Source organism: Lederbergia sp. NSJ-179, from assembly GCF_022867885.1.
Lineage (GTDB): Bacteria > Bacillota > Bacilli > Bacillales > Bacillaceae_C > Lederbergia.
The window spans coordinates 115,343-173,013 of sequence record NZ_JALIFP010000001.1 but is presented as its reverse complement, the minus strand read 5'-3'; the positions used below and the strand labels follow the sequence as shown (position 1 = coordinate 173,013).

The 57,671-nt window shown below is 38.3% G+C and carries 62 protein-coding genes (2 of these 62 running past the window's edge); 4 read left to right on the top strand and 58 right to left on the bottom strand.

Annotated elements, in window-relative coordinates; all coding sequences use genetic code 11:
• A protein-coding gene (locus tag MUB24_RS00920; protein ID WP_244699972.1) for a transglycosylase domain-containing protein crosses the window boundary here: on the top strand, positions 1-1,280 show its final stretch. 1,432 nt of this gene lie to the left of the window's left edge; only the last 1,280 of its 2,712 coding nucleotides appear in the window; its start codon lies beyond the left edge, outside the window; its stop codon occupies positions 1,278-1,280.
• A gap of 224 nt (positions 1,281-1,504) precedes the next feature.
• On the opposite strand, the gene nth is transcribed toward MUB24_RS00920, so the two are convergent.
• The 16 genes from nth to MUB24_RS00845 all read right to left on the bottom strand — a co-directional run bounded on the left by nth (position 1,505) and on the right by MUB24_RS00845 (position 17,124).
• Positions 1,505-2,155 (bottom strand): endonuclease III, encoded by a 651-nt coding sequence (gene nth / locus MUB24_RS00915; protein WP_244699970.1) that lies wholly within the window; start codon positions 2,153-2,155, stop codon positions 1,505-1,507.
• 9 nt (positions 2,156-2,164) lie between these two features.
• Entirely contained in the window at positions 2,165-2,857 is a 693-nt protein-coding gene (locus MUB24_RS00910; protein WP_244699967.1) for a DnaD domain-containing protein, read from the bottom strand.
• A gap of 176 nt (positions 2,858-3,033) precedes the next feature.
• Positions 3,034-4,326, bottom strand: coding sequence for an asparagine--tRNA ligase (gene asnS, locus MUB24_RS00905; protein ID WP_244699964.1), 1,293 nt, complete (start codon positions 4,324-4,326; stop codon positions 3,034-3,036).
• Between the two features lie 48 nt (positions 4,327-4,374).
• On the bottom strand, positions 4,375-5,565 hold the full coding sequence (locus tag MUB24_RS00900; RefSeq protein WP_280516818.1) for a pyridoxal phosphate-dependent aminotransferase: 1,191 nt from the start codon (positions 5,563-5,565) through the stop codon (positions 4,375-4,377).
• A 17-nt stretch (positions 5,566-5,582) separates the two neighbouring features.
• A complete protein-coding gene (locus MUB24_RS00895; RefSeq protein WP_244699961.1) occupies positions 5,583-6,062 on the bottom strand; it encodes a cell wall elongation regulator TseB-like domain-containing protein in 480 nt (159 codons plus the stop codon).
• A gap of 371 nt (positions 6,063-6,433) precedes the next feature.
• Entirely contained in the window at positions 6,434-9,238 is a 2,805-nt protein-coding gene (dinG, locus tag MUB24_RS00890; protein WP_244699958.1) for an ATP-dependent DNA helicase DinG, read from the bottom strand.
• A 77-nt stretch (positions 9,239-9,315) separates the two neighbouring features.
• Complete coding sequence (gene panD, locus MUB24_RS00885; protein ID WP_244699955.1) at positions 9,316-9,732, bottom strand: aspartate 1-decarboxylase; 417 nt, start codon at positions 9,730-9,732, stop codon at positions 9,316-9,318.
• Positions 9,733-9,745: 13 nt separating this feature from the next.
• Positions 9,746-10,597, bottom strand: coding sequence for a pantoate--beta-alanine ligase (panC, locus tag MUB24_RS00880; protein ID WP_280516817.1), 852 nt, complete (start codon positions 10,595-10,597; stop codon positions 9,746-9,748).
• Between the two features lies 1 nt (position 10,598).
• Complete coding sequence (panB, locus tag MUB24_RS00875) at positions 10,599-11,432, bottom strand: 3-methyl-2-oxobutanoate hydroxymethyltransferase (protein WP_244699953.1); 834 nt, start codon at positions 11,430-11,432, stop codon at positions 10,599-10,601.
• A 129-nt stretch (positions 11,433-11,561) separates the two neighbouring features.
• Positions 11,562-11,684 (bottom strand): hypothetical protein, encoded by a 123-nt coding sequence (locus MUB24_RS23140; protein ID WP_280516816.1) that lies wholly within the window; start codon positions 11,682-11,684, stop codon positions 11,562-11,564.
• 229 nt (positions 11,685-11,913) lie between these two features.
• The gene (locus tag MUB24_RS00870) at positions 11,914-12,897 is read right to left on the bottom strand and encodes a biotin--[acetyl-CoA-carboxylase] ligase (protein WP_244699951.1); all 984 of its coding nucleotides are present in this window, start codon (positions 12,895-12,897) and stop codon (positions 11,914-11,916) included.
• Positions 12,870-14,075: a CCA tRNA nucleotidyltransferase gene (locus MUB24_RS00865; RefSeq protein WP_244699949.1), complete on the bottom strand. Its 1,206-nt coding sequence runs from the start codon at positions 14,073-14,075 to the stop codon at positions 12,870-12,872. Before MUB24_RS00865 ends, MUB24_RS00870 begins: the two co-directional genes overlap by 28 nt.
• A 16-nt stretch (positions 14,076-14,091) precedes the next feature.
• Positions 14,092-15,222 (bottom strand): N-acetyl-alpha-D-glucosaminyl L-malate synthase BshA, encoded by a 1,131-nt coding sequence (gene bshA, locus MUB24_RS00860; RefSeq protein ID WP_244699947.1) that lies wholly within the window; start codon positions 15,220-15,222, stop codon positions 14,092-14,094.
• Positions 15,219-15,935, bottom strand: a complete 717-nt coding sequence (gene bshB1 / locus MUB24_RS00855) for a bacillithiol biosynthesis deacetylase BshB1 (RefSeq protein ID WP_244699945.1) — start codon at positions 15,933-15,935, stop codon at positions 15,219-15,221. Before bshB1 ends, bshA begins: the two co-directional genes overlap by 4 nt.
• A 47-nt stretch (positions 15,936-15,982) precedes the next feature.
• Positions 15,983-16,786, bottom strand: coding sequence for a 4-hydroxy-tetrahydrodipicolinate reductase (dapB, locus tag MUB24_RS00850; protein WP_244699943.1), 804 nt, complete (start codon positions 16,784-16,786; stop codon positions 15,983-15,985).
• A complete protein-coding gene (locus tag MUB24_RS00845) occupies positions 16,783-17,124 on the bottom strand; it encodes a nucleotide pyrophosphohydrolase (RefSeq protein ID WP_244699941.1) in 342 nt (113 codons plus the stop codon). Before MUB24_RS00845 ends, dapB begins: the two co-directional genes overlap by 4 nt.
• 230 nt (positions 17,125-17,354) lie before the next feature.
• Here MUB24_RS00845 and MUB24_RS00840 point away from each other — a divergent pair, with 230 nt between their 5' ends.
• Positions 17,355-18,227, top strand: a complete 873-nt coding sequence (locus MUB24_RS00840; protein WP_244699938.1) for a YitT family protein — start codon at positions 17,355-17,357, stop codon at positions 18,225-18,227.
• Positions 18,228-18,281: 54 nt separating this feature from the next.
• Here the strand turns inward: MUB24_RS00840 and purU are convergent, their stop codons facing one another.
• The 33 genes from purU to prsW form a co-directional block, all read right to left on the bottom strand.
• A complete protein-coding gene (gene purU, locus MUB24_RS00835; protein WP_244699935.1) occupies positions 18,282-19,184 on the bottom strand; it encodes a formyltetrahydrofolate deformylase in 903 nt (300 codons plus the stop codon).
• 237 nt (positions 19,185-19,421) lie between these two features.
• On the bottom strand, positions 19,422-20,111 hold the full coding sequence (locus MUB24_RS00830) for a zinc metallopeptidase (protein ID WP_244699932.1): 690 nt from the start codon (positions 20,109-20,111) through the stop codon (positions 19,422-19,424).
• 61 nt (positions 20,112-20,172) lie between these two features.
• Positions 20,173-20,961 (bottom strand): sporulation protein YpjB, encoded by a 789-nt coding sequence (gene ypjB / locus MUB24_RS00825; protein ID WP_244699929.1) that lies wholly within the window; start codon positions 20,959-20,961, stop codon positions 20,173-20,175.
• 69 nt (positions 20,962-21,030) lie between these two features.
• Positions 21,031-21,627 carry a lipoprotein heptaprenylglyceryl N-acetyltransferase LhaT gene (gene lhaT, locus MUB24_RS00820; protein WP_244699928.1) on the bottom strand — a complete coding sequence of 199 codons (597 nt, stop codon included), beginning with the start codon at positions 21,625-21,627 and terminating at the stop codon, positions 21,031-21,033.
• A 68-nt stretch (positions 21,628-21,695) separates the two neighbouring features.
• A complete protein-coding gene (locus tag MUB24_RS00815; protein ID WP_244699926.1) occupies positions 21,696-22,469 on the bottom strand; it encodes a menaquinol-cytochrome c reductase cytochrome b/c subunit in 774 nt (257 codons plus the stop codon).
• A 37-nt stretch (positions 22,470-22,506) separates the two neighbouring features.
• Positions 22,507-23,181, bottom strand: a complete 675-nt coding sequence (qcrB, locus tag MUB24_RS00810) for a menaquinol-cytochrome c reductase cytochrome b subunit (protein ID WP_244699924.1) — start codon at positions 23,179-23,181, stop codon at positions 22,507-22,509.
• Positions 23,182-23,198: 17 nt separating this feature from the next.
• Positions 23,199-23,711, bottom strand: a complete 513-nt coding sequence (locus MUB24_RS00805; protein WP_280516815.1) for a QcrA and Rieske domain-containing protein — start codon at positions 23,709-23,711, stop codon at positions 23,199-23,201.
• A gap of 157 nt (positions 23,712-23,868) precedes the next feature.
• Positions 23,869-24,318, bottom strand: a complete 450-nt coding sequence (locus MUB24_RS00800) for a YpiF family protein (RefSeq protein WP_244699922.1) — start codon at positions 24,316-24,318, stop codon at positions 23,869-23,871.
• Between the two features lie 88 nt (positions 24,319-24,406).
• Positions 24,407-24,952: a ReoY family proteolytic degradation factor gene (locus MUB24_RS00795; protein WP_244699920.1), complete on the bottom strand. Its 546-nt coding sequence runs from the start codon at positions 24,950-24,952 to the stop codon at positions 24,407-24,409.
• A gap of 26 nt (positions 24,953-24,978) precedes the next feature.
• Positions 24,979-26,241 (bottom strand): tetratricopeptide repeat protein, encoded by a 1,263-nt coding sequence (locus MUB24_RS00790; RefSeq protein WP_244699918.1) that lies wholly within the window; start codon positions 26,239-26,241, stop codon positions 24,979-24,981.
• 21 nt (positions 26,242-26,262) lie between these two features.
• Complete coding sequence (locus MUB24_RS00785; RefSeq protein ID WP_244699916.1) at positions 26,263-27,150, bottom strand: hypothetical protein; 888 nt, start codon at positions 27,148-27,150, stop codon at positions 26,263-26,265.
• Between the two features lie 70 nt (positions 27,151-27,220).
• On the bottom strand, positions 27,221-28,327 hold the full coding sequence (gene aroB / locus MUB24_RS00780) for a 3-dehydroquinate synthase (RefSeq protein ID WP_244699913.1): 1,107 nt from the start codon (positions 28,325-28,327) through the stop codon (positions 27,221-27,223).
• Between the two features lie 22 nt (positions 28,328-28,349).
• A complete protein-coding gene (locus MUB24_RS00775) occupies positions 28,350-29,132 on the bottom strand; it encodes a CheR family methyltransferase (RefSeq protein ID WP_244699910.1) in 783 nt (260 codons plus the stop codon).
• A gap of 234 nt (positions 29,133-29,366) precedes the next feature.
• Positions 29,367-29,813, bottom strand: a complete 447-nt coding sequence (gene ndk, locus MUB24_RS00770) for a nucleoside-diphosphate kinase (RefSeq protein WP_244699907.1) — start codon at positions 29,811-29,813, stop codon at positions 29,367-29,369.
• Positions 29,814-30,125: 312 nt separating this feature from the next.
• Positions 30,126-31,088 (bottom strand): heptaprenyl diphosphate synthase component II, encoded by a 963-nt coding sequence (gene hepT / locus MUB24_RS00765; RefSeq protein ID WP_244699904.1) that lies wholly within the window; start codon positions 31,086-31,088, stop codon positions 30,126-30,128.
• A complete protein-coding gene (locus tag MUB24_RS00760; protein ID WP_244699901.1) occupies positions 31,085-31,813 on the bottom strand; it encodes a demethylmenaquinone methyltransferase in 729 nt (242 codons plus the stop codon). Before MUB24_RS00760 ends, hepT begins: the two co-directional genes overlap by 4 nt.
• On the bottom strand, positions 31,813-32,610 hold the full coding sequence (locus tag MUB24_RS00755) for a heptaprenyl diphosphate synthase component 1 (RefSeq protein WP_244699898.1): 798 nt from the start codon (positions 32,608-32,610) through the stop codon (positions 31,813-31,815). The genes MUB24_RS00760 and MUB24_RS00755 overlap by 1 nt, the downstream gene beginning before the upstream one ends.
• Positions 32,611-32,727: 117 nt before the next feature.
• Positions 32,728-32,952: a trp RNA-binding attenuation protein MtrB gene (gene mtrB, locus MUB24_RS00750; protein WP_280516814.1), complete on the bottom strand. Its 225-nt coding sequence runs from the start codon at positions 32,950-32,952 to the stop codon at positions 32,728-32,730.
• Between the two features lie 187 nt (positions 32,953-33,139).
• Positions 33,140-33,412: an HU family DNA-binding protein gene (locus tag MUB24_RS00745; RefSeq protein WP_057988285.1), complete on the bottom strand. Its 273-nt coding sequence runs from the start codon at positions 33,410-33,412 to the stop codon at positions 33,140-33,142.
• 261 nt (positions 33,413-33,673) lie between these two features.
• Entirely contained in the window at positions 33,674-35,152 is a 1,479-nt protein-coding gene (spoIVA, locus tag MUB24_RS00740) for a stage IV sporulation protein A (RefSeq protein ID WP_244699895.1), read from the bottom strand.
• Positions 35,153-35,305: 153 nt separating this feature from the next.
• Positions 35,306-36,013 (bottom strand): hypothetical protein, encoded by a 708-nt coding sequence (locus MUB24_RS00735; RefSeq protein WP_244699893.1) that lies wholly within the window; start codon positions 36,011-36,013, stop codon positions 35,306-35,308.
• Between the two features lie 37 nt (positions 36,014-36,050).
• Positions 36,051-36,251, bottom strand: coding sequence for a DUF2768 domain-containing protein (locus MUB24_RS00730; protein WP_244699892.1), 201 nt, complete (start codon positions 36,249-36,251; stop codon positions 36,051-36,053).
• A 329-nt stretch (positions 36,252-36,580) separates the two neighbouring features.
• On the bottom strand, positions 36,581-37,636 hold the full coding sequence (locus tag MUB24_RS00725) for an NAD(P)H-dependent glycerol-3-phosphate dehydrogenase (RefSeq protein ID WP_244699890.1): 1,056 nt from the start codon (positions 37,634-37,636) through the stop codon (positions 36,581-36,583).
• Between the two features lie 33 nt (positions 37,637-37,669).
• Entirely contained in the window at positions 37,670-38,980 is a 1,311-nt protein-coding gene (gene der, locus MUB24_RS00720; RefSeq protein WP_244699888.1) for a ribosome biogenesis GTPase Der, read from the bottom strand.
• A 77-nt stretch (positions 38,981-39,057) separates the two neighbouring features.
• Complete coding sequence (locus tag MUB24_RS00715) at positions 39,058-39,738, bottom strand: YphA family membrane protein (protein WP_244699886.1); 681 nt, start codon at positions 39,736-39,738, stop codon at positions 39,058-39,060.
• Positions 39,739-39,776: 38 nt separating this feature from the next.
• Positions 39,777-40,913, bottom strand: a complete 1,137-nt coding sequence (rpsA, locus tag MUB24_RS00710) for a 30S ribosomal protein S1 (RefSeq protein ID WP_244699882.1) — start codon at positions 40,911-40,913, stop codon at positions 39,777-39,779.
• A gap of 135 nt (positions 40,914-41,048) precedes the next feature.
• The gene (locus MUB24_RS00705; RefSeq protein WP_244699880.1) at positions 41,049-41,636 is read right to left on the bottom strand and encodes a lysophospholipid acyltransferase family protein; all 588 of its coding nucleotides are present in this window, start codon (positions 41,634-41,636) and stop codon (positions 41,049-41,051) included.
• Positions 41,633-42,316, bottom strand: a complete 684-nt coding sequence (gene cmk, locus MUB24_RS00700) for a (d)CMP kinase (protein ID WP_244699877.1) — start codon at positions 42,314-42,316, stop codon at positions 41,633-41,635. The genes MUB24_RS00705 and cmk overlap by 4 nt, the downstream gene beginning before the upstream one ends.
• Positions 42,317-42,467: 151 nt before the next feature.
• A complete protein-coding gene (locus MUB24_RS00695) occupies positions 42,468-42,662 on the bottom strand; it encodes a DUF5359 family protein (protein ID WP_244699874.1) in 195 nt (64 codons plus the stop codon).
• Positions 42,663-42,703: 41 nt separating this feature from the next.
• A complete protein-coding gene (locus MUB24_RS00690) occupies positions 42,704-43,366 on the bottom strand; it encodes a flagellar brake protein (RefSeq protein ID WP_244699871.1) in 663 nt (220 codons plus the stop codon).
• 125 nt (positions 43,367-43,491) lie between these two features.
• Positions 43,492-44,838 (bottom strand): germination protein YpeB, encoded by a 1,347-nt coding sequence (ypeB, locus tag MUB24_RS00685; protein WP_244699868.1) that lies wholly within the window; start codon positions 44,836-44,838, stop codon positions 43,492-43,494.
• 18 nt (positions 44,839-44,856) lie between these two features.
• Positions 44,857-45,681: a spore cortex-lytic enzyme gene (sleB, locus tag MUB24_RS00680; RefSeq protein ID WP_244699865.1), complete on the bottom strand. Its 825-nt coding sequence runs from the start codon at positions 45,679-45,681 to the stop codon at positions 44,857-44,859.
• A 103-nt stretch (positions 45,682-45,784) separates the two neighbouring features.
• Positions 45,785-46,471 carry a glutamic-type intramembrane protease PrsW gene (gene prsW / locus MUB24_RS00675; protein ID WP_244699862.1) on the bottom strand — a complete coding sequence of 229 codons (687 nt, stop codon included), beginning with the start codon at positions 46,469-46,471 and terminating at the stop codon, positions 45,785-45,787.
• Positions 46,472-46,576: 105 nt separating this feature from the next.
• On the opposite strand from prsW, the gene MUB24_RS00670 reads away from it, so the two are divergent.
• Positions 46,577-47,578: an asparaginase gene (locus MUB24_RS00670; protein ID WP_244699859.1), complete on the top strand. Its 1,002-nt coding sequence runs from the start codon at positions 46,577-46,579 to the stop codon at positions 47,576-47,578.
• Positions 47,579-47,628: 50 nt separating this feature from the next.
• Here MUB24_RS00670 and MUB24_RS00665 read toward each other — a convergent pair whose 3' ends face one another.
• The 3 genes from MUB24_RS00665 to MUB24_RS00655 all read right to left on the bottom strand — a co-directional run bounded on the left by MUB24_RS00665 (position 47,629) and on the right by MUB24_RS00655 (position 50,233).
• Positions 47,629-48,588 carry a YpdA family putative bacillithiol disulfide reductase gene (locus MUB24_RS00665; protein WP_244699854.1) on the bottom strand — a complete coding sequence of 320 codons (960 nt, stop codon included), beginning with the start codon at positions 48,586-48,588 and terminating at the stop codon, positions 47,629-47,631.
• Positions 48,589-48,725: 137 nt separating this feature from the next.
• Positions 48,726-49,298: an adaptor protein MecA gene (locus tag MUB24_RS00660; protein ID WP_244699851.1), complete on the bottom strand. Its 573-nt coding sequence runs from the start codon at positions 49,296-49,298 to the stop codon at positions 48,726-48,728.
• A 170-nt stretch (positions 49,299-49,468) separates the two neighbouring features.
• Positions 49,469-50,233, bottom strand: a complete 765-nt coding sequence (locus MUB24_RS00655; protein ID WP_244699849.1) for a metallophosphoesterase — start codon at positions 50,231-50,233, stop codon at positions 49,469-49,471.
• 420 nt (positions 50,234-50,653) lie between these two features.
• On the opposite strand from MUB24_RS00655, the gene MUB24_RS00650 reads away from it, so the two are divergent.
• Positions 50,654-51,022, top strand: a complete 369-nt coding sequence (locus MUB24_RS00650; RefSeq protein ID WP_244699847.1) for a YuzC family spore coat inner layer protein — start codon at positions 50,654-50,656, stop codon at positions 51,020-51,022.
• Positions 51,023-51,193: 171 nt separating this feature from the next.
• On the opposite strand, the gene MUB24_RS00645 is transcribed toward MUB24_RS00650, so the two are convergent.
• From MUB24_RS00645 to MUB24_RS00620, 6 genes are all read right to left on the bottom strand, one after another.
• The gene (locus MUB24_RS00645; RefSeq protein WP_244699846.1) at positions 51,194-53,869 is read right to left on the bottom strand and encodes a DEAD/DEAH box helicase family protein; all 2,676 of its coding nucleotides are present in this window, start codon (positions 53,867-53,869) and stop codon (positions 51,194-51,196) included.
• A 255-nt stretch (positions 53,870-54,124) separates the two neighbouring features.
• A complete protein-coding gene (locus tag MUB24_RS00640) occupies positions 54,125-54,580 on the bottom strand; it encodes a DUF2663 family protein (protein ID WP_244699844.1) in 456 nt (151 codons plus the stop codon).
• Positions 54,581-54,642: 62 nt separating this feature from the next.
• The gene (locus tag MUB24_RS00635; protein ID WP_244699842.1) at positions 54,643-55,350 is read right to left on the bottom strand and encodes a LysM peptidoglycan-binding domain-containing protein; all 708 of its coding nucleotides are present in this window, start codon (positions 55,348-55,350) and stop codon (positions 54,643-54,645) included.
• Positions 55,347-55,946 (bottom strand): CPBP family intramembrane glutamic endopeptidase, encoded by a 600-nt coding sequence (locus MUB24_RS00630; RefSeq protein ID WP_244699840.1) that lies wholly within the window; start codon positions 55,944-55,946, stop codon positions 55,347-55,349. The genes MUB24_RS00635 and MUB24_RS00630 overlap by 4 nt, the downstream gene beginning before the upstream one ends.
• Before the next feature lie 6 nt (positions 55,947-55,952).
• On the bottom strand, positions 55,953-57,407 hold the full coding sequence (locus MUB24_RS00625) for a RecQ family ATP-dependent DNA helicase (protein ID WP_244699838.1): 1,455 nt from the start codon (positions 57,405-57,407) through the stop codon (positions 55,953-55,955).
• Positions 57,404-57,671, bottom strand: partial view of a YpbB family protein gene (locus MUB24_RS00620; protein WP_244699837.1) — the 3' end only. It continues 788 nt past the right edge of the window; only the last 268 of its 1,056 coding nucleotides appear in the window; the start codon falls outside the window, past its right edge — the gene reads right to left on this strand; the stop codon is at positions 57,404-57,406. Before MUB24_RS00620 ends, MUB24_RS00625 begins: the two co-directional genes overlap by 4 nt.

Sequence of the window (57,671 nt, the reverse complement as noted above, 5' to 3'; positions counted from 1 at the left end):
CAGCCGCGATCGGGGCCATTGGAGATATTTCTCCATTAAAACTTGCGGGAGCCTATGCAACCTTTGGAAATAACGGCATGTATAACAAACCACATACCGTGAAGAAAATTATTCTGAAGGATAAGGAAACAGAAATCGTCAATAAAGTTTCCCCTCAACTGGCCATGAAAGATTCAACGGCATTTATGATAACGAGTATGCTGAAAGATGTTATCTCCAGTAAAGCTGGTGCAACAGGTGCTGGTGCAATTATTCCAGGTCTTCCTGCAGCCGGTAAAACCGGTACAACCAATTACAGCGCAAAAGAAATGAAAGAATACGGTCTGAAAGAAGGGGATGGGGATGTCCCTGATGCTTGGTTTGCGGGGTACACAACCAACTATACAATTGCTGTATGGACGGGATATGAAAATCGCAAAAAACCTTTACGGGCCGGAAGTGATCAACTAATTGCGAAAGAGCTATATAAAAACTTAATGGCTCATGTATCAGAAGGGATTGACACTCCTGATTTCAAGATGCCCAAGAGCGTTATCAAGGCAGCCGTTGAAAAAGGCTCCAATCCAGCGAAGAAACCAAGTAAATACACACCAGAAAGTCAAATTGTCTATGAATACTTTGTAGCTGGAACAGAACCAAAAGAAACGTCCACCAGCTTTGATAAACTGGACACACCTTCTGTCAATGGAAAATATCTTGAGGATTCCAATCAAATTGAGTTTACTTGGAAACACCCAGATCTCGGCAATAAAGAGCTGGAATTTGCTGTTTCGCTTAAAACAAATGACGGAAATAAAACATCAATTGGAAAGATGAAGGACCAAAAATATGTCCTGCAGAATGTAGATCCTGGCGTGACCTATACGATAGAAATTGTAGCAACAGTTGCCGGTCAAACGAGTTCTGCCGGTACGGCTAGTGTCACCGTTCCTAAACAAGAGGACGAAGAGAAGAAGGAGGACGAAGAGGTCACCCCACCGGATAATGAACAAGAGGATCCAGACCAGGGGGAAGAAGACAAAGGCAATAAAAAGGAGGACGAACAAAAGAAAGATCACAACGAAGACAATGGGAATAAGCCAGAGGATCAGGATAATAATAAAGATAATGAAGATCCAGCCAATGACAATAAGGATAAGGATAAGGATAAGGATAAGGATAAGGATAAGGATAAGGATCAGAATCAACCAGATGAAGAACATAAAGATGAGGGTGTTTCAAATGAACAGCCGCCTGATAATGAAACACCCCCTGAAGAAGATGCTTCACTAGCACCATAATATTATGAAAAACGCAAGGCGTCCATAATCGTCCTAATCGTCCACAAGCAAATGTTCTGAGAAAAAGGAAGGCATGCTTTGCCTTTCATTAGCTCAGAACATTTGGCCTCGAGCCAATGGTACCTAGAGCTAAATCCTATTGAACAACAAACGAAACTATCTAAAGACAAAGTGCCAGTCATCTCCCCCTATACGGAAAAGATGACTGGCACTTTTTATAAGATTCAAACCCTTTTTCTTAATCGCTTTTTTCCCTCTCTGCAAATTTCGTTCAGTGGACAAATGGGGCATTGCGGGTTTTGTGATTTACAATGATAGCGACCAAAGAAGATCATGCGATGATGAGTGATCGACCACTCGTTCTCCGGCACTTTACGCATTAATGTTTTTTCCACTTCCAACACATTATCCTTCCAGCGGCAAAAAGCAAGGCGCTTACTCACCCTTTCTACATGCGTATCAACGGCAATCGCTGGAATTCCGAACGCAACGGATAAAACCACATTCGCTGTTTTCCTGCCGACGCCAGGTAATTTAATCAATTCATCGCGAGTAGTGGGCACTTCTCCACCATACTCATCCAGCAGCATTTGACATAGCTTTTGGATATTTTTCGCTTTATTTCGGAATAAACCAATCGAACGAATATCCTCTTGCAGTTCTTCCAAAGGAACAGCTAAATAATCTTCTGGCCTTTTATATTTTTTGAATAACTGTTCTGTCACTCGATTGACCAATGCATCTGTACATTGTGCGGATAAGGAAACGGCAATAATGAGTTCAAAAGGGTTTGAATGAGTAAGTTCACAATGGGCATGAGGAAACATCTTTCCCATCTCATCCAAGCAAAAACGTATTTGTTGTTTATTTAACATTTCATCACCTTATTGCTCAAGCCAATTATAAACAGGCATTGTTTTTGAAGTGGAATGTGTTGATTGGCTGGCTTTCGTTTTTTTTCTATATTTTAAACTATGAATTTTTGCTTGCTCGACTGTCTGTACGCCATTTTTCTTCCATTCAAATAAAATACGATCAATGTAACGAAAGCTTAGTGTACTAGACATGACAGCTTCTCTTAAGGCTGCCTTGATCAGTGCTGGTTCTTGGCCATCTTGATCGATCCACATCGCTAAGGATTCACATTCCATTGGGGAAAGCGGACGACCGAATTCTTTTTCAAAAATTGTGTACAGATCTTGTTCCTCTTGTAATACATTTTGCAGCTTTCCTTGCTTTTTTTCTTTCATCATTTCTTCAGCCAGCTTGTACCATAAAGGTGAAAGGGAGTATGTTTCAAAACCCACTCCTTTTTGACTTTGCTGTTCAATTTTTAGCATTTCATGTTGAACAAGTGTACGTAAAATGGAGGAACAATCATCATCGGAAATGGTCATTCTTTCAGCGATCTGTTTGGGAGTGGGGAACTCGTTTCCCTTCTCCTTAAATGAGATAATTTGCAGAATTAAAGCGAGTTCTTTCTCATCCAACCCTAAATCCCGATATTTACTGATTAGTAATGCAGGAATTTGAATCATGCCGGCTTCAATCCAGGATACCATTATGTCTTTGTCCATTTTATGACACCTCGCTTCTTATGTATTCTAGGGAATTTGATTTCCACATTAGTGAAAAGAGACTAACCCCTTCGTGGATAACGTGGATAGTCTCTTTCTTTATCTTGATGCCTTATAAACGAGCAGGATGGTTTCCTATCAGGTCAACAGGATGTGGCGGTTTTAGCCTTTGATTCTTATGGATATAGCCGATTTAATAAACGTGGAAATGGAATCGTCTCCCGAACATGTTCCACACCAGAAATCCAGGCTACCGTTCGTTCCAAACCAAGACCAAATCCTGAATGAGGTACAGCTCCGAACCGGGAAATATCCAAATACCATTCATACGCCTCAAGGGGCAAATGATGCTCTTCTATTCTTTTTTTCATTAATTCAATATCGTGAATTCGTTCAGATCCCCCGATAATCTCCCCATACCCTTCAGGAGCAATCATATCTGCACAAAGAACAACATCCTCTCTTTCAGGATCGGGTTGCATGTAGAATGGTTTAATTTTTGTCGGATAGTGCGTAATAAAGACAGGCTGATCGAAATGATCGGCAATAGCAGTCTCATGAGGTGCTCCAAAGTCAGCTCCCCATTCAATATCATCAAAGCCCTGTTCATGTAAAAACTGAATGGCTTCATCATAAGTGATTCGTGGAAATGGAGCCACTACTTTTTCCAATTGAGTCGTGTCTCTGCCGAGTCTTTCTAGTTCTAAAGAACAATTCTTCAACACAGACTGAACGATAAAAGCAACATACTCCTCTTGCACCTTTAAGCTATCTTCAAATTGATAAAAAGCCATTTCCGGTTCTATCATCCAAAATTCAATCAAATGCCGGCGGGTTTTTGATTTTTCTGCCCGAAAGGTAGGACCGAAGGAAAATACCTTCCCTAATGCCATAGCCGCAGCTTCCATATAGAGTTGACCACTTTGGGACAAGAAGGCTTCTTCATCAAAATACTTCGTATGAAAAAGTTCTGTTGTTCCTTCCGGGGCACTCCCCGTTAAAATCGGTGGATCAATTTTCACAAATCCTTGTGATTGAAAGAATTCATAGGTAGCTTGGATAATTTCATTTCTAATTTTCATCACGGCATGCTGCCTGCGAGAACGCAGCCACAAATGACGATGATCCATTAAAAATTCAGTACCATGTTTTTTCGGAGTGATTGGATAATCAGTTGCTTCACGAATCACTTCTAGATTTGAAACGGATAGTTCATACCCAAATGATGAACGGCTATCCTCCTGTACAATCCCTGTCACAAAAAGAGATGTTTCCTGTGATAAAGATTTAGCCTTTTGAAAAATGGTTTCTTCTACTTCACTTTTCACAATCACCCCTTGGATAAAGCCTGTTCCATCACGTAGTTGCAGGAAGGCAATTTTGCCGCTTGATCGCTTATTATCCAACCATGCCCCAATCGTTACTTCTTGTCCCACATATTTACCTACTTCGGATATCGTTACTTTCATACTAGTCGTCCTTTCAAAAGTCGTAAATGCCTTTATTTAGATTTTCCATTACTTCATTTTATTTTCAACAAAGGTATGGATTCTTTTGATTGCTTCCTCCAAATTTTCCAATGATGTCGCATAAGATAGCCGGATATTATCAGGTGCTCCAAACCCAGAACCCGGTACGACTGCCACAAGCGCTTCTTCTAATAAGCCCTCAACAAACTGGTCGACTGTTTCATACCCAGCTAGTGCAGCTGTTTCCTTCACGTTTGGAAATAAATAAAAAGCACCTTGAGGTTTTTTACATTTTACTCCTGGAATGGCAATCAGTTTAGGATAAATATGATTAAGTCGTTCTTCAAAAGCTTTTCTCATCGTTTCTACAGCCGTTTGTGGGCCATTATAAGCCTCGATTGCCCCATATTGGGATGTGGTTGTCGGATTGGAGGTGGAATGGCTAGCAAGGTCTGCCATGGCCGAAATGATTTTTTTCTGTCCGGCTGCATAACCAATTCTCCAACCTGTCATAGAATGTGATTTCGATACTCCATTAATTAGGATCGTCATCTCTTTTAATTCCGGCGAAATCTCTGCAACGGAAGTATGAGGGTGATCCCCATAGATTAATTTTTCATATATTTCATCGGAAACAATCAAAACTTGATGTTCTAAGCAAATTTTTCCTAGTTCAGCCAATTCTTCCTTCGTGTAAAGCATCCCAGTTGGATTACTTGGTGAATTTAGAATAAATGCCTTCGTTTTGGATGTAATCGCCTTTTCCAATTGTTCAGGCGTAATTTTAAAATCTTGCTCCTCTTTTCCCGTTACGAAAACAGGTTCTCCCCCTGCTAATTTCACTTGTTCAGGATAACTGACCCAGTAAGGAGTTGGAATAATAACTTCATCACCATTATTTAATAACACTTGAAATAAAGTGTATAAAATATGCTTTGCCCCATTCCCCACAATCATTTCCGCTGGATCATATTCAAGTCCCTGATCCTTTTTTAATTTCGTGATAATGGCCTTTTTTAATTCTGGCAATCCACCTGCTGGTGTGTATTTTGTCTTTCCTTCTTTCATGGAACGGTAAGCTGCTTCAATAATATTGACAGGTGTATTAAAATCGGGTTCCCCTGCTCCAAGGCCAATGACATTCAGCCCTTGGGCCTTAAGCTCTTTCGCCTTTGCGGTAATAGCTAAAGTTGTGGATGGAGTAAGTGTTTCTACACGATTCGCCAATTGAATTGTCATCTTAATTCCTCTCTCTACTATAAATTTTCAATTTTTCGCCACCATTTTCCAGTATCAAAATGGATATAATAATAATTCAGTTTTGAATGCTCATCTAGATATGATATTTCCCAAAGTGGTAAATTCTTTTCCATTCCAAGCCTAATTCCCATTATTTTCTGTGGTTTTTCTTCTTGTTTTAATTTTGCGACCGCATCTTGCTTAGATATGCCTTCTGATAATTTTTTTTCAATTAATTTTCCCTTTTTATCTTCAGGAATCCAGACAGCAAGCTTTTCCCCGGGATCTTTTTCCCCTACAACGACATAATAAGTTTCAGTACCATTGTATAGATAAAACTCATCCATCTTTGTAAGTTTAGCTTCGTCTTTGGCTCTTTCGACCGCATATGCTTCCATATCCTTTAGCGGTGCACGAGCGGATTGATATACGTAAATAAAGACCGTTAAGGTTAAAAGGGTCATACACAATAATACGATTAAAATCCATTTTTTCATTTGATCCCTCTCACAACCATCATTCCTTTGTATTTCTCCTTTACACTATCACTGCTCACAAAAATTGTCATCATATCACCTATTGAAATGGTCATACTACAAGGTAAGCAATGTCTCTTCCATCATTATAACAGGAATTATGTTGAAAAATGATGGATTTTGCGCTTAAAAATAAATTTTAGCCCACACCTATCGGGGCTGCAGTTTCTGCAGCCTCATTCAAGGATGTTCAAAAAGTCCGGTAAAAAGACATAAGCGAATTTCTTCGTTGGCTTGCTTTTCCGCTGCTCATGTATTTAAAAGCATACATTCCGCTGCTCAAAGCTGCACCGCCTCGAACTTCTTGGTCCTTTTTATCCTCCTTTTTGAACTCACACTTCAAGCCACTTTTTAATCTCATCCAGTAAAACATTGAGCGAGCCTCGTTCGATTGGGATTTTGGGGATGGATTTTAGAAAAGCTTGACCATAGGAAGCTGTATCTAAACGCTTATCAAAGACAAGCACAACCCCGCGGTCCTTTTCACCCCTTATGAGCCTGCCAAACCCTTGTTTAAATCGGATAACGGCTTCGGGCAGGGCATAAGCAGTAAATGGGTTAATTCCTTTTTCCTTTAATCTTTCATATTTGGCTTCTGTGACAGGTTCGTCTGGCGGTGCAAAAGGAAGTCTTACAATAATAAGACATGAAAGGCTTTTTCCCGGTATGTCTACACCTTCCCAAAAACTACTCGTTCCAAAAAGGATCGCCTTATTAAATTGTTGAAAATTTTTAATTAGCCGTGATCTACTTCCGGCTGTGATTCCTTGCGCTAAGATGGCAAAGTCCGCCAAACTACCAGTATCCTTGACCAAATAGTATGTTTTTCTTAACATCTCATAGGATGTGAATAGAATTAACATCCTTCCATTTGTCTCCTCCGCTATCGCTAATAAGTGACCAGTGATGGCTTCAATATATTCGTCTGTAGCTTTTCCACGAATTTCCGGTAAATCCGTTGGTATAAGTAGCTTTGCCATTTTTTCAAATGCAAATGGAGAAGGATAGATCTTTTGGATGACTTCTGTATCAGAAAGCCCCATTTCATATAAGAAATAATGAAATGACCCTTGGATGGATAAAGTTGCAGATGTCATGATGACCGATTTTTTTTGCTGAAAAAATGTAGTTGTTAGAAGCGGACCTATTTCCGTAGGCTCTATTCGAATCGTGATACTATTAGGAAGTGCCTTGATATCTCCCTCCAACCATAAAATATTTCCGTCTGATGACGACATAAATATATTTTTTATCCGCTCGCCTAGTCCTGTCCATTCCTTGATAAAACTACTCATTTCCTCCATAAAAGCCCGCTCACTCGCGACTAATTTCTCCTTATTGTTTTTCACTAATGAAAGTCGCTCTTCCAAACCTTTTTTTATCCATTGATGTCGGTCATAAACCCGCTCCGCGCACATGACAATTGATTGCCAACTTGATTTCCCCTTTATTTCCTCCGTAATACGCAAAAACTCTTTTTTTGCTTGCGAAGATTTGTTTTGCTTCGAAATAACCAATAGTTTACTTAATTGAACATATAAAACATCCAGCTCTTCCTCCATTTGCTGGATCGCCTCATCTACTTCCAAAGACAGAATGGTCGGTGAAAGTTTTTTCTTTTTGATAAGCAAATCTAAATTCTTTAAGAAAAGATCCTTTTCCATTGTTCCTAATCGGCCAATCCAAAATTTCAGCAAATTATACTCTAATTTTTTTCCGAAACCTCTTCTTGCTGTTTTCTCAAGATGATGGGCTTCATCAATAATGACATATTGATAATCAGGAAGAATCTCTTTATCTGTATCCAAAAGCAACATGGAATGATTGGTAATAATAATGTTTGAATGTAGCGCCCTTTCACGTGCATATAAATAAAAGTCCCTTGAAACCCAAGCATCTTTTTCCTTCCCCATAAACCATCCGTCATGTTGGATTCTATATTTGAACAAATGTCCCGCACTGGAAAAATTAAGTTCATCCAAATCTCCAGTTTCCGTAAATGTAAGCCAAACTAATAGTTGCATCTTCGTAAGTACGGTATCATAATGATACTCTTGCTCGCGTAAAGTCTGTTCAAATTTCAATAAATTAATATAATGATTTCTCCCTTTCACAATCGCAGCTTGAACAGGGAAAGGGACAATCTTAGCTAATTTTGCGATTTCATTATTTAAAATTTGCTCTTGCATTTGGGTTGTGTATGTACTAATGACAATTGGCTCTTGCTTTTCGACAGCAACATAAAGAGCAGGGATCAAGTAAGCTAATGACTTTCCTGTTCCAGTTCCTGCTTCAATCACCGCATGCTTATGATGTTCAAAAGCTTCATAAATTGTATCCATCATATCAAACTGCATATCTCTTGTCTGAAATCCCTTGATATAGGACGTTAGCAATTGAATTTTCTCGTCTTTCGAGAAGGGATATGGAGCGGCTGTTCCATCCTGACTTTTTACCGGTATGCTTTTTTTCTTCAGTGCGATACCTCGGTAAACTTCTAAATCTTCCGCTAGATTTTCTACCTTTGTCTTTTGTTCAACTAAAAGTTTATGAAATAATGCCGCAATATCACTTTTTAAATAAAAAGCCATTTCAGTCAATTTTTCTAAAGTGACAACAGGTAATTGTTTTGCTTTTTCCATTAACATTAAAAATAATTCTGCTGTTACTAATGCATCACTATCGGCTTGATGGGGATGATCATGATCGAAACCCAATGCATCGGAAAGCTCTGATAATTTATAGCTTGGGGACCCAGGCATTAAAATCTTGGTTAATTCCACCGTATCGATTGCATTTGAAACAATATTGGAATATCCCGCTTCTTCCATTTCCTTACGTAAAAACCCTAAATCAAATAAAACATTATGAGCAACAAAAACCGCATCACAAAGTAACGTTTCCATTTTCCCCGCAATTTCAAAAAATTTAGGAGCACCCGCTACCATTTTATCTTCTATTCCTGTTAGTTCGGCAATAAAAGGGGGAATGGGAATCCCGGGATTGATAAAAGTCGTATACTGCTCGATAATCTTTGAGCGTTGAATCACGACGGCCGATAATTGAATGATACGATCTCCCTTTTCCCACATATTTCCTGTTGTTTCCAAATCAACAACAACATATTTCTGTGACATCCTGATCTCACCTTTTTTCAAAAAAGACTCTCGACCATTGTATCATAACTTTGCAGGCATGGAAAAAAACCAGCCCCTTAATAGGACTGGTTCGTTGATTCACCAAGTGATGAACAAAAGGTGGATTCAGGTTCATGATTGATTAATTCTTTGATTTGATTATCCGGTGTCATGATCGCAATTTTAGGTTGATGGGATAATAGTTCTTCTGCTGGAATCAATGCATAAGAAATGATAATAATAATATCACCTGGCTGCACGAGGCGCGCAGCGGCTCCATTGACACAAATAACTCCAGAACCTTTTTCCCCTTCAATAATATACGTTTCGAAACGGGCTCCATTATGATTATTCACAATTTGTACTTTTTCATTGGCCACCATACCCACAGCATCTAAGATATCGCGATCAATGGTAATACTGCCAACATAATTTAGATTCGCTTCCGTAACGGTTGCCCTGTGGATTTTTCCGTTCATCATTGTACGGAACATAACCGTTCCCTCCTCAATTCCCAACTGTAAGAATAGTGTTATCGATCAATCGAGCTCTTGTGAACTGGACGGCTATCGCTAAAATAACTTTTCCTTGAATACTTGATAAAGAGCGTAATTCTGGAAAGCTAAGGAGCTCAATATAATCGATTTTCCCACTCGTATTTTTTTCTATATACTCATGGATCATCTGTGTGATTCTTTCGACATTTCTTTCTCCCTGCAAAATCTGCTGCTCCCCCATTTTTAATGCTTTATATAGATAAGGAGCTTCTTTTCGCTCTAAGTTTGTTAAATAGACATTTCTTGAACTACGTGCCAAGCCATCTTGTTCCCTTACCGTTTCAACGGCTACTAGTTCAATTGGAAAATCAAAATAATTGATGAGAGAATCAACCACTGATATTTGCTGGGCGTCTTTCAAACCAAAATAGACTCGATTAGGACCAACAATATGGAATAACTTCATCAAAATGGTCACAACCCCATCAAAATGTCCGGGTCTACTTTTCCCACAAAGCCGATCTGTCCGTTGCAACACATGGATATGAAAGGCATGTTCTTGGTCATACATGTCAGAAGAATCTGGCATAAATAACACATCAACGCCTGCTTGCTTGGCAAGCACTTGATCTTTATCAGGATTTCTCGGATAGGCATCATAGTCCTCATTAGGACCAAACTGTAATGGATTGACAAAAATACTCATAATTGTTATATCGTTTTCAGCGACAGAGCGTTCCACTAATTTCAAATGACCCTCATGTAAAAAACCCATCGTTGGGACAAATCCAATGGTTTTTCCAACACTTTTCAATGCTTGTACATGCCTTTGCAAATCCATCTTCGAAGTGAAAATGTCCATTTTACTTTCCCCCATACAATAACTCAAGTTCATTTTCTTTCATTGTAAATGAATGTTTTCCCGTTGGAAATTCACCTTGTTTCACATCGTTTACGTATTCAGAAAGACCTTTCTCAAGAACTTGATTCACATCACTATATTGTTTGACAAATTTTGGCACACGTTCAACCCCAAAATTGACTAAATCGTGGAAAACAAGTACTTGGCCATCTGTTCCATTCCCCGCTCCAATCCCAATCGTTGGGATCGAGATACTTTCCGTCACGAGTCGTCCTAATTGTTGTGGGATACACTCAAGCACAAGGGCAAATGCCCCAGCTTCCTCACATTTTTTGGCTTCTTCTACCAACAAGGATGCCGCATCTGCTGTCTTTCCTTGTACTTTGAATCCGCCTAAAACACCGGCTGTTTGCGGAGTAAGTCCTAAATGCCCCATAACAGGTACTCCCGCAGTTGTCAAAGCATGAATCGTTTCAATCACCTCGCCGCCTCCTTCAATTTTAACAGCATGGGCTCCCCCCTCTTGCATTAATGCGGCGGCTGATTTCAATGCTTCTGCTTTGCCTACATGGAATGTCATAAAAGGTAAATCCGCTACAATAAAGGTATTCTTTGCTCCCCTTTTAACAGCTTTCGTGTGATGAACCATATCACTTAACGTAACAGGTACCGTAGAATCATATCCCAGGACGACCATTCCTAGTGAATCCCCAACAAGGACCAAATCTACTTCTGCTTTTTCCGCTAGCTTTCCTTGTGGAAAATCATAGGCAGTCACCATAGCAATTTTTTCTCCTGCTTGTTTCATACGCTGAAAATCTGTCGTTTTCTTCATTTTGTTTCCTCCTCGTTTTTTTGTCGAGGATACTGTCATGAAGTGAGATGTAAAATCATTGTGATTTCATTTCTGTTAACAAAAAAGTCCTCTGCAAATAGGCAGAAGGACTCCTTTATCTCTCATTCATCATTTCAGGTCCTCTGTCCCAGTCACTAAATGGATCAAGGCAGATAAGAAAAGCGCAAGCGCCTTGGAATAGGAAAAACGGCTAAGGGCGCGACGTCCTGTCGCAACGCCGTTTTGACCCACTTCCTGCGGGCCTCCTACAAGCAAATGTTCTGAGACAAGAAAAGTCCGGTTTTGACTTTTATTGGCTCAGGTTATTTGACCTCGAGGGGCTAGGCGCTGGAGCTAGATCCAGACATACTAAATATTTCCATCTAGGTGCAGTTCACTTAGATACTGCCCGAGTAAATTATAACAAAATTTCATTCTGCTGACTAGAAAAGCATGTTCAAATTGGACTCTTGAACATCCTCTATAAATGGATATGAAGATCTGCTGAGTAAATAAAATGAAGTTTCCCATTTTGATCGCGAACCATAAGAACCCCTTCATCTGTAATGCCTTCCGCAATGCCGGTTATACTTTCTCCCTTTGTCTGGGCTGTGACCGTCTTTCCAATGCTGATTGCGTAATCTTCCCATATTATTTTTAACGGTGTAAAACCCTTTTCTATGTAGATCGCATAGTATTTCTCGAAATTCTTTAATATACGTTGAACGAGCGTTTTTCTATGTATCTCTTTCCCTGTCTCAATCAATAAAGATGTCGACTTATTTTGTAATGCTTTAGGAAAATGATCCTTTGCTTGGTTCACATTCATCCCAATTCCAATTACTAAGTAATTAATTTGATCTGCTTCTCCTTGCAATTCTGTTAAGATGCCTGTCATTTTCTTCCCATTAAGCAGGAGATCATTAGGCCATTTGATTTCCGGTTCTAGCCCTGTGACATCCTCGATCGCACGAGCGACAGCAATGGCTGCAATCAGTGTAAATTGCGGTGCTTTTTCTAATGGCAAGACGGGGCGTATAATCAAACTCATCCAAATTCCTTTTCCTTTAGCGGAATGCCATTCTCGTGCCATTCTTCCTTTTCCTCTTGTTTGTTCTTCTGATATCACAATTGTACCTTCTGGTGCGCCTTTCGCTGCTTCTTGATGAGCAATGAGTTGAGTGGATTCTGTTGTTTCCAAGTGAATGATATGTTGACCTAACACTTTTGTTTCAAGCCCATATAAAATTTCATTTTCAGTCAGCCCATCTGGTAAATGAATAAGACGATAACCCTTTTTTCTTACAGCTTCAATTTTAATCCCAGTTTTTCTCAGTTCCTCTATATGCTTCCAAATCGCTGTTCTTGAACACCCAATTAAATCAGCAAGTCGCTGCCCTGACAAAAATTGGCCCTGCGCTTGCGCCAATGCCTCAATCATTTGTCTTTTGATGGATTTTTCCATGTTTCTACCCACTTCCTGATCATCTCGCGCTGATTGGGAATCTCTTTATTAAGAATGGCCATTTCAAGATCATCAAATAGGTCGCCCATCCATGAACCAGGCGATTTTTTAATCCATTGTAATATATCGTTTCCTGATATCACCAATTGAGAACGATGTAATATGGGAAAATCTGCAAATTCCTTCTTGATTTTGGCGATATTTGCTTCAGGTTCTTGATGATGCAAAACACAAACTAATTTTTCTACCATGGTCGCAATCTCACTACCAGCTCGATAAAGTTGAATTGTTGTCCAATTATTTTTTACCCGCCACTTTAAAAATGATAAGGCCCGGATAAGTTTCTTGATTTCCTTTGCTGGCAGTTTCCATTTTTTTAGTTGATTTTGAGGATCTTCATCAGCTTCTAAGTACAAACCTAACAACCATAATTCCGATCCGTTTAACCGCTGAATGGCCATGTCTAACACCTGGTCAAGGATCCATTCCTTATTGAAAATCGAAGGCCAAAAATGAAATAACTGCGTATTTCTAGCAAGTTGTAAAGCGAGTTTTTTATATTTACCTGTAAGCAGCTTCTCCATTTCCGCATAGATTCTTTCAATGGCGATATGCTGAAGCAGAGGTGCATGTTTGATTAAAGCCTGTTCCGTTGTTGCATCAAGCTCAAATCCAAGCTGGCTTACGAAACGGACCGCCCTCATTAGCCGTAAAGCATCTTCTCCAAAGCGTTCTGCTGGGGAGCCTACGGTTTTAATCTGTTTATTTTGAATCGCTTCCTGCCCATGGAATGGATCAATAATCTTCCCTTCTTCATCCATTGCCATCGCATTGATCGTAAAGTCTCGTCGTTGTAAATCTTCCTCCAAAGAGCGAATAAAAGTGACGGTTTCAGGTCTACGAAAATCCACATAATTGGTGTCCGCACGAAAAGTCGTTACTTCATAACCACGCCCTTCAAGGATCACCAAAATCGTTCCATGTTCAATCCCCACATCAACGGTCTTTGGGAAAATGGCTTTCACTTCTGCAGGAGTGGCAGAAGTCGCAATATCCACATCATGAATGTCTCTTTTAAGTATATAATCTCTTACCGCGCCCCCAACATAGTATGCTTCATAGCCAGCGGCTTTTAATTGATGAATAATTGGTTTTGCTAAGAGGAATACCTTGTTCATAAACAAACTCCTTATCCTACTTTTGGCTAAGAGATTCGTATAACTGTTCATACTGCTCAACAATCATATGGGAATGGAAATATTTTTCAGGCGTCACTAATGCATTTTCCGAAAACCTCTTGTATAGAGTAGGGTTGGTGAGAAGCGTGATGGCTTTATCACGCATGGCTTCCAAATCTCCTAATTCACATAGGAAACCATTTACACCATCCTCCACGACCTCCGGAATACCACCGATATTGGTGCCTATGCAAGGGATGCCACAGGACATCGCCTCTAAAGCCACTAGCCCGAAACTTTCTTTCTCTGACAACAGCAGCATGAGGTCACTAACCGAATATAATTCTTCTAAATGATCTTGTTTTCCTAAAAATAATACTTTGTCTTCAATATCTAATTCTTTTGTTAACCGACATAGTTTTAATTTTTCCGGTCCATCCCCGATCAGTAAGAGCTTTGCAGGAATCTCTTCGGCAATTTTGGCAAATACTGAAACAACATCATCTACTCTTTTCACTGGCCGGAAATTAGAAACATGAATCAATACCTTTTCATGTGGAAGAATGCCATATGCTTTTTTCAAGTGTTCTGCATTCACCTTCTGATAAACTCTTTCATCAATAAAATTATGGATCACATTCAGCTCTTTCTGAGGAGCAATAATTTCATTTGTCTCTTTTTTCAAGGCATGAGACACCGCTGTGACAGCATCTGATTTTTCGATTCCAAATTTTATAGCTTCAACCAATGTCGGATCATAACCAAGAATGGAAATATCTGTTCCATGCAGAGTCGTGACGATTTTAACATCTTTATCAACCATTTGTTTTGCTAATATCGCACAAACAGCATGTGGAATAGCATAGTGAACATGTAGAAGGTCAAGGTTTTCCCTTCGAATCACCTCAGCCATTTTACTCGCCAGCGCAATATCGTAGGGCGGATAATGAAAGACAGAATATTGATTGACGGATACTTGGTGAAAGAAAATATTAGGATGCAACACATTTAGGCGAAAAGGAACATTTGAAGTAATAAAATGAATTTCATGCCCTTTCTCTGCCAATAACTGTCCAAGCTCCGTTGCAATAACGCCTGATCCCCCTACAGTCGGGTAACAAGTAATACCAATTTTCAATTTTTTCATATTTCTTCACCAAAAAGATCATTATGTAATAATAACGGTTTATTTGAAATAAATCCTTCAGCAAAGGAAACCCCTACTTCTTTGCCAAACAACCTTTCTCTTGCCGTAACCGTTTCAATATAGCCTTCCGTTAGTGGAGTATGGACCCTATTTTGATTGATAAAAAATTGTGATTCATACGCTTGAAGAGCCCTCACTTTTTGATCGATATAATTCGTTATATTGACTAAAAATGTCGGAGTTGTAAAACCGTTAATCATATAGTGATATAAGTACGCGGGCTTATGGGTAGGAATCCCTCCAGAAACTTGGTATTTTCTAATCCCTGACGAAAAAAAGGCTTCTGTGACAAGCTGTGAACAATGCCCATGATCGGGATGGCGATCTTTATGAAAAGGAGCAAAAATTACTCTTGGTTTATATTCTCGGATTACTCTGACCATTTCACGGATATGCTCATCCACTATAGCTAACCCGCGATCAGGAAAGGAAAGATTTAGTCTTTCTCTTACACCCAGGATTTCTGCCGACTTTTGCGCCTCTTCCCTTCTTGTTACAACATCCCCGTTTGACGAAAGTTCTGCCTCGGTTAAATCACAAATAATGACCTCTTTTCCTTCCGTTGCCCACTTCGCTAAAGATCCTCCCATTCCAATCTCTACATCGTCAGCATGAGCACCGAAAGCAAGGATATCTACACCTTGATCATACATATATATAACCCCTTTTTTCTGTTCAAAGTTTCTATCTTCTTACATCCTTACACCAGAATATGTTCCAACCCATAAACTAATGAATCTAAGGACATGATCGTTTCAACGGAGATTTTGACACCTGACATAAAAGAAGCACGGTTAAAGGAATCATGACGAAGGGTTAAGGTTTGTCCTTCTGCGCCAAATAAAACTTGTTGGTGAGCGACAAGACCTGGAAGACGAACACTATGAATCCGCATCCCGTCATAATCCGCGCCTCTGGCACCTTGTAATGTTTCTTTTTCATCTTCATGCCCTTGTTGATGGTGGGCACGATTTTCTTTGATCATTTCTGCTGTTTTTACCGCTGTTCCTGATGGTGCATCTAATTTCTGATCGTGATGCATTTCAATGATTTCCGTATCTGGAAAGTATTTTGCAGCCATTTGCGAAAATTTCATCATTAAAATAGCGCCTATCGCAAAATTTGGAGCAATAATGCAGCCAAGTTCCTTCTCTTCTGCCAAATTCCTTAATTCTTGCAGTTCTTCCTTTGAAAAGCCAGTAGTTCCTACAACCGGTCTAACCCCGTACGTTAAAGCCGTTTTGGTATGTACATACCCTGTTTCAGGTGTGGTTAAATCAATCAGCACATCCGCTTGTTCATTTTGGAAGCAATCCTCCATATCTGTGTAAACCTTTGCCTGTGACTGGGTTGTTTCTAAGATATCGGCTAGTTTCATCCCATTATGTTGCCGGTCTACAACAGCAACCAATTGAAAATTCTCCGTATTTTCAACCAGTTTGACAGCCTCTTGTCCCATTCGTCCACGTGGACCTGCAATCACGATCTTAATCCGTTCCGTCATTTTCCTTCCCCCTCTATTTTTGTCCATCTATTCTTATCTCTTGTATTAAATTTATTCAAGACACGATCATGTGCCGTTTGTAAATCAATATCTAAAGAATTCGCCATACAAATTAGCACAAACAATAAATCTCCGAGTTCCTCTTCGATTGTTTTTTCTTCTTCTGAAGTTTTTTTCGGTTTTTCTCCGTAATAATGATTAATCTCTCGTGCTAGTTCACCCAATTCTTCCGTTAATCGGGCGGTTAAAGCCAAAGGACTAAAATAGCCTTCCTTAAATTGACCAATATACTCATCTACGTCTTTTTGCAACTCTTGAATCGTTTTTTGTTTACTCATCATCTCAACCAGCCTTTGTTCCTTTTTAATGATAGGATGAACCAATCCACTTTATATTATCGAATTCTATTTTTTTATACAAATATTACTAACTAAAATCTGCTCTTGAACTGGAATGGGTGCCTACTTAAAATGGAATCTTTTGCATGAGAAGGATAAAAATGTTTATAATAGATGAGCTTACATAAGATAGGAAGAGACTTCAATTTTGATGCTTGGGGGCGGATAAGGTGTTTGGGATAAAAATTAAAAATGTATTGTGTATATTAGTGGGAGCGGCTATTTTTTCCTTTGGTCTAGTTCATTTTAATATGCAAAATAATTTAGCTGAAGGTGGATTTACCGGGATTACTCTTCTTCTCTATTTTGTTTTCAACATTGATCCGTCTATCTCAAATCTTGTGTTGAATATCCCTGTTTTCTTTGTTGGTTGGCGACTTCTTGGACCGAAAACATTTATTTATACGGTGATTGGCACAGTAGCGGTCTCGATCTTTTTGTTTATTTTCCAAAGATTCCATTTCAATGTCCCATTAAACAATGATCTGTTTTTAGCATCCTTATTTGCTGGTGTTTTTATTGGAATTGGTTTAGGGATTATTTTTCGTTTTGGTGGCACAACGGGAGGAGTGGATATTATTGCCCGCCTCTTTCTTAAATATAAGGGATATAGTATGGGACGAACGATGTTTCTCTTTGATGCGCTCGTCATTACAGTCTCCCTATTAACATACTTAAATCACATCCAAGCGATGTACACACTAGTAGCTGTTTTTGTAGCAGCACGGGTGATTGATTTTATTCAAGAAGGCTCCTATGCTGCCAAAGGAGTTTTCATCATTTCCGAAAATCACCATGATAAAATCGCAAACGAAATCTTAATGCGAATGGGACGTGGTGTAACGGTTCTTAGAGGTTATGGCTCATTTACAAAGCTTGATAAAGAAATTCTTTATTGTGTTGTGGCCCGGAATGAAATCGTTCATCTGAAAAAGATTGTAAACACGATTGACCCTGTTGCATTTGTCTCTGTTACCACTGTTCATGACGTAATGGGAGAAGGGTTTACTTTAGATGAAAATAAACGGCCTATTGATGTTTAAAAGGAAAAGAAGCTATTTCAAAAGGAGGCTCTGGAATAGCTTCTTCCAAGGCGATTAGGAAAAGACAATGGTTTTGTTTCCTGATACAATCACACGGTCTTGTAAATGCCATTTCACAGCACGAGCAAGTACACTTCTCTCAATATTTTTCCCAATATTTTTCAAATCTTTTACTTGATCGCGATGATTGACCCGTTCTACTCCTTGTTCAATAATCGGTCCTTCATCCAGATCATTGGTTACATAATGGGAAGTGGCCCCGATTAATTTCACTCCACGGGCATAGGCTCTTTCATAAGGTCTTGCCCCAACAAAAGCTGGAAGAAAGGAATGATGAATATTGATAATCTGTTCCGGATAGTTAGAGACAAATTTTGGTGTTAAAATTTGCATATATCTTGCTAAAATAATTAATTCAATTCCATGTTCCTTCAAAAGTTTTAGCTGTTTTGTCTCTACTTCATTCCTAATTTCTTTATTTGCAGGAATATAATAAAAAGGGATTCCAAGGGATTCAACCAATTCACGAGAATCATCATAATTACTAATGATGCAGGAGATATCCATCATTAACTCTCCGTTCTGCCATTCCCATAATAATTCCATTAAACAATGTGTTTGCTTTGATACAAAAATAGCCGTCTTTTTAAGAGAGCTCACATAACGAAATTCATAATTCATTTTAAACTTATCAGCAATCTCGGCAAAGCCTGGTTCTAACTGGGATTTCTTTTCGGGTAATCCCGGGCAATCAAATTCCATGCGAATAAAAAAATTGCCACCTTCCGGATCTTCAGAATATTGACTGGAATCCAAAATATTTGCCTCAAAGCTCTGTAAGAAAGTGGACACTGCGGCAACAATGCCTGGTTGATCTGGACATTTAATAAGCAATCTTGCCCGATCTTTATTGTTTTTACAATATTCTTCTAGCGTTGTTTGATAATCTTTTAACATCTTGGAACCCCTCTTTTTTTCTCATTTCCAGTATTTCAGCAAATTCTTCATTAAGAAGCGCAAGCGCCTTTAAATAGGAAGAACGGCTAAAAGCGCGACGTCCTGTCGCGACGCCGAGAGACTCGCATCTTGCGAGTCTCTCGGGCTAAAACGCGGGAACTAGGTCCAAACATCAGCCAATTTTTATGCTCTCTTCCTGCAATAAAAAAACCCGGTTAACCGGGTTTTTTAGAATCACTAGTCTCTTGAAATATTGGTAAAGATTAAAATCATACGCAATAACTCAAGAACCGCAACGGCAGCGGCAGCAACATAGGTCATCGCAGCTGCATTTAAAACCTTCCGCGCATCTCGTTCCTCTTCATTGCTAATGATCCCTAAAGTAACGATTTGATTCATCGCTCTTGAGGAAGCATTAAATTCCACTGGTAATGTCACAATTTGAAAGAGAACACCGACTGCCAGCAGAATAATTCCTACAAGCATTAAATTGGATAACACGGTTGAGAAAATCATTCCAATGATAAGGAAAAACCAAGCCATATTAGAACTTATATTGGCTACGGGTACTAACGCATGGCGAAAGCGCAATGCGGCATACCCTTCTTTATCTTGAATAGCATGTCCTACTTCGTGTGCAGCGACGGCCGCACCGGCGACAGAATGTTTACGATAGTTTGCTGTGGAAAGGTGAACGGTTTTCGTCATCGGATTATAGTGGTCACTTAAAACCCCTTTTGTTTCTACGACTGACACATTCGAGAGACCGTTCGCATCCAAGATTCTTCTCGCTACTTCTGCCCCGCTCATCCCCGCCGAGGTTGGTATTTTTTCATATCGTGAATAGGTGCTTTTGACTTTCAATTGCGCCCAAAGTGGTATCAAAACAATAATGGCCAAATAAATCAAATATGGTCCTATTGACATCCTCTGACATCCTCCATATCATATTGTATTACCTTTATTTTATTACATAGGACAAAAATGGTCAATCATTTAGATCCTTTCTCTTTTTGACCTTTTTTTGACCTTTATATTGTCTCCAGCTCACATAGGATAAAGTTGTGACAATAATCCCACCCGTCATCATGATCACCCACCAAATCGAAGGATCTGTATCATCCTTATCAATCCCAGCAAATAACTCTTTCAGATCCTTTTCAAGCTGGTCTAATTGCTTTAACCATTTTTGGTCTGAGAAAGATGAACGATTTCGGTCAATATAGGCGATTTTAGAATCTAACTTTGTAACTTCTTCAACGGATAGATCGAGTTTTAAACTAGGCTGAATGACTGAGTATGTTGCAAGAAATTCATTTAATTCTTGGTTATACAGGACTGTATCCCCTTCAAGAGCCGCATTTTTCACATTTTGAAAAGCGTCTAAAATGGTATCTTCCATTCCAGACCATAATGGTTGATATTGGGACGTAATGGCATCTGTCGCTAATCGAAATGCTGTTACCCGTTTCACTCTTTCTTCATGACTTAAAGTGACGCTAATTAATGCTTGTAATGCTTCATGATGGGCTGCTGTTACAACACGTAACTCGTCCATTGTAAAGGTTTGTGATGATATCCCTTCCTTTGCAAAAATATCTCCAAATTGTTCCAGAAGGTTTTTTGCTTCTTCAAAGCGCCCGAATTTTGTCAATTGCAATGCTTCATCAGCCAGCTGATTTAATTCGTTCATTTTCGGTTGTGAATCAGCTACTACTTGCAGATGACCGATTAGGACTGTGCAAATAAACAGAAGGATAACGACCTTATATTTCATACTTGTCCCTCCTCATACTACTGTTATCTGTATGATGAAAAGGACAAGAATAGACCTGACCACAAAATTTTAGTAAATGGTAAGTGATCTATTTTGTTTGTATCGATAAGCAAAGTAATAAGCGATTGCAATTGTTAGTATGCTTAACCAAAATGTAAAATATCCAATATGGTGTATATAATTCTCTAAACCGGGATATTGTGGATATTGACCATAAACGTAATCAATCACATCATTATGTAAGGTCCAGACCGCTGCCACTGCCACATGCCACCATTTCATCTTATAGAAAACACCGTAGAGGACGCCTTGAACCGCCATCGCCGCATGTGAAGCAATCAACATATAGCCTTCCCATGGAAGATCTCCCGTAACCTTTAATGTTAAAATATTCATGACGACCGCCCAAACACCATACTTAACAAGCGTGGTTAATGCAAGTGCTTCAAAAATAGGCCAATTCTTTTTTAATAAGAAGGCAAATATAACAAAGCAAAAGAACAAACTGGCTGTCGGGCTATCGGGTACAAACGGAATGAAGATTGTTGGGGTTTCGGATAATTGATAACCATACCAAATATATCCATAAATCGTGCCAGCGATATTCACAAGCAATAAAAGCCATAAAAAATAGCGATTCGTTAAAATAAGGTATACAAAATTCATTATCCCCCTCCAAATGTTTAGAATACAGAAGGAGAGCCGGCTATCTCGCCGGCTCTATCTAATCATTTCTATTCGTCACTTTTCAAATTTGCAATAAAATCTGCGAGCTTGTCGAGATCCTCATCAGAACCATTATATTGATCAGCAGGCATGCTTCCGATACCTTCATGGGCAATCTTTTTTATTTCATCAGCCGAAAGCCCAGTATCAATAAGCGTTGGAGCTGCAAGACCCTCTAAATTCTCTCCATGACAGTTAATACAGCTTTGGTCGGCATAGACTTTATAGCCTTCTGCCTCTTTGTCAATCTCCACATCTACTTTATCTGGAATCGCCCCTTGAGCTTTTGCCGCTTCCCAGTCATGATGGGCTGTAGCTTCCCATGTTAAGTAGAAAATACCAGCAAAAGCGATTAACATAAAGCCAGTGGCAAACGGGCGCTTAGAAGCACGGCGCTCTGGACCACGATCAATAAATGGGGCAAGAAATAGGGCGCCAAAAGCAAGACCAGGAATGACTAATGTACCAAGTATATTATAAGGACCCGAAGTATAGGTATATTTAAGTAACTGGTACAGAAACATGAAATACCAGTCAGGCATAGGTTGATAACCAGTATCAGTAGGATCAGCAATTCTTTCTAATGGGCTTGGATGAGCTGCGGTTAAACATAAAAAGCCAATCAAGAAAACAGCTCCTACCAGCCATTCCTTTAAAAGAAAGTCTGGCCAGAAGGCTTCTGTTTTGCCCGGATATTCGGAATAGTCTTTGGGAAGGTTTGACTTGCGCTCAGCAGATATACGCGAGTCACCAACAAATTTCATTCCTTTTCCACGATGCATTCTGTCCCCTCCTTTATATGCATTTTTTAATTTATTTTTACAATGGACCGGAAATACCTTGTCTCCGGATCATAATAAAGTGTGCGGCCATTAAGGCGATAAGTGCAGCCGGTAAGAAAAATACATGGATAGCAAAGAAACGGGTCAGCGTTTGAGCTCCAACAATCGTTGGATCTCCAGCAATTAACGTTTTTAAATACGTCCCGACTAGTGGAACAGAATCCACGATATCAAGTGTTACCTTTGTTGCAAACAAAGCTTTCATATCCCAAGGAAGTAAATAACCTGTCAACCCGAGAGCGAGCATAACAAAAAAAATAAGTACACCAACTATCCAGTTTAGCTCCCGTGGTTTTTTATAAGCTCCTTGGAAAAATACGCGCAATGTATGTAAAAACATCATAACAATAACTAAACTGGCACCCCAATGGTGCATTCCACGTACAATTTGCCCAAAAGCAACTTGATTTTGCAAATAAAATACGGATTCCCAAGCGTTTTTAATATCAGGTACATAATACATCGTCAAAAACATACCTGAAAGAATTTGTATAACGGTTATGAAAAATGTCAATCCGCCAAAACAGTAAACAAATGCAGAAAAGTGATGAGCCGGGTTTACATGTTCAGGCACTTCATGATCTGCGATGTCTCTCCATATCGGCGTAATATCCATACGCTCGTCAATCCAGTCGTACATCTTATTTAGCAAGATATTAGCCTCCTTTACTATTTTTTGACGAATGGATTTTCAATCGGTGTTCCTAACATCAAAAAGCCATCTTTTTCTTTCGTTGGATAAGCATCCAATGGTCCTCGCGGTGGTGTCCCTGGAACGTTTTTTCCATTCTTATTATAGAGACCCCCATGGCAAGGGCAGTAGAACATATCGGGATGTTTATCGCTTCCTTCCCAGTTCACCGTACAGCCTAAATGCTTACAAATTGGTGACAATGCAACAATCTCGCCATCATCATTTTTATAAACCCATGCCGAGTTCGTCACTTTTGATTCATACCAAGCATCCACTTGATCATATTCAAAATCAACACGGACTGGATCGGATGTGATATCGGCGATTTTCTTATCCGTCAATTTATAATCTCCAGCAGCTTTCACTTGCAGTACTGGATCGATTGCAAAACGAAGCATCGGCATTAGCATTCCGGCAGCCATGAAACCACCAACTCCGGTGAGAGTATAGCTTAAAAATTGACGTCTTGTAACAGGATTTTTGCTCATCCTTATCCCCCCCTCTGTCAGTAAGGTAAGTCCAACGGACAATATATGCACATTAATCAAACTAGGACACCATTATGATATATCAATAAACTCAAGAGGTCAATCATATAGAAAGGCAAACATTGTCAACAATGTGGCAAAATCAGCACAGTTTAAATTATCCCCAGTTTTTTATCATTTTAGGGATCAACGTTTTCAGTTGATCTTCCATTGCAGCGTGTTTGTATTTTTCTTCCAAGTGTTCAAGAGGAATGCTTGGTACATAAAATAAGGAGGCCATTGATTCTTCTACTAAGGTGTTCCACCGTTTATCTGCTGTTAAGAAAAAAACATTGGTGAAGCCACCTGCCTTTGCATTTTGTTTCCATTTCATTAAAAGATCCAATTCTTCTTCCGGTTCTTGGACATAGGCAAATGAAGGTAATAAAACCATTCTTCCTTTAAATTGTCTTTCAAGATGCATAGAGAGTAACTGAATAAATTCCCCTTGTTCTGCTGCTCGTTTCATATGGGTATCAAATTGAACAGAAACTAAAGGGATAAGAGCTGTATCCACATATTCTTTTTCACTCATAAAAAGTTCAATATCTTTCACATTCCACTTCACAAAAATTCCCTCACTTCTAGTATGTTCTTGTTTGTATCTTATCATTCATACTAGGCATAAGCGAGAAAAAACCTTCCACTAGGAAGGTTCACGAATCCCGCAATTGGTTTAACTGCTGAACGAGCTGATTAAATTTAGTTTTATCTTGCTGATCTAAGGCTTCATCAATCTCTTTTAACAATTTTTCTTTCTGATAGGATTGGATGCTATAGGTTAAAAATTGCTCGGCATACTTTTTATCCTTATCTGAGACCAATACTTTTGTTTGGATATAGGGGTTTTCTTCTAATACAGCCGCATACTGATAAGACAAATGGGCTGCTCGAAAGTTAATCTGAATATAAATATCCTCTTCTCGATTTAATCTAATATCATGAAAGGATTTTTCTGCATCAGTCGTCATGATGTTTTCTTTATAAAAGCGGAAAGGGACTTCCTTTGAACAATGAGTCGACATAACAAGTCCTTTTGGACAGAATTGAGCATCTTCAACGAAATGTACTTTTTGGAGAAGCTGTTCATGACTCATCAAATAATTAAGAATCCAAACAGACTCTCTTCTTTTTAATTGATAACGATTTAGAAACCAGCGGATAAATTCCTTCTTCTCGTTGACAGATACAGGGGTTTCCATTCATTTTCCCTCCTCTGCGATCCAGGTTATTCTTCATCAAGCCTTTCTAAAATTGAAAGCCATTCCTCATTTGTCGGTTCTTTCTTTGCCAACCGTTTAAACAATTTAATTGCCTCTGCTTTTTTCCCTTCCTCCAACAAAAAGTATCCATAATCCTTTAAAAAATCCTGATTATTTTTAAAATCATTATATGCAAGTTCATACTGTTTTAATGCTTCTTTATAATTTTCTGTATATTGAAAGCTTATGGCCGAATCCCAATAAAATTGTGGATCGACACCACCTCCTTGAATAAACTGTTCAGCAATTTCTAAAACATCTTCATATCTTTCCTGGTGTAGGAAAAGCTTATTTAGTGTCGTTGCTGCTTCGATAAACTCAGGATCCAACGCAAGAGCATGTCTAAAATAATGTTCCGCTTTCCCTTCATCCCCAAGTTTTAAGGAGATTTTTCCAGCGTAGAAAATTAAGTCTTTATTAAATTCATCCAGTTCAATCCCAGCTTGAGCCGCCTCTAAAGCTTCATCTAGCCGCTCCTCATGCTCGAAACTTTTGGCTAAGTATAGATAAAGGGAAAGATAATTTTGATCCAATTCCCTTAGTTGTTTCAATGCCTGAATCGCTAAAGGATATTGGCCTACTTGAAAGGCAGTGAGTCCATAGCCAAACAGTGTATCAACATCCAATTTATGATCTAAAGCTTTTTGATAAAATGGTAAAGCATCTTCAAATGCTCCTCCAGCACTTAATGCCTCTGCCATCCGTGCATACACATTCATGCCAGCAAACTCATACTCATTTTTGTCTATAAGGGATGTATAGTATCTTGAGGCTTCTAGAAAGCGACCCTGCGTCATATATAGTTCTCCTAAAGCAAAATCAATCACAGGTTCTTTTGGTAAAAGTTCCTTCGCATGTAATAGTTTATGTTCACTTACCTCATATAAACCTTGCATTTGATATAAATCAGCTTCTACTAATAATGCTGCTGCATAATTAGGGTCATCTGGCTTGATCGTCTCTAAATAAGCATAGGCTTGTTCATCCTCATTCAATTCAATACTCAATTCAGCTAATCGTAATGTTAGTTCGCTTTCTTCTGGATACATATTCAACAAGCTTTCATATAAATCCTTTGCTTCGCGTAAATAACCATATTTTGTCAATTCCTCGGCTAGCCAAAATTTTTCCTCATCTGTGCCATTCCTTTTTACTTTTTGCAATTGTTTTTCCGCTTCTAAAATATTATCTTCTTGTAAGAATTTAAGCATTTGTTCTGCTGCATTCACGATAAAAACCCTCTCTATAGTCTATTTAAAAAGACCTGTTTGATAAATAACTATTTCTTTTCCAGCTCCCGGTCGAAAAACAGGCGTTTGGTTGATACTCACAAACTTTCCTTTACTTACAGAAATATGAGGGATGCACTCCTCCTCACGCTCGGATGTTAAATGTTCACCTTTATTCTGTTTTAAAAAGAGGTTATAATTGATTTCGCCACCAGCTTTCAAAATTCCTTTTTTAGGGTATAATCCAATTTTTTTAAGGATCGCAAGCTTTAATGGTTTATTTATAGGTAGAGGTTCCTGAAGGTGATGGATGTTTTCATTTTGAAGAATCTCGCACCATTTTCCTAATAAATGTTTTTGACGAAGAGGTTTGGTTGAAACGGAAAAACAGGGTACGAATAGTGGATTATTTGGAAAGGAAGCTTCTTTTATCCATCCCCAAGGAATGTTCACCAATTCATGAGTGTTTTTTAATTCTATGAATAGCACGGGAATAGCTTCTCTTTTACAGATATGAACTAGCTCAGGAACAAGTTTTTCTGCCTTTAATTTTACACCAAATAAATAATCAATGGGACTATTTAAGAGCTCTAGCCTCTTTTTCTCAAGTTCTTCCTTAAATTGATGTTGGTACTGGATGGTAAAATCCGTGATCATACATCCACAACCTTTTAACAAATACTCTTGTGAGAAATAAGTTTTAAATTGTGCGAAAGAGAACTTAGGAATGGTAGGAGAGTAAAAAACAAATGAAGGCGTAAGAAAAAAAGCCTGTACATTTAATTTCATCACATTGAGTCTAGGGACTGAGTACCCAATATAACGTATTTCATTTTGCCGTACAAGCATAGAGACTTTTTTTCTTTGACCATTGAATAAGAAAGTCGCATCTTCCATTAAGTAATGCATAGATTCCCTTCCTTTCAGCAAAGCCCTTTAATGACAAACTATGCTTGTTCGAAAGGAATCATGCGAAATTTCAATCTCCTTGTGAAGATCTTCTTTGTAAGGTCGTTGTTGAAATAAATGTTTTATAGACCTGTTTTAAACGTTCTTCCTCTATTTCTTTTATGATCGGTTTTCCGATTTCTTCTAACAATACAAATCTTGGTTTGTGTGCAACTGATTTTTTATCTCTTCTCATCGAAACAATCGCTTTTTCGAAATCAAATCGCTCTGGAATCTCTAATCGATACCCCAGAGTTTTCAGCCATTGTTCAAATGCATGAAGATCATAAGTGAGACCTGTTTCGGATTGGCTTAGATAAAGGGCATAAACCAACCCTGTCATAATGGCTTCTCCATGTGTTACTTTGCCATAACCAGCAGTGGCTTCGATCGCGTGGCCTAATGTATGACCGAAATTCAAAACAGCGCGAAGTCCATTTTCTCGCTCATCCTGACCGACAATGTCCGCTTTTATTTCAATCCCTTTTTTTAATACATAGCTTAAGTCTCGCTCCGTTATATTGGTTACATCATCAATCGTATCCATTAGAAATTCCAGGAACCTTCGATCTGCAATAAACGCATGTTTAATTGCTTCAGCAAATCCAGAACGAATTTCAGAAATAGGAAGGGATTTTAAGAAGTCTATGCAGTAAAAAACGCCCTCTGGTTGGTGAAAGGCGCCAACCATGTTCTTCCCTAATGGATGATTAATCCCTGTTTTTCCTCCGACTGCACTATCATGCGCCAAAATCGTTGTTGGTACTTGAACAAAGCGGATCCCTCTCATAAAGGTTGCAGCGACAAAACCAGCTAAATCCCCAACGGATCCTCCTCCAAAAGCAAGGATACAGGATTTCCGATCTAATCCTTGTTCCAGTGCATAGGTAAGTGCTGCTTCATAGACAGAAAACTGCTTCGCTTTTTCCCCACTAGGAACGTGATAAATTGAACAGGCAGCCGTTTCAGGTAAGCTAGTTTGCAATTGGTCCAAATGTAATTTCCCTACAGTTTCGTCTGTAATGACAAGAATGTTTGTGTAATCCGCCTTTTGCAAATGGGCCTTAAGCTGCTGCAGAGCATCTTCTCCGATAAAAACTGGATAATTTTTTGAAGCAGTTTGAATCATTAGCTGCATGGTTTTTCTCTCCCTTCATCGATTACGTATTCGATATTTTTTTATAAAAAAAGGTGTCTTCCGCTTCAAGTCCATATTGTTGACAGTTAAATATTTGTTCTGTGCTGCCGACAAAGAGTACCCCGCCAGGAGCTAGTGCTTGAGAAAACTTATGATATAAAATAGATTTTGCCTCTTCCGTAAAGTAAATAAGAACGTTGCGACAAACAATTAAGTGATAACCTGTACCAAAATGGTCGGACAAAAGGTTGAATCTCTTAAAGTTTACCGTTTTCTTAATCTCATCGCTAATCTTATAAACAGAACCGTCTTTGACAAAATATTTCTTTTTTTTATCACTGGGAATTTCAGCAAGCGAGCGTTCCGCATAAATTCCTCGTTTTGCTCCCTCAAGTGCACGATCATCAATATCTGTTGCTAAAATAGAAATTTGGCGAAGAGGAACAAAACGGGATAAAACCATCGAAATCGTATACGGTTCCTCGCCCGTGGAAGAAGCGGAACTCCATATTTTTAATGATTGATTTTCAGCTAGTAAACGCGGGAAGATTTTATTTTCTAATACGTCCCATCTGCTTCTATTTCGATAAAACTCCGTCACATTAATTGTCATTCTATCCAAGAATTCTTCTAAAAGGGTGTGATCCTTATTTAATTGCTCATAAAATTCTTGAAAAGACTCATACCCTTTTTTTTGAAAAAGGGAAGTTAATCTTCTTTTCATTTGAGCTTCCTTATATAAAGACAAGTCAATCCCGGTCTTTCCTTTGATCAAGCTAATAAAATTCTCATAATCCCGATTCAAGGCTTTTCCCCTCTACCTATCTCTTTCTATTTACCTTCCTAACCTTAAAAGCCACCTGATTGGGACCAGGCGGCCTACAAATTATGGTCTAGCTGCAGCGCCCAGCGACTAGCAAACTTTCGGAGCCTGCTTGCGTAAGTCAACATCCATTCGCTTTTCAGCTCATGGTGTTTCCTTTATCTCGTCAGGCCTCTAAAAAGTTTGTACGTCGCTAAACGGGCGCTTCCGCTTTTCTTAATAAATCCAATTATTCATCAGCTTTGAATATTCGATAAGCTCTTCTTCCTGAAAGAAAAGCTTGATCTCCCTTTCAGCACTTTGAACAGAATCTGAACCGTGAATAATATTTTTCCCTACAATCAAACCGTAGTCTCCTCGAATCGTTCCTGGGGCAGCCTCTTGCGGATTTGTTGTTCCCATCATTTGTCTTGCAGTCGAAATCACATGATCTCCTTGCCAAACCATGGCGAACACAGGACCAGAGGTAATAAATTCTACTAGCCCTGCAAAAAAAGGACGTTCTTTATGTTCTTCGTAATGGGTTTCCGCCAGCTCCTTAGAAATAGACATTAATTTTGCACCAACTAATTGAAATCCCTTTGATTCAAAGCGGGATACAATCTCCCCAATAAGCCCTCTTTGGACACCGTCAGGTTTTACCATTAAAAATGTTTTCTCCATATTTCATCACTCCTGCAAAAAATCGATTACAATTGACAAAACGCATCAAAATAATACCATTATTCCCCATTATTAGCAATCCATGTAAAACTTTTAGTGCGTGTTCAAAAAGAAGGATAAAAAGGACCAAGAAGTTCGAGGCGGCGCAGCTTTGAGCAGCGGACTTGTACAGGATGTACTGACTTCCGCGTTGCCCACAGGACGTGGGCGGTTTTAGCGGAAGATCCTTATCCTAATACATGAGCAGCGGAAAAGCAAGCCAACGAAGAAATTCGCTTATGTCTTTTTACCGGACTTTTTGAACATCCTCTTTTAATATTTTCTTTTACCGATATACTTGGCAATATCTTTAAGCATTTTTTTGGCAGGATTAGAAGGGAGGTCTTCAAGCAAAGCTAAAGCTTTATTCAAATACTTTTGACTTAAATCATATGATTTCTCAACCGCATCAGAATTTTTTATTTGTGTGATCAGCTTTGTCATTTCTATTTTATCTGTACTCTCATTGACCTTCATAATTTCCTTTCGAAGTCTATCATCTTTCATCGCATAAAGCGCAGGAAGAGTGATATTCCCTTGTCTTAAATCTTCGCCAGCCGGTTTACCAAGCGCTTCCTCTGTCGCAATGAAGTCAAGAATATCATCAATAATTTGATAAGACATTCCGATAAAATAACCGAACCGATAAAGATTTCTATATATTTTTTCGTCCGCACCTGCTGACACAGCGCCAAGTTCACAGCTTACCGCAATTAATAAGGCCGTTTTTCTTTTGATTCTTCTTAAGTAATCCCTAATAGTTTGATCAAAGCGATATTTATCTTTAATCTGTTCAATTTCTCCCTTACACACTTCAACAATTGCCTTCGCCAAAATGCGATGGGCAATCGGATCTTCAATATTCGTCATATAATCAAGAGATCTTGCCAACATATAATCCCCGGTATACATCGCAATCCGATCATTCCATGTATAGCTAATAGTAGGACGTCCCCTTCTTAAATCAGCTTCATCAATCACATCATCATGGACAAGTGAAGCCATATGAATAAGCTCCAATGCAATAGCCGTATTTTTTATCGTGTGGATATTATATGTACCGAATTTTGCACAGAGGAGAACAAATACCGGTCGAATCCTTTTCCCCCCCGCCTTTAATAGTTGAAAAGATGCTTTTTGCAGCAAATCAACTTCGGAATCGATCGAGTTTTCCAGTCCATTTTCAATGATTTCTAAATCCGCTTTTAAGGGAGAATTTAATAAATTAAGTTTCATTTTATTTCCATCCTGGGACATTTCTTTTTTATTCCGATATGAGCCGCAGCTACACCACCAGTGAAAGATTTATAGATCACATCAACCAATCCAACATGCCAAAACATTTGGGCTAATTCATTCATGCCTGGAAAATCGCATGCAGACTCTTGCAACCAAGAATATTCTTTAAAACTTTTAGCCAGAAATTTTCCCATAATTGGCATTACGAAACGGAAATAAGCATAATAAAGTTGACGATATACTGGGAGTTCGGGCTGGGAAGTTTCAAGACAAACCGCCATTCCACCCGGTTTCAAAACTCGCTCCATTTCTTTTAGAACTTGCAAATAATCTGGAACATTGCGGAGACCAAAACCAATTGTCACGTAATCAAACTGATTATCTTCAAAAGGAAGTTCCATTGCATTCCCTTGAATAAGTTCAATATTTGTTAATGACTCTTGTTTTATTTTTTCATCCGCTACTTGCAACATATTGTGACTGAAATCCAATCCGATTACTTTCCCCTCCGGACCCGCTGCTTTCGCCAAAGCGATTGTCCAATCACCCGTTCCGCAACAAAGGTCTAAAGAGGTTGCTCCACGTTGAACATTCATTTTTTTCATCGTTTCCGCTCTCCACTTTTTATGTTGCTGGAAACTAATGACTGTATTCATTTTGTCGTAATTTTGGTAGATTTTTTCAAAAACGCTGTGAACACGCTCTTCTTTTGATTGCGCCATTATATTTCCTCCACCCGCAGGCTTGATAGATCATTGTAATGATTGTTCATCTGATTCACTCGCATTTTCAAAACTGAAGGCAAGGTAGGTAAGGACATCATCATATCTTCAAGCTTTCGTTTTGATTCTGTAGCATACTTATAGCAGATCGTTTCAAGTTTTGCTGCCTCAGGGATATTAGGTATGTGACAATTCGCCAAACTTTTGATAAAGCGACTTTGTTTCCCTATAATCATATTTCCAATCTCCACGATCAATTTCTTAAAAAGTAAAAACTCCGCGATAAATTGGTTATAGAGAGATGGTGGGTTAAAATGGCTATTAAATTTAATTAAAAGTATGGATTCCACTTGTTTAAGACTTTTCATAAATGAGTGGTAATTCCCACCATCCATTTGGAAAATATTTATTTTTTGTTCATTAATGATCTTGATTGCATCTGCTAGCACTTTAATTAGTTCTATATTCTGGTAACCCGCTAATAGCCTGTAGTATAAGCCGCTATAATAATCACCTGCTAAAACATTCAGTTGTTTTTCTTTCACTGAAGTCAACTGGTGCTCTGTTACATTCTCATGCATTTCCATCGCATAATGAGCAAGCATGGCGGCCGAAATATATGTATCAATTTCTTCTTTTGGGATATCTACATCTTGCATTGCATAGGTCAAAAGAAGGATTCGATCTTCATCCATCATCGACGGTTTCACATATTGACTAAAATAGGGATGAAAACTACTTTTTTCAATTTTTTTCTTCAAGTTATCGATTTGCTGCTGATAATCAAAAACCGCCATAAATTTTGCCTCATTTCTATCACGATAATCAAGTCGCTCCAATGTACACAAAATTCATTATAACATAATGGTATAGAGGATGGCGATTAATGAGATATGAATCAATTAAGTAGAGGATTATCTAGGATTTTCACTCTCTATTTCCCCGAAAGACGTTACAATGCTTGCATTTCCTCTAATCTTAATGGCAGAAGTATGATCGGTGAATTGAGCGATCATCACTTCTCCTTGATCTAATTTTTCGGCATGATGGAATTTGGTGTCTGATCCTCTTGTTAATCCGATCACATTGACCCCATCTTCCAACGCTTTAATCATAATAAAATCCGATTGGTCCTTCAATGTTTTACACCTCTTTATTTGAAGTATTCAAATGACCATTTCAATATATCTAAAGGCAATTTATATTCATAAAACCCATTACTTTCCTGTACATAGTAGCATAGTTCATCGGTCTTATGCACATAAAAAGGAACTGCCTTATAGGTCAGTTCCTCCCTACATACCTTCTTAAGAATGTATGTACAAATTATTTGACAGCATCTTTCAGTGCTTTACCTGGTTTGAAAGCTGGAACTTTGCTTGCTGCAATTTCAATTTCTTCACCAGTTTGTGGGTTTCTACCTTTACGTGCTGCACGTTCACGCACTTCAAAGTTTCCGAAACCAATTAATGCTACCTTATCACCATTAGCCAATGTATCCTGAATCGATTGAAATACGGCATCAACCGCTTTAGTCGCATCCTTTTTGGAAAGCTCAGCTGCTTCGGCAACAGAATTAATAAGTTCAGTTTTGTTCATGCCATTCACCTCCTCCCAAAATATAGAGAAATCTAGTTCCTCAACTGTGCTATTACCTTTGTAAACAATTTTAAGAATTTCTAAACATGGTGGAGTAGAAATTCTTTCATAATTACTGATAATCCGGGATACATCAGCAATTCTGTTTAAAAGATTAACATATTAAATATAGGTTAGCAAGAATTAATACGGTTAGAAATAGAAAAATGCCGAATTTCGTCAAATTCGGCATCTTTTTTAAGGTGTTTCCACCTTTAGTCTTTATAATATAATCGCAATAAGCCCGCCAGAACCCTCGTTGATAATTCTTTCAAGTGTTTCTTTTAGCTTGTATCTTGCATTTTCTGGCATCATGGCAATTTTCCCTTGAATTCCTTCTCTCACCAAGGAGCTTAGACTTCTACCAAAAATATCTGAGTTCCAAATCGATAATGGGTCATCTTCAAAATCTTGCATTAAATAGCGGACAAGCTCTTCACTTTGTTTCTCCGTTCCAATGATGGGAGAAAACTCTGATTCCACATCTACCTTGATCATATGAATGGATGGCGCCACTGCTTTTAGCCTCACACCAAATCTCGATCCCTGCCTAATGATTTCTGGTTCATCAAGACTCATATCCGTTAAAGAAGGGGCTGCAATCCCATAACCTGTTTGTTTCACCATCGCTAAAGCGTCTGAGATTTGATCATACTCTCTTTTCGCGTCAGCGAAGTCTTGCATTAATTCTAATAAATGATCCTTTCCTCTCACCTCCACTCCAACAATTTCTTTTAACACATCATCATAAAGCTCATCAGGGGCAAACAAGTCAATTTCAGCGATTCCCTGCCCCATGTCCACTCCCGCTAAGCCGGCATTGTCAATATAATCATATTCATAGAATTGCTGGACAACTCGATCAACATCCCGGAGACGCTTAATATCTTTAACCGTCTCTTTCACAGCTTCTTGATAGTTAGATCTTAACCAATGATCCTCTTTTAAGACCATTACCCAGCTTGGTAGATTTACATTCACTTCGAGTACCGGAAACTCGTAGAGAGCTTCACGAAGGACACTCAAGACATCATCTTCACGCATACTCTCAACAGACATAGCAAGAACAGGAATATCATATTTCTCTTCTAATTCCTTTCGCAATGCCTCTGTTTCAGCGTGATGTGGGCGGGAAGAGTTAACCACCATAATAAAAGGTTTTCCTACTTCTTTAAGCTCATCGATTACTCGTTCTTCCGCTTCAACGTAATCGCTCCGAGGAATATCACCGATCGTACCATCCGTTGTAATGACGACTCCTAAAACAGAATGTTCCTGAATGACTTTCCTTGTTCCAATCTCGGCCGCTTCATGAAAAGAAATAGGATCTTCATACCAAGGGGTATTGATCATTCTTGGGCCATTTTCATCTTCATATCCCTTTGCACCTGGTACCGTATATCCAACACAATCTACTAACCTCACATTCACCTCTAACCCTTCATCTACTTGAACGGTTACGGCCTGGTTTGGAACGAATTTTGGCTCTGTTGTCATAATCGTTCTTCCTGCAGCACTTTGAGGAAGTTCATCTTGTGCACGCGCTCGATCTGCTTCACTCGTAATATTAGGCAGAACGACTAACTCCATAAATTTCTTAATAAATGTGGATTTACCTGTACGAACAGCTCCTACTACTCCCAAATAGATGTCCCCGCCCGTTCTTTCTGCAATATCTTTAAAAATATCCACTTTTTCCAAGAGGTTCCCTCCTATCGTTAAGTTCAAGGGACAAACCATAATAGACGCTCGTCAATATATGTTTATGATGTTGTCCGATTCTCATATGACCATAATAATTACTAATTAAAAAATCCTTCTTCTACATTATATTTAGTGAAAGAAGGAATATGCCTATTTAGACATATAAATTGGTTCATTGTTTTCATCAATTGTGTAAGGCATTGAATAGGCTGGAACAAACGGAGAATCTTCCGCAAGAATATCAATGATATTATCACCCTGTTGAAAGGAATTTTTCTCCTCTTTTAACACTTGATATAAATCACTAATATAGTCTATATATACTTCTCCTTGGCCATCCACAATGAACGATAAGTTTTGATGACTAAATGGAGATGTTACATAGGGCTCTTCTTTATAACCAAGCTTCGAAAAATCAAGTGTATAGACATTATTTGCTAGTGTATCCTTGAAAGGTGGATATCCTTGGGACTGAATTCTTATTTTAAGTTCCCTTATTTTTTCTGCTATTCTTAAATCGACCAATTTTACTGTTGGATTTGTTTCCACGTCTATTAAGATGTATTGAAAGATCCCTCCATTTTCAAATGAATTCCCTGGGGGAGAAGAAAGGTACTCAGGAACAATTTTCGAAAAATCGATCGGATATTTTATGTATTTAGGGGTATCTTGATCACGGGTCTTAATCGGTAATATCCCGTCTTTCTCCTCTTGAAATTGATGGACCGCCTTTTGTACAGATGCAAGTTGGTCCTCATAAGGAATTTGATTTTCTGCTTTTTTTTCATTAGGATACATACATCCTGTTAATAGAAATAGAAAAATAAACGATAGCGGTAAAATAACGTAAAATTTCATTCATTATTCGTCCTTTCAGATTGGATCTGATCATAATTTAGTTAGTTGGACCTGATAATACAATAAATAGCATAATAAGACCACCAACCATTAAACAAATCCATGCTACGATTGCCGTTATCGATTTAAACCATTTGTTTTTTACTTTATAACGACTTACATAAATGGCAAGCATGGCTAAGGCCAATAAAAACATGCCAATAATAGAAATCCACATTTTTTGCATCGAAACTGACATTTTCTTTCCTCCGTTATGTGTTCATATCAAGCCAACAATAGGATGTTGCGTTCTTAGCCTTTGATCGGGCCAACAAGATGTTGGTCACAAAGGCGTGGCGATTGATGTTGCGAATTTAGCCTTTGATCCTTAATCAGTCTTATTATAGCACTCTCTACAATGAGAGATGAAAAATATAGGCATAATTCACTAAAATGCAAAAAATATGAAGCAGGGATTGATCCCTTGCTTCATATGACAACCCATAAACCCATTACCGACAGTTCAAGCATATCGCTTCAAAAGCATTATATGCAACCAAATGAATTCCGCATCCTCTCTAGCCCAGCCTAACGTTGTTCCATTTGTGCACTTAAAATATCGACAAGATCTTCCATTTCATTTGTTTTTAAACGAGCCATCAATCTTTCAACGGCTGCTTTTGCCTCCACATCTTCAAAAAGAACATAATATAACATTTCGGTAATCGGCATTTGACAATGATACTTTTTTGCAAGCTGGTGGGCGGCTTTTGTCGTTCTTACACCTTCCACAACCATTCCCATATTTTTAAGGACATCATCTAATTTTTGACCTTGTCCAAGCAAATGACCGGCACGCCAATTTCTTGAGTGCACACTTGTACACGTAACAATTAAATCGCCAACACCTGTCAATCCTGAAAACGTTAACGGATTCGCTCCCATTTTTGTTCCAAGGCGAGAAATTTCAGCTAATCCTCTCGTAATAAGGGCAGCCTTGGCATTATCACCATATCCAAGTCCATCTGAAACACCAGCCGCAAGGGCAATAATATTCTTAAGCGCTCCCCCTAACTCTACTCCGACTATATCTGGATTTGTATACACACGAAAGTTTTGATTCATAAACAAATCACGAACATATTCAGCAGCGTCCATATTTTTAGAAGATACGGTCACTGTTGTAGGATGCCGCAAACTAACTTCTTCAGCATGACTAGGTCCCGATAATACAACGAGATCCTTAAGAATTTTCGTAGGAACCTCTTCTTCGATCATTTCCGAAATTCGCAGAAGAGTATCTGGTTCTATGCCTTTACTAACGTGAGTAAAGATAAGCGGCTTTTGTTGAAACGTAAGGATCGCCCTCATTTGTTCTCTAATCGCCTTTGTAGGCACAGCCACTACTACTGTTTCTATTCCTTCCAATGCCTCCTCTAATGAGGTAAAGGCCGTGATATTCTCCGGCAAAGAAATATCCGGTAAATATTTTGAGTTCACATGTTTCGAATTGATCTCAGTTTTCTGATCCTCGTTTCTAGTCCAGAGTCTTACTGAATGTCCGTTATCAGCTAATACTAGAGCAAGAGCTGTTCCCCAACTACCAGCACCAATAACAGTAAGATTTTCTACTCTTTCTACCAATGATTTCACCTGCTCTTTATTATGTTAGTGATGTTATGTTCTCGCTCTAGCTATCATTTTGATAGGCGTACCTTCAAAGCCAAATGCTTCTCGAATTCGGTTCTCCAAAAATCGTTCATAAGAAAAATGCATCAGTTCGGGGTCATTCACAAAAATAACAAATGTTGGTGGCTTTACTCCAACCTGTGTAGCATATAAGATTTTCAATCTACGCCCCTTATCCGTTGGGGCTGGATTTCTTGCAATGGCATCCATAATAATTTCATTTAACACACTCGACTGCACACGCATTGAATGATGTTCACTTACCATTTGGATCACAGGAGGTAATGAAGTCAGTCGTTGTTTTGTTTTTGCGGATACAAAAACAATAGGAGCGTAATCAAGAAATTGAAAATGAGCTCTGATTTGCTCTTCAAATTTCTTCATGGTTTTATCGTCTTTTTCAACAACATCCCACTTATTCACTACAATAATGATGCCTCTTCCAGCTTCATGGGCATAACCGGCAATTTTTTTATCTTGCTCTAATATCCCCTCTTCTCCATTTAACACAACAAGAACAATATCAGAACGATCAATTGCTTTTAAAGCCCTTAATACACTATATTTTTCTGTTTTTTCGTAAACCTTTCCTTTTTTACGCATTCCTGCGGTATCAATGATCGTATATTTTTGACCATCGAATTCATAAGAGGAATCAGTCGCATCCCTAGTTGTCCCAGCAATATCACTAACAATCACTCTTTCTTCCCCGAGCAACGCATTGACAAGAGAGGATTTTCCGACATTTGGACGGCCAATTAAACTAAACTTAATTATGTCCTCATCTTCATTTTCCTCTTGATCCTTTGGAAAATGCTTCACAACTTCGTCAAGCATATCACCTAATCCAAGTCCATGGGAACCAGAGATTGGAAATGGCTCTCCAAAACCCAATGAATAGAATTCATAAATGTCTGATCTCATTTCCGGATTATCCACTTTATTGACCGCTAAAATAACAGGCTTTTTCGAGCGGAACAAGATTTTCCCGACTTCTTCATCTGCTGAAGTAACACCCTCACGTCCACTGACAATAAATATAATCACGTCCGCTTCTTCAATCGCTAATTCAGCTTGTTCCCGAATCTCAACTAAAAAGGGAGCATCGCCGATATCAATTCCGCCTGTATCAATTAAATGGAATTCATGTGTTAGCCAATCCCCTACCCCATAAATCCGGTCTCGGGTTACACCTGGCGAATCCTCTACAATGGAAATGCGTTCCCCGACAATTCTATTAAAAATTGTAGACTTTCCAACATTCGGACGACCTACAATCGCGACTGTAGCCTTTGTCATTATCATCACTCACTTTAGTTCAATTTCCATTCTTCCTGAAAAAAATCGTACCATACTATTGATAGAAAAGGTAATAATTAATGCAAAACTTTTTTATTCTTAGTGATTTTCACAAAAGTAAAAGCCCGTGATACTAAATAACTTAGCATAATTGTAAAAATGGTGATCGACAAAACATCAAATGTTTCCAAGGAGCCGATCAAATAAGGGATGTTCCACTTTGCTAAAATAATGGCAAAAAGCAGATCTCCCTGCAAGATGCCAAGACAAATGAATAAAATTCTTTCTAACAAACTAGATGGGTATATAAAATAGCTTACGACAAACAAAATAAAAGACAAAAGAATCTTTCTGTCAATAATGATCATGATCGGATCATATAATTCAAGTAATTGAAAACCCGTATATCCTAGGATGAGTGAAAGGAATGAAATAAGTAAAAATATTTGTTTCTTAAAAGGTAACTTCACTGCAACGAGATAACAAATCATTAAAACAATAAGACAAGGTCCACTCATCAATAGACCATTAAAAGAGAGTCTTAGGGGAAGACAAATAATCAGTACCAGTGCAAATAGAGCAGTCGCCCATCGGTAAGTCTCTTGTTTATCCATTAAAAAAGTAGCAAAAATCCATAATATCCAGACAAAAAGTAAAAATATGATTCCTGTCATCGGAACACCTCCCCTCTCATTATGGGAAAGGAAAACAAAATTTAATCCGTCCGTTGTCCATATATTCATAAATCTTTTGTCCAAATGAAAACCTCCCGATATTTTATTCGGGAGGTCGACATTTATTTTTTAAAGTCTTTTAATTTATCACCGATCATATCACTTAATTGGAAACCAGTTGACTCCTCAGGAAGATCATAATCTTTAGTCTGAGTTTCCTGTTCTTCTAATTCCTTCATGCTTAAAGACAAGCGTTGTTCGTTTTCATTGACATCCAATACCTTTACATTTATGGTCTGTCCTTCTTCTAGCACCTCATGTGGTGTGCCAATATGTTTATGGGAGATTTGAGAAATATGAACAAGTCCTTCTACCCCTGGAAATACTTCTACAAATGCACCAAAGGATACGAGCCGTTTCACTGTTCCCTTAAGGATAGAACCTACGGGAGCTTTTTCAGCTATATTTTCCCATGGTCCGGGTAAAGTTTCTTTAATGGATAAAGAAATTCGCTCATTGTCTCGATCAACCGATAATACCTTAACCGTTACCTTCTCTCCTTCGTGAACAACATCCGAAGGTTTATCAATATGTTGGTGGGAAAGTTGAGAGATATGAACAAGTCCATCCACTCCACCAATATCAACAAAAGCACCAAAATCTGTTAATCTTTGTACAGTTCCCTCCAAGATCTGATCTGGCGACAACTTTTCAAGAATATCTTTTCTTTCCTGTCTTTTTTCTTCTTCCACAACGACACGATGTGAAAGGATGAGTCGATTTTTATCTTTATCTAGTTCAACGATTTTAAAAGAAAGCGTTTTTCCCTGATATTCCGAGAAATCTTCCACATAATGATCTTCCACCATTGAAGCAGGGACAAATCCTCTTACTCCCAGGTCGACTACAAGACCACCTTTGACAACTTCATTGACTTCAGCATCAAAGACTTCATTATTTCGATACCGTTCTTCAAGTTTTTCCCAAGCTTTTTCTGCATCCACTTTACGTTTAGAGAGAACAAATAGTTCTTCTTCCACTTTTGTAACAATTAAATCAAGGATATCTCCCTCGCTGACAACATCCGATGCCTTTTCGACATGGAGGCTGGATAGTTCACTAATCGGAATAATACCATCAAGTTTACTTCCCTCAATATCGACAAGAACTTGCTTTTCCTCGATTTTAGTGACAGTTCCTTTCACTTGATCTCCCTCAGAGAAATTATTCACTTCAATATCATTCATTTCCTCGGGCATATGTACTCCTCCTATCGGCTTTAAAAATACAAGAATTAATTTGGTCTATTTCAAATCATCCTCCTATTAACTTCTTATAAATGAATACGTTTGTCAAGTAATAGCAACTGCATACAATCAATAATGTAAAAATATTCAATCAACAAAATCGCTGTCTAAAAGCTTTTGAATTTCTGCCATAATCACTTCTGTCGCCACATCAGCAGATACTTTATTTTTTCGAATTTCGTCAAATTCAATTGGTTTTCCAAAAATAACTTTTTGTTTTTTAAAGGGCTTATATGGACCAATAACAGCACACGGAACAATCTGCGCATTCGAACGTAGGGCAAAGAAGCCGGCACCCGCTAATCCCTTACCAAGTTCCCCTGTCACGCTTCTTGTACCTTCGGGAAATAGCCCCACAACTTTACCCTCTTTTAATAATTTCAATCCGGTTCTTAAAGCTTCACGATCACTCATGCCTCGCTTAACCGGAAAAGCATTGATTGCATTCATCAATTTCTTTGTTGCTATGTTCTGAAATAACTCCGCTTTTGCCATAAAATGTACCGGTCTTGGCGCTGACATTCCGACTGTAGGGGGATCAAGATTGCTAATATGATTGGAGCATAATAGAACACCACCTTCTTTAGGGAAATGTTCTATTCCAATTACCTCTACACGATAAAGGGGTTTAAAAATTCCTTTGACAACCGCTCTTGCAAACCCATAAAAGCTCAATTTCCTTCCATCCTTTCAAGGGCTAATTGATAAATTTGATTCGCCACTTCAGCAATGGAAAGGAATGAAGTATCTATTTCAATCGCGTCTTCTGCCTTCCTTAGAGGGGAAAACTCTCGTTCGGAATCTTGTTGATCTCGTAAACTTATTTCCTTTTTTAGTTTTTCTAAATTAGATGGAAAGCCCTTCTCGATATTTTCAAGATGTCGTCTTTCTGCTCTCACCTCGACACTTGCTACTAAAAAAACTTTTAACTCTGCATGAGGTAATACTTCTGTTCCTATATCTCGACCATCCATCACAACTCCGCCAGCACTCCCTAATTGCTTTTGCTGTTTCACCATTTTTTCACGAACTAAACGATGAGCGGCGACTATTGATACAGTATTTGTCACTTGATCTTCACGGATAACTTTCGTCACATCTTTCCCATCCACAATGACAAGTTGTCCATTTTTAGACGGGGATAACTCTATCTCTGTATGGGATAATAAATCTGCTAATTCATTATCATTTTGAATATTGATTTGATTTTTCAAAGCCTTGTATGTTAGAGCTCTATACATGGCTCCTGTATCGACATATATATAAGATAATTTTTCAGCTACGATTTTTGCCACTGTACTTTTTCCTGCGCCTGCTGGCCCATCGATGGCAATGCTAATTTTATTTAATGTCAAATTCCTTCACCTGCTTGCTTCCTAGAAATAAGATATTCGTTGTTTTTATCATACCATATAACAAGCTGAATTCCTCGTAAATAATGAGTAAAATATTTAGGTTATCTTTAAAAGAATTTAACAACATTCAACTGGAAATTTGACCAGCACTTTATTTTTCTGGAGGAATAAGCTGATCAAATACACCCATTTTCGTTTGTTCTTCCAAACCGGAGACGCCTTCATATTGAATTAATTTATTTACATAATCAAACCAAGTTAAGTTTTGAAATACTGTCTGAACAACAATAAGGATCACCAAGTGGAAGAGAACAAGTTTTAATAAAATTCGTTCAAAAGTCTTCATCTGCACCACTCCGTTTTTTCCTTATTATGGCCAAAAATGAGTTATTTTATCTCCGCTATACCTCTTTTTCGATACTCTAACTGCTTTTCAAATGTGTAACGGATCATTTGTTGCTGCTCTTGATCGGTTACATTTAAAAATTGTAAAGAAATAAGGCTAACCCCCTTTTTTTCAAAATTCCTCACAACCCTACATGTAATATTTAGGTAGACATATTCCTTTGTTGAAAAAGGTAATACGAGCAAAATGTTTCCCACTTCTCCCTTTTTAATCTGTATGTGAGGACGATTAATAACTGAACAACCACCAGCGCTTAGATCCTCTGTTACAGTCGGAACGTATTTTTGTTCAATTGGGAATTGGAGTGAAACATCTAATGTTGTCTTCACACGAACGAATTCACGACGCTGAATTTTCATAAACTTCGTTTCTTCGGGACAAAATAAGACCAGTAAAGGAATTGGATTCTTTATTTGGCCCAAGACTTTTGTTCTAAATAAATAGGCACCCCCAGTTTCCTTATCCGAAAAACTTACAAACAGTTCCTCTTCCTTCATAAGAAAAATCACTTTATTCGATGCACTACTAATAGGATAGGTAATATATATTTTTCCTTCAGAAAAATCAGCTATTTTAGCTTTGAATTTTTCTGATCGATCTTCTCGATCCAATTCTAAAATAATATCCATCCCTACTTTTATCATCTCATCCCCCACCTATTACCTTTTTACTATTTATTATCTCAGAGATGTTTCTCTATTGCTAGTTTTTGGAATACTAAAATGAGCCCATCTAAGCTGTTTATAGCTTTAGATGGGCTCTTTTTAACTTATACCACGTCTTCGTATAAAGACTCAGCGTTTTGAAGTTTTTCCACTTTCTCTTCCGTACCTGTTTCGGCATTAATATAAATTCGATACGTATCGTTTCCCATTGTGCCGATAAATTCGTGACAAAATACTTCTTTGCCAAGATCATTCGCAACAATTGCTAACTTGTGATCCATTATGTTTACATTTTCATTTATATAACCGCTTGCCTCTTTTTCCGTTAATTTCGGTTTCGGTATGTTTCGGTCGTGATGACCCTTTAAATAATCGGAAGCAGCGAAACCGATCACCTGACCGTTATCAAGCGCCACTTTTACCTTAATGGATTCAGGGTATATGGTTACGCCATCTTGAACGGTTGTAAAGGTAAATAATCCTTGAGTATCATATTGGGTACTCTCTGTTAATTCCAGATTTTGATACTTATGCTTCTGTAGATAATCCTTTGCATTCGAGGCCGCCTCATTTAAACTAATCTTCTGTTCACCGATATCGCGATGATTGATCAGCCAGATGGGGTATCCTCCTTTTTTCGCAATATCCAAGCTGGCTTTGTCACTTCCATTGTCAAGATTCACACTATAAAAATCATAGTCTGAGCCTTTTCCATTCTCTTCTACCTTCACATCATGAATATTTTTTAAGCCTGCATATGTTTTGGCGAGCGAAACAGCATCGTCCTTAGAAATGGATGGACCTTTTAAATGGCTAAAATTTTGATCTTTCTTTTGAAAGGTGACCATCGTCCCATCTTCTAAATGCTCATCACTGAATCCTTTCGATCGTTTTTCAACCGTTTTAAACCCATCAATGATCGTATTATCAGTCATTTCTTTTCCGGATGCTAAGGCCAGCTCAACATCCATCCATCTAAGATTATTCTTCAGCACTAAATGTTGAACATTTCTAAGCTCTGAACGAATATCATCACTCTGACTGTAAAGCTTTTGCAATGTCGTATATTCCTTTTTAGATAAGGGTTCCTTATCTAAATCCCGGACCGCTGTGCGATAACTAAAATTGCCAATATTCGCGAGGAACTCTTCTGTTTTATTAAAGGGTAATAATGTTAAAGGCAATTGGCCCACCTGTGATCTTGCTTCAGAAGTAATCCTCCAGACGTCTGCAAGTGCTGGTGACAAGGATTTTCTAGAATTCATCGCCAATGTCGTTCCAATTTTGTCGTGTAATATATCCATTTGATATGATAAATCATGAAAAGCATGCTGATAGTTATTTTCTGCATTCATTAAAATGGCATTTTTTTCCTGATGTTCTTGATAACCCCAATAGGCCGTTCCAGCAATTCCAATGACTAATACACCAATCAATATTGATCTAATCATGAAAAAACACCTCCCTATTTACATGCAAAAGATATGCTTACCAATTCGCTTAATTTGCGGACGAGTCCAAATCCAAGCACTTGTCGCCGTATCTGGGTTAAAATAGTAAAGGGCGCTATTTGTTGGATCCCATCCATTAATCGCATCTAAAACCGCCCTTTTTGAAGTCTCATTAGGCTCTAACCATATTTGCCCATCCGAAACGGCAGTAAAAGCGCCCGGCTGGAAAATAACGCCATATACACTATTGGGAAAAGAAGCGCTATTTACTCTGTTTAATATAACAGCGGCAACCGCCACTTGGCCTTCATATGGTTCTCCGCGTGCCTCCCCATGTACGGCATTCGCCATCAGTTGAATATCGTTTTGCGAAAATCCTGCGGGTGTATTGGTAGCCGTTGGTTTCGGTTGGGAGCCACCACCTTGACTACCAGATTGTCCTTTATTAGGGGCAGATTGCTGGGACAAATTTGTTCCACCATAATGTGTGAATTTTTTTCCTTGCTTAATTTGGTTCTTCACATATTGTTCATTATATTTTGATGCTTTAACAAGTTTTGCCTTTGTATCTTTTCCTGCTAGTCCATCAATTGGCAACCCAAAATCACTTTGGAAATTTCTTAAAGCCCAGTATGTTCCCCAACCGAACACGCCATCAATCTTCCCATTGTAAAAGCCAATATACTGTAGTCTGGCTTGTAATTCGATCACATCATCCCCCACAGCACCCTTTTGAATCACTTGATTCGTAAAGGCCCGTGTTTCATGTATAGGTGGGATCGATAGGATGACGATACTTACGAGTAAAACGGATATTAGCTTCGCCATTTTGCTATATCTCATTTTTATAGCCTCCAAAAATTGTTTTCCTAACCATATTGTCTTAAGAAAAAACCAATTTTATTCATAAAATTGATGCGTAAATAAAAAAGCCGCCATCCCTTAACTAGAATGCAGCTCGTTCTTCTTTATATTTATTTTGTAGATGTTTTTTGGATAATAAATGGGCATGTTTTACTTTTTTAAGACCGAGATACCAGAGGAATAACATAAAGGGAATCATATAATAAAGCCATCTTTTCCCAACAAGTATGGAATCATAGAATCCGTGTAAAATAAAGGGAATAAAGAAAGAATACAATAACCATAATTCCCGCTTTCCACCTATTCTAAATTTTGCCTTACCAAGATAATAGCCCATTAAGACGCCAAAGAGAGCATGACTTGAAACGGGAAGTAAGGCGCGTCCCATGGCAAATTCAATGCCGTTGCCAATTAAATAAAGAATATTTTCCACTGTAGCAAATCCTAATGACATGGAGGCACCATAGACAATTCCATCGTAAGGTTCATCAAAATCGGCATGGGGATAAATGGCCAAAAATAAAATAAACCATTTAAAAAACTCCTCTAGCAAGGCTGCCGAAATAAAGGAATGTACATATTCATTGATGAAAAAAAACTCCGTATTCATTACGTATTGCATAAACATAATCGGGAATGTTAAAATGGCGCCGAATAAAAACATTTTAAATACGTTCATAATAGGCTCTTGCCCATATTGATCGCGCAAATAAAAATAACTTATTAAGGCTAAACCTGGTGCAATCCCGGCAGATAATAGGCCTATCATAATCAGCACTCATTTCTTTCTGTTTCTTTCATGTTAACATGGAAGGGATCAATTGAAAATGATAAAATGATAAAACGATAAAAAGACGAAAAAGGTGAATTCTCATTGAAACAGATACTAGTTTTGCATACTGGAGGAACTATTTCTATGGAGGAGGATGCCCAATCAGGAGCCGTGTCTCCATCATCTGCTCATCCGCTATTAGACTTTTCCCATCAACTTAAAAATCTTGCCCATTTGATCACGAAGCAACCCTTTCATCTTCCTTCTCCCCATATCGAGCCAACGGATATGTTCAAACTGAAATCGATCATAGAAGGAGAATACCGCAATTCTTCCATCGATGGCGTTGTGATCACGCATGGTACAGACACTTTGGAAGAAACGGCTTATTTTCTTGATTTAACAGTAGAAGTGAAGATCCCGGTTGTGATGACAGGAGCCATGCGCTCTAGTAATGAGATTGGTTCAGATGGCTTATACAATTTTATTTCCGCTGTACGGGTGGCCTGTACGGAAGAAGCCAATGGGATGGGTGTTTTAGTGGTTTTAAATGATGAAATTCATACGGCAAAAAATGTAACGAAAACTCATGCCAGTAATGTTTCAACTTTTCAGAGTCCGCAGTATGGACCAATCGGAATTGTCACAAAACGGGAAATTCTGTTTCACCATAAACCACTCTATGTTGAAAAGTATCAACCTAATCGACTCAATAAACGAGTGGCCTTACTAAAGGCATATGCGGGAATGGATTCTGATCTATTTACAGCCATCCAGCAATTGAAGTATGACGGAGTTGTTATCGAGGCGCTTGGACAGGGAAATCTTCCTCCACACTGCTTAGATGGGCTCAAAAAATTACTCCAAGCAAATATCCCGGTTATTTTAGTTTCACGTTGTTATAAAGGTAGTGCACAAGATGTCTATGATTATGAAGGCGGCGGAAAGCAACTGAAAGAAATGGGTGTGATCTTCTGTAATGGCTTAAATGGCCAAAAAGCAAGGATAAAGCTTCTCATCGCCTTAACCAAAACAACCCATTTAGCGCAACTAGCCCAGCTTTTTCAACATCCAAACTACATAACGAAGTCTGGGGAACGCTGAACATTCTTCTCCCCAGACTAACTTTTTGAACATCCTCAAATAGAAGTAAATCATTTCTCCCTTATATAGGCAGCGATCAATCCACCGTGCAAACGTCCATTTTCAATAAAGATTTCATTCGCTTCATTTCCGGCTGCAAGGACACCGGCGATAAATAAATTCTCAATATTCGTTTCCATTGTTTCAGGATCAAAATGAGGTCTGCCTGTAACAGGATCAATTTCCACCCCCATTTCCCTAATAAAGGGATGATCTGGATGGTAGCCCGTCATCGCAAACACAAAATCATTTTTAATCTCTTTTATTTCTTCTCCTACTTGATAGCTTAGAGAGGTTGGTTTTATTTCGATCACATGAGCATTAAACTGCATCTCGATCTCCCCATTCTTTACTAAAGCTTGGAATTCAGGTAGAATCCAGGGCTTTACACTTGGGGAATAATCGCTGCCACGGTATAAACAGGTCACTCTTGCCCCTGCATTGTGAAGTTCCAAAGCTGCATCGACCGCTGAATTTTTCCCGCCGATGACCGCCACATCTGTATCAAAGTATGGATGACCCTCTTTAAAGTAATGAAAGACTTTATCGAGATCTTCACCTGGAATATCCATATAATTAGGATGATCATAATAACCAGTCGCAATGATCACATATTTTGCTTCATACGAATCTATCGATGTTTCCACTTTAAATAAACCATTTTCTTTTTTTACATGTAATACTGTTTCATAACGATGAATCCTTAAATCTTTTTGTTTTACGACTTCACGATAATATGTAAGGGCCTGATTTCTCTTTGGCTTTCGTTCCACTGTAATAAAGGGCACATCGCCAATCGCAAGCCTTTCACTTGAACTAAAAAAAGTTTGATGGGTAGGATAATGATATAAAGCATTGGCAATATTTCCTTTTTCAATGACAAGTGGATTTTTCCCCATATCTTTCAAAGCAATGGCAGCCGCTAATCCGCAAGGTCCGCCGCCAACAATAATACATTCTTCTTTTTGCATCCTCATACTCTCCTATTCTAAACACACAAAACCATCCTGTTACAAGCACTTACAGATGATTGTATACTGGCAATTGATCACAAAATCTCCCATCTATACATGATAGGAGATTTCAAAAATGAGTGCAAAGAATTTGATTAAAAATGTGCATTTAGCGTTTGTATCGCTGTTTTATCTATGATCAGCGTACCATATTCCTCTAAATAAGCCCATGTAACAGTACTACGTTCACCATATTCTTCTCCTAAAGCTAATATAGCCTCTTGCTTCATTCCACCTTTCATCATGACTAAGTAATAACGGTCCTTCAAAGCATATAAAGAACCTATACTGTGAAATCGCTCTACTTCGATTAATCTTTTAGCTAAAAAAATACAATCTTCAATATTGTCAAAAGAGAAAATGAGAAAATCTTGTTCCAATATAATTGCTGGTGCATGAATGCCGATCTTCGGATCGATCAAATCTTCTTCATCCAAAGTCAATATTAACACCAATTCATTATGGTTCATGGAATAAATTTCAACTGACATTGCTTCACAAGTCTCCAAATTATAAATACGGCTTGCCTCATCAAGCATTTCATCAAATAAAGCATCCCATACTAAAGGTTCTTTTAACATCTCTTCCTCAGTAAATCCCTTAATGGTTAGTTCATCAATTGAAATGGAGTATTTAATTTGATTTAACGCTATGCGCTCCAGCCTCATGAAACCGCCCCCTGAAGTTGCTCTTACCTGACATGATATGTAACTTCAAACAGAGTGTGCGGAAGCGCATTTGCATGCTTGCGATTTTATGCTTTTTCCTAAGTCTCCCATGAGAATCAATAGAAGTAATTTAATTGCTACATCAATAAGCAACTATTTGAAGCACCTGTTCAGCCTTTTCTTAAAATTAATACATGTGTTTCCGGTTTTGCACCTAACCGAAGTGGTAATAATGATGTGCCATAGCCATTGCTGACTAAAAGGGTGATACCATTCCGTTCCCTAATACTTCCTTTCCGATATAACCCAAATCCGAAGACACGGATTTGTCCCCCATGAGTATGGCCACTTAAAATTAAAGAAATATGATGGTCTTCTGGAAGCATCCCCATTATGCCCGGATTATGGCTAATCATAATTTGGAACATATCTTTATTTACATGATCAAAAATAGATCCAATCGGTGGCAATTCCTGTGTGGTGATATCATCTACTCCAATAAAAACCAATTGTTCATCTTCCAGCTCATACAAGTTATTTTTTAATTCCTTTACATGATGTTTAGCAAATAGTTCCCGGATTCGACTTTCATCTTGTTCATAATCATTGTTTCCCCAAACAAATAAAACCGGTGCAATTTTACTTAATTTAGACAAATTTTCATCCATCCTTGAATACGGTACACCTTTTTCAGTCAAATCGCCGCCAATCACAATCCAATCAGGTTTCCCTTTTATTTCCCTAATCATATTATCTGAGACTTTTCTACGATGAATATCAGATATGAAAAAAATCACACGTCCATCTAATTGATTGGGAAGATGTTCGAATGGAAGTTCTTCGGTGACTATATTGTCCTCAAAAGCATTTCTCACCATGAAAATCGTGAGTCCAATGATACCTATTAAGGTGAAACTGATCCATAATAAGCCCAAGAAAATCCCCCATTCACCTTTTTACTTTTATCATATCATTTTTACCTGCCTATCATCACATAATGTCCAAAAAAAGACGGGAATATAGACAAGAACACGCCTATACAATGGAGTCCTGTTGAAAAACAAGACCTTGTGGTCACATTTATTTATCACCCTCAATATGTAAAAAGTAAATCCGCCCGCCAGCAAAACGTTGAAATGTGGGCAAATGTTGATAAAGAGATGGCATGCCTTTTTGCCGACAATCTTGGTGTAGATCGTTTGGAAACGAACATAACAATCGATTTTATAGATGTTATACATTTTTTAAGGCAGTAATCCCCACAGGATTACTGCCTATTATGATCGGATTGATGAACGTAAACCCTGATTTCCCATATATTACATAATAAGATTATGATTAGGGAGAGGATGATTTTGTATTACGTTCCATACACATATTGGATGTATTCACCATATCTGCCAAACAATCAGGTACCTTTCTGGATTAGGCAATACCCAGCAATAAAGACGGAAAAACTACATCAATCCGCACAAAAAATTCAGGCACTCATGAGTCAAGCAAGTCTATTAGTCAATAAAATACATTCTTCCTCTACATTTGCCCATGAATTAATGGATGCAGCACAAAAATCAAACGAAAAAAAGGTGAATGAACTTATCCGTTCAACTGGCCTTTCTATTCCATTTAAAAGCCGGTTTAATCCGGATGGCATTGTTTTTGAGTTGACCAACTCGGAAAACGGAAAAGGCTGCTGTACTTTACATATTGCTTTGCAATGGTAAAGGATAGTGGCGCTTTCGGGTTGGATTGCTGAACTTCCGGTGTGAATTGCTGAACTTCCGGGTTGAATTGCTGAACTTTTGCCGAGAATTGCTGAACTTTGGCTTGGATTGCTGAACTTCCGGACGAATTGCTGAACTTTTCTCATCCAAAGTTATGCAGATAATCCGGGATTAGCGCCATTCACTAATTCTTTCGGATTTTTTCACAAAAATGGCAGACATCGCCTTCATCCTAGCTGTTAGAAGCGATCTCCTCCCTTCAGGAGTACGTGTATAAATAATTTCTGCCTTTCCAATTCGCTTCTGCCACTCTTTTAAAAAGAAATCAACATATTCTTTTTTGCGCCCGATTTCTTCCGGTATCGCATGATAATCTTGACGTTTAAACCAACGTTTTCCCGATTGCCTGAATAACAGATATTTGGGATTTTCGATTGGATCCATTAACTCTTGCAAGGCTTGCAAAAATATTTTTTGCTCATGTGTTGTTCCTGTCTCTATCCAACAGGTAATAAAACCAATTCCATTTTTTTCTGCATAAATTTGATTATGCTTTAATTTCGTCTTGACGAGACCTATTTGATAAAGTGTTTGGTAGACAACCTCTCCAACCTGAACCATATTTTTTTCAATGGTAGGATTTCGCAAAAATCCTTTTGCTGCCTTATATAAATAGGGAAAAGAAAATATCACACCAAGTCCCAAACCTAATACAACACGAGCCCGCATATCGACGTCACCAGTCTTGGAGGGCTCCTCCAATGCCGAATAAAAAACTTGAACAAAAATCATGAAACCAATCACGATCATCGATTTTAATGTGTTCTGAAAAACAAACGGACGCGGGATGCTTTTTTGATCAGCAGACATCACTTCTTTTTTCTCACTTCCTATTTCCACAGCCTTCTGCCAACGAGCAAATAGTTCATTCTTTTTCGCCCGTTGGAACATCCGTTCATTTTCCCGCTTGATTCCTTCCTGTGAAAACGGTGGTGGAAGCAACTGCATTCGTTCAATCCCCGTACAGATTTTATCTTTCGTAGCATGTAATCCCATTAATGATCGAAAACGTCGAGTCAAAGATAGGAAATCATGTCCTCCATCTTGTTCTTCAAAATCCACACAAACAAGATGCCAAATATTAGCTGTTTTATCAGGGTTTCCTTTTTCAGTCCGAATGGCTCTTCCGCGCATTTGATTGGATAACATAAAGGTTCCCACATAAGAGGCAATAATAAGTGCATTGATGCTTGGCGCATCCCATCCTTCTCCTAACAAGGCGGTCGTACCAACTAGACACTGAATGCCTCCTTCTGAGAATACATTAGTCATCACACTCACCATTCTTTGACGAGATGTTGTCGCCCATTTAATCATCGTATATTGCGGATCATGGGGTAAAACTTGCGTCGAATAATCCAATCCTTGCCTTTTTGCATGTTTTTCTAGAATGGACAAGGAGGAAATGGATAAAATAACGACAGAACCCGTTAACACTCCTAGTCGCAAATCATTCCCATATTCCCTTCGTAAATGTTCAAAAATCGGAATAACCCCTAAACGCATGATTGGCTTCTCATCACCGGCTTGTTTCGGTAAATCTTGGAGATGGATGTAATCAGCTAAAATAACAAGCCTTAAATTCTCCTGTAACTGATTGGCTTCAAAAGAAACAATTTGATTTATACTTGTTAATTTTGAGGTGCTGCGGATTAAGGATTGCTTCATTGCTGTCGTCGAACGAAGCAACACCTTTCTTCTCTCGATGGCCCCCATTCTGGATAAATCGTTATATAGCTTGTTTCGTTCCTCCCCTTCTTGAAAATATTCATCCTGAAAAAGAACCCCTGTCAATAATTCTTCCAGCCATTCTAAAGTAAGCGAAGGAAGATTCTTTTTACCTGGATAGAGTGTTTGTAAAGACGTGTTCCACTCTTCACTTTCAACCTCTTTTAAAAAAATCAACATACTCGAATAAAAGGCAGGACGCGATAAAATCTCAGTAATATAGCTTGATGTTGCTGTTATCCAAGGGTGATTTTCTAATTGTTTAATAAAGGCTTGATTTTGGACCATTTTATGACGGAAATTGGAAACAGCTTGGTGGAATATTTTGATCGGAGCTGCCTCTTTCGTGGATGGCGCCGAAAAATAAATATAATCTTGATGTGGGCATAATTCTTGTTCCCGGACAAGTTCCGAGACAGTAATTTCCGCATCAATGGGGCCACATAGCTTCATATATTTTTCCCATTCATGTAACCCAGTGTCATAAGGAGGCGTTGCGGTCAAGGCAACGATCGCAGGTTCCCCTAAATGATCGCGAAAATCAATCGTACTTTGCCACCAAGCTGTTCGTAAATGGTGAGCCTCATCTAAAATGAACGTACCGAATGGATATGATTTTAACCGCGTAATCGCTTCGTCTTTCGTTTCTGAGGCATTTTTAAGCTCGTTCTCTCCCCCATCATCTCCCCCTTCTTCCCCTATTTCTTCCCCCACTTTCTTAGAAAAAAAACTATGTAAAGCCTGATAAGTTGTAATCGTCACAAATGCAGGCTGATAAATATCCATTGAAACCCAATCAGGACGCTCCCTCGATTGTAAAAATAATTCAACAAAACGCTCAGCCCATTGATTACGAATAGCAACAGTAGGAGCAACAATCAATGTCGGCTTATTTAAGCGCAACATGACTTCCAGCCCCAAAACAGTTTTACCAGAGCCAGGCGGGGCGACAAGATGTAAATGTTTATTACTTAAATGCCTATCAAGCTCATCTAAGATTCTTGCCTGATAAGAACGCCATTCATAACAGAAACGAATGTTTTCCGGAAATGACATCATGAAAAAAATCCTTTCTTCCCTTAATAATATGGATTTACGTATAAGTAAAATGAAAGTTTCAAAGAGATGTAAAAACATCCCACCTTTTCACTCTAAAAATGAGATGGGATGTTTAGCTGTGGATGTTTAAAAGGTGAAAACAGGCAAGATGGACTTATTAGTGAAGCAATGTCCTAAAAATATAGCCAAATTTTCAGTTTAGTAGAAGTTACTTTACTTTGACGATAAAACAAGTAATCATCCTTAAAGAAATGATCACTTGCTTTGATGGTATAAATTAATATCGTATTTATTCTTCATTTGTTCATATACTTTATGTCTTTCGCCCCATCGGTCCCCCTTCCATAAATCTCCACTTTTATCAATGACCTCACATCTTAGCGTATGAAATTCCTGCTCACTTTTCTGCATTTTTTCAAAAGTAATTTTTACAGCGCCGAATAAAGCAGCTGCGATCAACATGAAATAGATAAATTTACTTTGCTGCAAAAATATTGAAATAAGGTCTAACATAGATGATTGATGAGGAATCACGGTTGTATGAAAAATAAAATAAAAGATGACCAAACTAAAAAGCAAGGCACCAGTTAGTAGAAAAAAATGTAATTGCTTGTAGTGATTGAGCTTTTTTTTCCGATCGATTAAGTTTTGTAAGATTCGCTTTGTGATCGGATCCATCTTCTCGATTTCATCCAGCAAAAACGACTTCATCGTACTTCCCTCCACATATTGCTTTATACAAATTTATGTGGAGGAAAGTTATTCTATGTCCATTACGGTTTTGGTATTTTTAATTTTTGTCCAGCAGCAATTTCATTCCCTGATATGCCATTTGCCTGACGAATTTTTTCAATCCCAGCTTGACTTTGATAATAATTCATAGCAATTTGAAAAAGGGTCTCTCCTTTTTGGACTGTGTGATATACTACCTTCTCATCTTGAACAGAAGTGTGATCCTCAATTGGAGCTTTTTTCGACTCTATTTCTTTTTTCGACTCTATTTCCTTATTCGTATTTTCTTCTTTCTCTTTATTGTCTTCTTTCACTATTTTTTCCGCTGCCTTTTCATTTTCCTTTTTCTTTTCCTCATGTTTTGATTGCTTTTCGTTTTCCTGTTCTTTCTTCTGTTTATTTATTTCGTCTGTCTTTTCAACTTTCTCTTTTTTATTCTCATTTTTCTCTTTCTCTTCCTCTTGCTTTTTATCATCCCCAGTGGATTCGCCACCCACGCTCGTATGAATCGTATCCGTTGTTTCATCAAAAGATATTTCTTCCCCAGAATGCCCCGTTGGTTTCGTACTGGGTAATTTATCTTTATTGGCATAAACCATCATTGTAATAGGCATTAACAATAATAGAATGACCAAAACAGTCGGAATAGAAGTCTTCAAGTTTTTTTGGTTTGTTTTATTTTTTCTGCTGTGTACTTCTGCTCTGGAAGGAAGTTCGGCTTTTGTTCTCTTGTTTTTTTGTTCAGTCATACTTCATCCCCCACTTTTCGTTTAGCTTTTAGACGAATGGATAGCCCTAATAAAAAATCAATCATAAAATGCATCCATACAACCGGCCATAAAATTTTTCCAGACCACTCAAAAATCAAGCCGATCCAAATACTTAGGAATAAAATATTGAGGATAAGATACCAATGGGCCCAATATCTCATATGAATAGCCGAAAAAATAATGCTTGCTGGAATTAAACCAAATTTTGTTTGAATGATTCCACGGAATAACCACTCTTCTGCTACTGCAATGATGAAAACAAGCCCAATTATTTTCATGAACGTCAGCTTAGAAAATATTTTTTCGTTGATTCCACCGTCATCATAATAATGCCGGGGAAGCCGCTGCATGAAGAATAGGTCTAGACTTGCTACGATCAAACCACTTAAAATTCCAATGAAGACCCAGGTAGAGTCCCATTGAAATAAAGTCAAAAAGGAATGCCAATCTTTAAAGAAGACAAGACTTAAAATGGTTGCCAGCGCAAGCAATATAATCTGTGTAAATAAAACACTCCAGATGATCTCTTTCTCTGTTAAACTCTTGATCCATTCCGCTTTCTTTTTACGATTCATGTCCAATCACTTTTCTATTAGTATTTTTCGCAATCTCCATTCCCATGACTCCCTTTTCACTTCATGATCTTCCACATTATCCGCAAAATAATGACTTAATTCTAACTGACAAAGATCGCAGCATTGTTCTGGAGATTGCTTATAGGATTCCTGAAAATAGATTAATGCTTTTTTCCTCCTGCATTCTTTAGTATGAATCCAATTGGACATTTCCCACACTTTTTTCAGTTTTATTTCTTGCCGAATTTTTCTCATTTCTATAACTTTACCCGCTATTGCTTGTTTATCACGGAAATCATTAGAATAATAGTCAAGATAGCGAAGCTGAGTTTCCGTTAATTTTAAATCTTCGACAATTTTTAATTTGTTTTTAGTAGCGGATAAATTGTAATAAGCGTTTATTTGCCATTCTTCAGGAAGTTCTTGTTCAATCAGCCGAATAGGCAGCATTTCGTCTCCAGTTGAATAAAGAAGAAGGGCAATACTATCCTTCCCATCTCTGCCCGCTCGACCAATTTCCTGTATATAGGATTCCATTTGTCCCGGCATATGATAATGAATGACGAAACGAATGTTTTTTTTATTGATTCCCATCCCAAAAGCACTTGTTGCACAAATGACCTCTAATTGACCATATAAAAATTGCTGCTGGATTAGAATGCGTTGCTCCTGATTCATACCACCATGATATGCCGCAACATTCTTTACTCCATTCAGGCGGAGAAATTCCGCAAATTCCTCTGTTAGACGCTTACTAGAAAAATAGATAATCCCTGGCTTTTTAAATTGTGGGACAAGTTCTAGAAGCCTCTCCTTTTTTTGAAGGTGGTGATCATATTTTTCAACAACCATACTAATATTGCGGCGATCAATCGAATAAACAAATTCTTTCGGGTTTTTAAATTGCAAAGATTCCTTAATATCTTCACGCACCTCGGGTTGGGCAGTGGCTGTTAAGGCAAGGACTGGTGGGTTGCCTATCCAAACACGCATCTTTCCCAAATTTAAATAGTCTGGGCGGAAGTCATAACCCCATTGGGAAATACAATGGGCCTCATCAATGACAAATAGAGCGATTTTCATTTTTTTCAATTTGTTTAAAATGGTCTCCATTCGAAGCATTTCAGGTGATACATAAATAAAGCGATACTGATGTAAATGACGTAATGTTTGTTCTCTCACCTTTCCGTTTAAAAAGGAATTTAACGCCACAACCCTTCGTTCACCTAATATTCTCAATTGCTCGACCTGATCCTGCATTAATGAAATCAAAGGAGAGACGACGATAACCGCCCCCTCCAGGAGATAGGCGGGTAATTGATAACATAAAGATTTACCCGTGCCTGTAGGTAGCATCGCCAGCACATCATCTCCATTTAAAACAGCCTCAATGGTTTCCTCTTGACCTTGATTAAAAGAGTCATAGCCGAATACTTTCTGTAGAATTTCGTCCTTCGTCATTCTTCTCCTCCTAACCTTGCAAGGGCAAGACGGATTTGAAAATAAGAAGAAGCCCCTATTTTTTCTTTAATGGGTTTCAATTTTTTGACCTTTAACTGTTTTGCTGTAGATAAAATTTCGTTTACCAGTTGTTCGTCAATAAAGGGTTCAATCGAAAATGTAAGATCATTCATTGCGATTTCGATAATATGGTCTTCAATCGTACTCTGTTTTAAATGTCGTCTGGATGCTACTTCTTCCACTGATAAATTTGCGGCCAATAAT

Bases quoted from the DNA above. Each gene is read 5' to 3' on its own strand.
- ypeB (WP_244699868.1), bottom strand. From the start codon at position 44,838: ATGATTAGATCAATATTGATTGGTGTATTAGTCATTGGAATTGCTGGA.
- rpsA (WP_244699882.1), bottom strand. From the start codon at position 40,913: ATGCCCGAGGAAATGAATGATATTGAAGTGAATAATTTCTCTGAGGGA.
- aroB (WP_244699913.1), bottom strand. From the start codon at position 28,327: ATGCAGCTAATGATTCAAACTGCTTCAAAAAATTATCCAGTTTTTATC.
- MUB24_RS00660 (WP_244699851.1), bottom strand. From the start codon at position 49,298: ATGAGGCTGGAGCGCATAGCGTTAAATCAAATTAAATACTCCATTTCA.
- asnS (WP_244699964.1), bottom strand. From the start codon at position 4,326: ATGAAAGTAACGATATCCGAAGTAGGTAAATATGTGGGACAAGAAGTA.
- MUB24_RS00845 (WP_244699941.1), bottom strand. From the start codon at position 17,124: ATGAGTAAACAAAAAACGATTCAAGAGTTGCAAAAAGACGTAGATGAG.
- nth (WP_244699970.1), bottom strand. From the start codon at position 2,155: ATGTTAAATAAACAACAAATACGTTTTTGCTTGGATGAGATGGGAAAG.
- panD (WP_244699955.1), bottom strand. From the start codon at position 9,732: ATGTTCCGTACAATGATGAACGGAAAAATCCACAGGGCAACCGTTACG.
- purU (WP_244699935.1), bottom strand. From the start codon at position 19,184: ATGTTAAAAGATTATCAAACAACGCTAGAAGAATATTGTAAAAACAAT.
- MUB24_RS00630 (WP_244699840.1), bottom strand. From the start codon at position 55,946: ATGAATCGTAAAAAGAAAGCGGAATGGATCAAGAGTTTAACAGAGAAA.
- MUB24_RS00900 (WP_280516818.1), bottom strand. From the start codon at position 5,565: ATGACAATTCAATTGGCGAATCGTGTAGAAACACTTACTCCATCCACA.
- ypjB (WP_244699929.1), bottom strand. From the start codon at position 20,961: ATGAAATATAAGGTCGTTATCCTTCTGTTTATTTGCACAGTCCTAATC.
- MUB24_RS00695 (WP_244699874.1), bottom strand. From the start codon at position 42,662: ATGAAGACTTTTGAACGAATTTTATTAAAACTTGTTCTCTTCCACTTG.
- bshA (WP_244699947.1), bottom strand. From the start codon at position 15,222: ATGAAAAAATTGAAAATTGGTATTACTTGTTACCCGACTGTAGGGGGA.
- MUB24_RS00910 (WP_244699967.1), bottom strand. From the start codon at position 2,857: ATGGACAAAGACATAATGGTATCCTGGATTGAAGCCGGCATGATTCAA.
- MUB24_RS00895 (WP_244699961.1), bottom strand. From the start codon at position 6,062: ATGAAAAAATGGATTTTAATCGTATTATTGTGTATGACCCTTTTAACC.
- prsW (WP_244699862.1), bottom strand. From the start codon at position 46,471: ATGATAGGCCTATTATCTGCCGGGATTGCACCAGGTTTAGCCTTAATA.
- MUB24_RS00730 (WP_244699892.1), bottom strand. From the start codon at position 36,251: ATGTCAGTTTCGATGCAAAAAATGTGGATTTCTATTATTGGCATGTTT.
- sleB (WP_244699865.1), bottom strand. From the start codon at position 45,681: ATGAGATATAGCAAAATGGCGAAGCTAATATCCGTTTTACTCGTAAGT.
- panC (WP_280516817.1), bottom strand. From the start codon at position 10,597: ATGGACATTTTCACTTCGAAGATGGATTTGCAAAGGCATGTACAAGCA.
- MUB24_RS00755 (WP_244699898.1), bottom strand. From the start codon at position 32,610: ATGGCGGTTTTTGATTATCAGCAGCAAATCGATAACTTGAAGAAAAAA.
- MUB24_RS00760 (WP_244699901.1), bottom strand. From the start codon at position 31,813: ATGGCGCAATCAAAAGAAGAGCGTGTTCACAGCGTTTTTGAAAAAATC.
- MUB24_RS00830 (WP_244699932.1), bottom strand. From the start codon at position 20,111: ATGTCAATAGGACCATATTTGATTTATTTGGCCATTATTGTTTTGATA.
- panB (WP_244699953.1), bottom strand. From the start codon at position 11,432: ATGAAGAAAACGACAGATTTTCAGCGTATGAAACAAGCAGGAGAAAAA.
- MUB24_RS00690 (WP_244699871.1), bottom strand. From the start codon at position 43,366: ATGATAAAAGTAGGGATGGATATTATTTTAGAATTGGATCGAGAAGAT.
- MUB24_RS00745 (WP_057988285.1), bottom strand. From the start codon at position 33,412: ATGAACAAAACTGAACTTATTAATTCTGTTGCCGAAGCAGCTGAGCTT.
- MUB24_RS00870 (WP_244699951.1), bottom strand. From the start codon at position 12,897: ATGGAAAAATCCATCAAAAGACAAATGATTGAGGCATTGGCGCAAGCG.
- MUB24_RS00635 (WP_244699842.1), bottom strand. From the start codon at position 55,350: ATGACTGAACAAAAAAACAAGAGAACAAAAGCCGAACTTCCTTCCAGA.
- MUB24_RS00735 (WP_244699893.1), bottom strand. From the start codon at position 36,013: ATGAAATTTTACGTTATTTTACCGCTATCGTTTATTTTTCTATTTCTA.
- bshB1 (WP_244699945.1), bottom strand. From the start codon at position 15,935: ATGTATGATCAAGGTGTAGATATCCTTGCTTTCGGTGCTCATGCTGAC.
- ndk (WP_244699907.1), bottom strand. From the start codon at position 29,813: ATGGAGAAAACATTTTTAATGGTAAAACCTGACGGTGTCCAAAGAGGG.
- MUB24_RS00645 (WP_244699846.1), bottom strand. From the start codon at position 53,869: ATGATGTCATTTCCGGAAAACATTCGTTTCTGTTATGAATGGCGTTCT.
- lhaT (WP_244699928.1), bottom strand. From the start codon at position 21,627: ATGAATTTTGTATACCTTATTTTAACGAATCGCTATTTTTTATGGCTT.
- MUB24_RS00795 (WP_244699920.1), bottom strand. From the start codon at position 24,952: ATGGAAACCCCTGTATCTGTCAACGAGAAGAAGGAATTTATCCGCTGG.
- MUB24_RS00805 (WP_280516815.1), bottom strand. From the start codon at position 23,711: ATGAGCAAAAATCCTGTTACAAGACGTCAATTTTTAAGCTATACTCTC.
- MUB24_RS00625 (WP_244699838.1), bottom strand. From the start codon at position 57,407: ATGACGAAGGACGAAATTCTACAGAAAGTATTCGGCTATGACTCTTTT.
- dapB (WP_244699943.1), bottom strand. From the start codon at position 16,786: ATGACGGAACGGATTAAGATCGTGATTGCAGGTCCACGTGGACGAATG.
- MUB24_RS00865 (WP_244699949.1), bottom strand. From the start codon at position 14,075: ATGAACAAGGTATTCCTCTTAGCAAAACCAATTATTCATCAATTAAAA.
- MUB24_RS00665 (WP_244699854.1), bottom strand. From the start codon at position 48,588: ATGCAAAAAGAAGAATGTATTATTGTTGGCGGCGGACCTTGCGGATTA.
- MUB24_RS00815 (WP_244699926.1), bottom strand. From the start codon at position 22,469: ATGCATCGTGGAAAAGGAATGAAATTTGTTGGTGACTCGCGTATATCT.
- MUB24_RS00640 (WP_244699844.1), bottom strand. From the start codon at position 54,580: ATGAAGTCGTTTTTGCTGGATGAAATCGAGAAGATGGATCCGATCACA.
- MUB24_RS00785 (WP_244699916.1), bottom strand. From the start codon at position 27,150: ATGCATTACTTAATGGAAGATGCGACTTTCTTATTCAATGGTCAAAGA.
- der (WP_244699888.1), bottom strand. From the start codon at position 38,980: ATGACAAAGGCTACAGTCGCGATTGTAGGTCGTCCGAATGTTGGAAAG.
- hepT (WP_244699904.1), bottom strand. From the start codon at position 31,088: ATGAAACTTAATTTATTAAATTCTCCCTTAAAAGCGGATTTAGAAATC.
- dinG (WP_244699958.1), bottom strand. From the start codon at position 9,238: ATGTCACAGAAATATGTTGTTGTTGATTTGGAAACAACAGGAAATATG.